The following is a 57,671-nucleotide window of genomic DNA, read 5'->3' on the forward strand; positions in this document are numbered from 1 at the left end:
CAGATTAAAGGAGCGGGGATTGTCTGACAATACGAATCTATTGCATTCGTGTATTCACGAGATACGCGGCGGGCGGGCGGGGCGCTTGCGGAGAGAAAAAAGCCCCGGCGACAGGGCGCGCGCCGGGGCAAGGTTAGGCTTACTGCAGATCGAAGCGGTCCAGGTTCATCACCTTGTTCCAGGCCGAGGCGAAGTCGCGCACGAACTTCTCCTTGGCGTCGTCTTGGGCATAGACTTCGGCCAGCGCGCGCAGCTGCGAGTTGGAGCCGAAGACCAGATCGACCCGGGTCGCCGTCCATTTCAGCGCGCCGCTGGCGCGGTCGCGGCCTTCATATACGTCATGCGCGTCCGAAACCGGCTGCCACACCGTGCCCATATCCAGCAGGTTGACGAAAAAGTCATTGCTCAGCGCTTGCGGCCGCTGCGTGAACACGCCGTGCCGCGATTGGCCGGCATTGGCGCCCAGCACGCGCAGGCCGCCCACCAGCACCGTCATCTCCGGCGCGCTTAAGGTCAGCAACTGCGCCTTGTCCACCAGCAGCGCTTCCGCCGGGGCGGTAAAGGCTTTTTTCTGGTAGTTGCGGAAACCGTCGGCTTGCGGCTCCAGCACGGCGAAGGACTCGACATCGGTCTGGTCTTGCGACGCGTCGGTTCGGCCGGGGGTAAACGGCACGTCCACCGCGAAGCCCGCAGCCTTGGCCGCGGCTTCCACCGCCGCGCAGCCGCCCAGCACGATCAGATCGGCCAGCGATACCTTCTTGCCGCCGCTCTGCGCGCGATTGAAGCCCTGGCGGACTTCGTCCAGCGCGGCCAGCACCCGCGCCAATTGCTCGGGCTGATTGACTTCCCAGTCTTTCTGCGGCGCCAGGCGGATGCGAGCGCCGTTGGCGCCGCCGCGCTTGTCCGAGCTGCGGAAGGTGGAGGCCGATGCCCAGGCGGTGGAGACCAGCTCCGCGATCGACAGGCCGGACGCCAGCAATTTGACCTTCAGCGCGGCGATATCCTTGGCGTCGATCAGCGGGTGATCGACTGCCGGGATCGGGTCTTGCCAGATCAGCTCTTCCGCCGGCACTTCCGGGCCGAGGTAGCGTGCTTTCGGGCCCATGTCGCGGTGGGTCAGCTTGAACCAGGCGCGGGCGAAGGCGTCGGCGAAAGCTTGCGGGTTTTGGTGGAAGCGGCGGGCGATCGGTTCGTAGATCGGATCGAAGCGCAGCGACAGATCGGCCGTGGTCATCATCGGCGGATGCTTCTTGGACGGATCATGCGCGTCCGGAATCATGTGCTCCGGCTTCACGTTCTTGGCCACCCATTGATGCGCGCCGGCCGGGCTCTTGGTCAGTTCCCACTCATAGCCGAACAGCACGTCGAAGTAGCCATTGTCCCAGCGGGTCGGGTTCGGCTTCCAGGCGCCTTCAATCCCGCTGGTGGTGGCATGCGCGCCTTTGCCGGAGCCGAAGCGGTTGATCCAGCCCAGGCCCTGCGCCTCGATCGGGGCGGCTTCCGGCTCCGGCCCCACCAGCGCCGGGTCGCCCGCGCCGTGGGCTTTGCCGAAGGTGTGGCCGCCAGCCACCAGAGCGACGGTCTCTTCATCGTTCATCGCCATGCGGGCGAAGGTTTCGCGCACGTCGCGGCCGGAGGCTACCGGGTCTGGATTGCCGTCCGGACCTTCCGGGTTGACGTAGATCAGGCCCATTTGCACGGCGGCCAGCGGATTTTCCAGTTGGCGGTCGCCTGCGTAGCGGCTGTTCGGCTTGTCGCTGGTGGCCAGCCAGGTCTGCTCAGCGCCCCAGTAGATGTCTTCTTCCGGTTGCCAGATGTCCACGCGGCCGCCGGCGAAACCGAAGGTATTGAAACCCATCGATTCCAGCGCGCAGTTGCCGGCCAGGATCATCAGATCGCCCCAGGACAGCTTGTTGCCGTACTTTTGCTTGATCGGCCACAGCAGGCGGCGCGCCTTGTCCAGGTTGCCGTTGTCCGGCCAACTGTTCAGCGGCGCAAAGCGTTGGTTGCCGGTGCCCGCGCCGCCGCGGCCGTCAGCCGTGCGGTAGGTGCCGGCGCTGTGCCAGGCCATGCGGATGAACAGGCCGCCATAGTGGCCCCAGTCCGCCGGCCACCACTCCTGCGAAGTGGTCATCAGCGCGTACAGGTCTTTTTTCACGGCGGCCAGGTCCAGCGTCTTGAAGGCCTTGGCGTAGTCGAAATCGCTGCCCAGCGGGTTGGACGCGGGCGCGTGCTGGTGCAGAATGTTCAGATTCAGTTGATTGGGCCACCAATCCCGGTTGCTGCGGGTGCCTGCCAGTGTCTTGCCGGCATGGGCGGAGGTGAAAGGGCATTTTTGTTCCTGGCTCATAGTGTTCTCCTTGCGTGGGGGGCAATGGGATGACTTGCTGAACCTAGGTTAGTTGCCAAACCATCGTCTGGCTATTGAGTATGTTTTATCGAGTCAATTTCGCAAAGCTATCGGTTAATTTCGATGGTTATAATTTAGCTATTGATGGTTTGCCGTACCGGCGCGACAGCTTGGCAAACGTCAACCGCCGCTTCCGCAAGCGGCGTTAAGCCGTCCTGGCCGGCATGCTCAATCCAGCAGCGTGGTTTTCTTCAGCATGTCGTTCGGCAGCTTGATATGCCAGCGATCCAGCCCTGAGCGGCTGAAAATGAATGTGCCTTCCGATGGGATGGTCGGGAAGATGCTGGACGGCGGCTTGTGATGGATCAGGATGGATTTGGCGATGGAGGCTGCGGCCTGGCCTTGTTCCGCCCCCGTCAGCACAATGCCGCCGATGGCGCGGTTGGGCCCCACGGCAAAGCTCCAGAACGCAAAAACCGGCACTGGCGTATGCTGCATGGTCCATTGCATGACCTCATCGCCCGGCACATAACGACCGTTGCGGTCATGCAGCGCGAAATACAACCCGACCCAGATGGCGCGGTACTTGTCTTTGGCGCTGGCAACGATCTGCTGCCAGTCTTCGAAGGTGGCGGCTTCCGCCATCATCACGTCGAACATGCCTAATTTGATGGCCGGCAGATTATCGAAGCTTTCCTGCTCAATCACGTCCGCCGTCATTTCCTTGTCGAACAGAATCAGGATGTTGTGGGCGTTTCCGGGAGCAAAGGGCGCAATGCTGAGGATGTTGCGGGAGAACAAGGGACGCTCCAGCACGCCGGTCACGTTTTGCTGAGGGGTTTTGAAGTATCGTCTGGGATTGTTGTTGATGCCGAGATACACCACAGGAATCTTGTTGTCGATCATGGCGCCCACAAACTCCAGCGAGGCGTCGTCGCCGGCGATGACCAGATCCGGCTTGTCATGATCGATGAGGCGAACCAGCCTGCCCGCCGTCGCCTTGACCTTGTCCGGCTTGTCCACCTTGGAGTTCAGTTCGAAAAAAGACAGCGCCGCCAGCGGCGCCAGTTCGGTTTTCAGCACTTCTCGGTAGGCATGGCTCCAGGCGTACTGGTCGGAATAGCTGTCTATCACGTAGATGCGCTTGAGGCCTTGGGCGCAGATCTGCGATGCGCCCAGCAGCAGAATCAGCAAGAGTGTCAGGGATTTCATAGGCAAATCTCCATTCCCTTGCGGACGAATGTCTGGGTGGCAGGCGGTGTATTGTGTTGTTTTAAATCATGTTAGGCGGTGTCGCGTGTTTTCTCTAGCCGACGGCAGCCTGTCGTGCGGGCAAAGCGTCATTTCACCGCCCCATCCATGCCGCGCATGAAGTAGCGTTGGCAAAACACAAACACGGCCAGCACTGGCAGGATGGCCAGCACCGCCCCGGCCGCCACCATGCGGGTGGAGGTGGCGAAGGCGCCCTTCAGGTACAGCACGCCGACGGACAGCGGGTACAGGTCCGGCGTTTTCAGCACCACGCTGGGCCAGACGTAGACGTTCCACGACCATACCAGAGTAAAAATGCCCAGCGTGGCGAGGTAGGGCCGCGCCAGCGGCAGGCAGATGCGCCAGAACACCTGCCAATCATTGGCGCCGTCCATGCGGGCGGCGTCGACGATTTCGTCCGGGATATCCTCGAAGGCATGCTTCATCAGGTAAATGCCGAAAGCCCCGGCGATGGACGGCAGCACCACGCCCAGCCGGCTGTCGTCCAGTCCCAGCCGGGTGATGGTGACGTAGTTGCTGATGAAGTTGATTTCGCTGGGCAGGAGCAGCGTGGCGATGATGGCGTAGAACACCAGTTGCCGGCCGCGAAAGCGCAGCTTGGCCAGCGGGAAGGCCGCCAGCGCCGATACCGCCAGCGTGCCCAGCGTGGTCAGGCCGGAGATGCATAGCGAGTTCCACAAGAAACGCCCCAGCGGGATGGCGTCCCAGACGGCGGCAAAGTGCTGCCATCCGGCATCCTTGGGCCACAGCGGCGGCGGGAAGTCGAACACCTGCTCGCCATTGCCGACGGCGATGCCCAATGTCCAGATGAAGGGATAGCAGCAGGCGAAGGACAGCGCCAGCAGCAAGATGAAGTCGGGCAGGCGGCGCAGCAGACGGCGCGGGGCGAGGCGGGATAGGGCGAGGGTAGCCATGCGGTTCTCAGCGGTGATCGGCGCGGATCAGTCGGAAATTGAGCCAGGCCAGCAGCAGGCAGACCAGCGTCAGGATCAGCCCGGCGGCGCTGCCGCGGCCGAAGTCCAGCTGGTTGAAGCCCTGGTGGAAGGCGTAGTACAGCGCGGTGTAAGTGGCATTCATCGGCGCGCCGCGCGTCATCACCAGCACTTCCTCAAACGCTTTCAAGGCGTCTAGCGTGGAGATCAGGCTGCAGAACAAGATGGTGGGCTTGAGCATGGGCACGGTGATGCGCCAGAAGCGCTGCCAGCGGTTAGCGCCGTCCAGCCGCGCCGCCTCCTGCATCTCGGCCGGGATGGCCTGCAGTCCGGCCAGGTACAGCACCATGTAGTAGCCCAGGCCGCGCCAATAGGTGACGAACATCACCGAATACAGCGCCAGGTCTTCGTCGCTGAGGAAGCCGATATCGCGCTCCGGGGCCAGCAGCCGCAGCCAGTGCAGCGCGCTGTTGAGCACGCCGTAGTCGGCGTACATCCAGTTCCACATGATGCCGACAACGGATACCGTGGTGATCACCGGCAGGTATAGCGCGGCGCGGAATAGCCGGATGCCGGGCAAGGCCTGGTTGACCAGCAGCGCCAGGGCGATGCCGGACAGCTGGATGGCCGGCACCACCAACAGGTAGCGCAGCGAATTGGCCATGGCCTGCCAGAACACGGGGTCGTCCAGCAGGTAGCGGAAATTGTCCAGGCCGGCCCATTGCGGCGGCGAGATCAGATCGTAGCGGGTGAAGGCGACGTAGCTGCCGAACAGCAGCGGCCAGAAAGTGAACGCGCCCATCAGCAGCAGGGCGGGCGACAGAAACAGCCAGGCGTTGCGGGATGAGGTCTTCATCGTGCATTCCGTGTACTGCGCGGCGGAAAAAAGCCCCTCCGGCAGACGAGGAGGGGCAAAGAGAGGAGGGATAGGCGCGGCTGTCCTTATTTCAGCTGCCGGTTCCAGAACGCCGCAGCGTCGTCCAGCGCTTTCTGCGCGTCCTTCTTGCCGATGACGGCGGCTTCTACATTGTCGACCAGGTTTTTCTTCAAGTCGGCGACATTGGGCACGCCGGTCAGCACCAGGGTGCGGATATTGCGCGCTACCTTGGCGCCCTGGATGCGCGAATCCTCTATGGCGCCGCCGGCCGAGGTCTTGATGAAATAGCTGTCGGTCAATGCCTTCTGGGTAGACGGGAAGGTGGCGCCGGTCACTTTGGCGAAGGCCAGCTGTTGGCTGTCGCTGGTCAGGAATTTGGCGAACTTCACCGCTTCGGCCTGGGTTGGCGCCGGCAAGCCCTTGGATACGGCCCAACTGAACAGGTAGCCGCCTTGGGCGATCTTGGTCGGCCCCAGCGGCGCCGGCTGCACCACGGTGACGGCGTAGATGGCGCGGGCGTCGCTCTGCGTGCGCTGCGCGGCGGTGGGGGCGGTTTCCATCATCGCCAGCCGGCCGCTGTTGTACAGTTTGACGCTGGCCTGGTAGTTGTCGTCGGCGAACAGATTGTCCTTGGCCAGCGCGCCGGCCTGGTAGGCGTCGGCGAATTTGCGGATCAATGCGACATGGCGCGGACTGTTGAACACGGCCTTGCCGTTTTCGATCAGCGGCAGGCCCTGGCCCAGCATGATGCCGTCTATCTGCCCCAGCTGCGGCAGCAGGCCGGGCACGCCGGTCTTGGCCTTGATGGTCTTGGCCAGCGCCAATTCCTGCTCCAGGCTGGTCACCGGCGCGTGCGGGTCCAGCCCGGCCTTTTTGAACAGCTGGCCGTTGATCGCCAGGATATTGATATTGTTGTACCACGGCAGGCCGTACAGCTTGCCGCCGAAGCTCAGATCGGCCAGCGCGTTCGGCAGATAGGCGGCCTTGTCCGCGCCCAGCGCGGCATCCAGCGGGATCAAAGTGCCTTTTTGCGCGTACTTGAACAGCCGCGGCACATCATGGTTGACCAGCGCCGGCGGCTTGCCGGCGGCAATGGCGGCGTTCAGCTTGGTCTCGAAATTCTCGTTGAACACGTCCACCCACTGCACTTCCACATTGGGGTGTTGCGCTTCGTAGCTTTTCTTCACATTGGCGAAATAGCCGTTGAAGGTCGGTTGCAGCGAGTCGGTCCAAAATTCCAGACGGATTTTCTCAGCATGCGCAGCGGCGCTCAGCCCGCAAGCGAGCAGGGCCGCGCTGGCGAATGCCAGACGGTAGGCTTTCATATTCATCTCCTCCTGTGTTGTGTCAGCGGCGCAGCAGCAGCAGCGCGCCGCTGGCTGAATCGCCCTTGGCGGGCGTCAGCAGTTGGCGGAAGCCAGGCGGCAGCCAGTCGCGCAAGGCCTGGCCCAGCCCGCCGCATAAGGCGACCGGCAATTCGCCGGCGGGGTCCAGCGCCCGGGCGATGGCCCAGGCGTCTTCCCCTGCCTGGCGCAACAGCGCGTCGGCCTCCGGATCCGTGCGCGCCGCGGCGAAAACCAGCGGCGCGAGTTGGGCGACACGCGCCGGATTGGCCTCGCTGTTCCAGCGCATCATCGCCTGCCAGTTGCCGCCGACGAATTCCAGCACGGCGCGGGTAAGAGGGGTATGGGTATAGCGCCCATCCAGCGCCATTTGTGTCAATTGCGCGGCGCGCTGTCCCAGCCAGGCGCCGCTGGCTTCGTCGCCGCTGGGATACCCCCAGCCGCCTACCTCGCGGTGGCTGCCGTCTGGATAGAGCGCCTCGCCTACGCTGCCAGTGCCGAGGGCGACGATGACGCCGGGCTGGCCGCCATGCGCGCCCAGCAGGGTGGTGTAGCCGTCGGTAGCCAACTCCAGTCGGGCGAAATCCGGCGCGCGCTGGCGGAATTGCCGCGCCCACTCTGGGTTGTTCGCGCCGGACAGCCCGAGTCCGATGGCGCAATCGGCGTAAGGCGGCAACACTTTTCCTATCTCGCCGAAGGCGCGCTCCAGCAAAGCCAGGACGGTGCGCCAAGCCGGTTCTATGCCCTGGGCCAGCGAGGAGCCCGGTCCTTCCGCCTGGGTCAGCGGGCGGCCATCCGGAGATTCGATGCGCAAGCGCGTGCCGGTGCCGCCGCCGTCCACGCCAATCAGGTAGGGAGTGGAATTGTCCATGGAGGATATGTCCCGTCGCCAAAAATGACAATTGTATTTATGATTGGAGCATTGCTGGATTATTTCGTCAACTTGATTTATTTAAATGCGGCATTCATGTCATTCGCTTGCCGGCCAGCTGTGGCGCTTGCGATACTGCCGTCATGAAATCCACCGTTATCCGCCCGGACGCCCTGACCGTGTCCGGCACCAACCTTGAGCACGCGCGTTCGCACAACCGCCGCGCCGTGTTGGAAACCGTGCGGCTCAACCGCCAGTTGACGCGAGCCGACCTTGCCCGTTTGACCGCGTTGACGCCGCAAACCGTGTCCAATATCACGGCTGAATTGCTGGACGCCGGCATGCTGCTGGCAGGCGCGCCATTGCGCGGCGGAGCGCGCGGCCAGCCTGCGGTGCCGCTCAGCATCAATCCGGATGGCGCATACTCCATCGGCGTGCAACTCGATCATCAGACCATGATCGCGGTGGTGTCCGATCTGGCCGGCCGAGTCCGCGCGCGGACGGAGCGGGCGGTCCATCGGCCCGATCCTCAGACCGCGCTGCCCTTGATCGTGCAGATGCATGATGAATTGAGGCGCGCATCCGGACTCGATTGGACGCGGCTGCTGGGAATGGGGTTTGTCATGCCGGGGCCGTTTGGCGTGGAGGGCATGACTTCGGTCGGGCCCACAACCTTGCCTGGCTGGGAGGCGGTGGATGGCGCATGGCTCAGCCGCCGACTGGGCTTGCCGGTGTTGCTGCAGAAGGATGCCACCGCTGCCGCCATCGGCGAGCGCCTGTACGGCATGGCCAGCGAATTGCGCAATTTCATCTATCTATTTATCGGCACAGGTTTGGGCGCCGGCTTGTTTCTGGATGGCCGCTTGTATACCGGCGGCCGCGGCAATGCCGGCGAAGTGGGCCACATGATCGTGCAGCCGGGCGGCCGCCCTTGCGAATGCGGCAATCGCGGCTGTTTGGAGCGCTATGTTTCGCTGCGGGCGCTATATGAAACGCTGGGCGTGGCCGATGGCGAATTGGCTACGCCGGCGCACCTGTCCGGCCTGCCGATTGCGCAAAACGGCGAGCGCTGGCTGGATAGCGCGGTGGGGCCGTTGCGCCAGGCGGTGAATATCTTGGAGTCGCTGTTGGATATCGAGGCGGTGGTGATCGGCGGCTTGCTGCCGCCGGATTGGCTGAATGCATTGGTCGAGCGCCTGCATCCCTTGCCGGTATCGATTCGCCACCACGACGGCGAGCGGCTGCGGTTGGGCAGCGCTGGCCGCGATGTGGTGGCCTTGGGCGCGGCGGCGCTGCCCATCTTCGATGAGTTCAATCCGCAGTACGAGGTATTGCTGAAAAACGGCCGCGGCTGACCGGCGCGCGTCGGCAGATCCATCACGATCCGGAGGAGACAAGAATGGCATTGCGGTTCCTGTTCAATCACTTGGGTTTTGAAACCGGGGCGGACAAGAAGGTGCTGCTGCAGGGCGAGGCGGGAGCCTGCGTGGACGGCGTGGCGGCGCTGGACGACACGGGGCAGGTCGTGCTGCGCTGCCCCCTGCATGCGCTGGGTCCGGCAGAGGGCTGGCCGGACTGGCATTACTGGCAGGCCGATATCGGCGCGCTGAGTCGGCCCGGCGTCTATCAGTTATGGCTGGAGGGTATTACGCCGCCGGTGGTGTCGGCGCCGTTCGCGGTGGCGGATGGGCTTTACGGCCCGGCTTTGCTGTCTGACTTGCTGTTCTATTTCAAATCTCAGCGCTGCAGCGGCCTGTACGATGCTGCGGATCGTGCCGCACCGGAAGAGGGTGGCGGCGAAAGGCGCGATGTCCACGGCGGTTGGTACGATGCCTCCGGCGATTGCTCCAAGTATCTGAGCCATCTGTCTTACGCCAATCATCTGAATCCGCAACAAACCCCGCTATTGGTGTGGAACCTGATCCGCGCCCGTCTGGCGCAGCCCGGCCACGGCAAATGGTTTGACGAACGGCTGGTGGACGAGGCCTTGCATGGCGCGGATTTTCTGCTGCGGATGCAGCACCCCGACGGCTATTTCTACCAGACGCTGTTCGATGGCTGGAGCAAGGATGAGCATAAGCGCAGCTTGTGCGCCTACGCCACGCAGCAAGGCTTGCGCTCGGCGGCGTTTCAGGCTGGCTGGCGCCAGGGCGGCGGCATGGCCATCGCCGCGTTGGCGGCCGCCTCGCGCTTGCCGCGCGATGGAGAGTTTGCCCGGGAAGCCTATCTGGAAGCGGCGCGGCGCGGCTTCGCCCACTTGCAGGAGTATGGCCAGGCGTATTTGGCCGACGGCAGCGAAAATCTGATCGACGATTATTGCGGCCTGCTGGCCGCTTGCGAACTGCATGCCGCCTGCGGCGAGGCCGAGTATGCCGATGCGGCCGCCGAGCGCGCGGCCTGCATGCTGGACCGTCAGCACGATGCCGGCTGGTTCTGGCTGGATAACGAGCGGCGATACAGCTATTGCCACGCTTCCGATACCGGCTTGCCTTATTTGGCATTGGCGCGTTATCGGGAAGTCTTGCCGGAGGGGCCGTATGCGGCCGCGGTCGAGCAGGGCTGGCTGTATGGCCTGCTGGGCGAATTGGAGCGCACGGCGCGGGCGGGCAATCCTTTCGGCTACCCGCGGCAGTGGGTGCAGCGGCCGGGCGAAGAGGCGAGTTCGAGGTTTTTCATGCCGCAGCGCAATGCCAGCGGCTACTGGTGGCAAGGCGAGAACGCCAGGCTGGCGTCGCTGGCGGCGGCGGGCTGGCAGGCCGCGCGGTATTGGCCGGAGCATGCGATTGCCTTGGGCGGCTATGCCCAAGCGGCGGTGGACTGGATATTGGGCCGCAATCCATTCGATATGTGCATGTGGCAGGGGCATGGCCGCCGCCATCCGCAATACGAGCCGGGCTATTTCAATGCGCCGGGCGGCGTGTGCAATGGCATCACGGCCGAGCCGGGGCGGGATGACGGGGTGGCTTTTTTTCTGCCGGAGCAGACGGACATCAGCCAATCCTGGCGCTGGAGCGAGCAGTGGCTGCCGCACGGCGCCTGGCTGTTCCTGGCGCTGGCATTACGTCAGGCCTGAGTGACGCAGAGCAATGAAAAACGCCACCGTTTGAACGGTGGCGTTTTGTCTGGCGAGCAGGCGGATTACTGGGCGCTGCTGCGCGGGCCGCGGTTGCCCTGGTAGCCGCCTTCGCGGCGCTGGCCTTGGTAACCGCCTTCGCGGCGATTGCCCTGATAGCCGCCACGATTGCCGCCATTGCCGCGACGATCGCCGTAACCGCCCGGCTTGCCGTTGCGACGCGGGCCGCCCTTGGACGGACGACGAGTCGGCTCCATGCCTTCGATCACGCCTTCGGTGATGGAACGCTTCAGGTATTGCTCGATGCGGCGCACCTTGTGCGACTCTTTCGCTTCCGCCAGGGTGATGGCGGTGCCGTCGCGGCCGGCGCGGCCGGTACGGCCGATGCGGTGCACGTAGTCTTCAGCTTGCTTCGGCAGGTCGAAGTTCACCACGTGGGTGATGGTCGGCACGTCGATGCCGCGAGCGGCCACGTCAGTGGCAACCAGCACCTTGATGCGACCGCGGCGCAGGTCGTTCAGGGTGCGATTGCGCCAGCTTTGCGGCATGTCGCCGTGCAGGCAGGCTGCGGAGTAGCCCTGATCGGACAGCTTGTCGGCCAGCTCTTCGGTATACGCCTTGGTGGCGGAGAAGATCACGCACTGGTCGAAGCCGGATTCCTTCAGGATGTGATCCAGCAGGCGATGTTTGTGGTTCAGGTCATCCGCGTACAGCAGGTGCTCGTCAATGGTGCCGCCCGAGGTTTCGGTGCGGGCGATCTCGATGCGCTGCGGTTCGCGGGTCATCTTTTCAGCCATGCGGCCGACGATGCCGTCCAGCGTGGCGGAGAACAGCACGGTCTGACGGGTTTCCGGCGTAGCCTTGACGATGGCTTCGATATCGTCGATGAAGCCCATGTCCAGCATGCGGTCGGCTTCGTCCAGCACCAGCATTTCCAGGCGGGAGAAGTCGATGCGGCCAGAGCGCATGTGGTCCATCAGGCGGCCCGGCGTGGCCACGATCAGATCGATCGGGCGGGACAGGGCGCGAATCTGGAAGCCGAAGGAGGAGCCGCCCACCAGGCAGGCGGTCTTCATCCAGCGCAGGTCCTTGCCATATTCCAGCGCGTTCTTCTCAACTTGCTGCGCCAGTTCGCGGGTCGGGGTCAGCACCAGTACGCGCGGGCCTTGGCCCTTGCCGGTGGAGCGTTCCGACAGCTTGGTCAGCGCGGGCAGCAGGAAAGCGGCGGTCTTGCCGCTGCCGGTTTGAGCGGAAACCAGCAGGTCGCGGCCAGCGATGGCGGCCGGGATGGCTTCGGCTTGAACCGAGGTCGGGGAGGTGTAGCCGGCAGCTTCCAGAGCGCGCAGGATGGTCGGGGCGATGCCCAGATCGGAAAAGTTCATGTATATCCTTTCAGGCCGGATGATGCCGGCGTCACTTATAGCCAGATTTCGTGGCGGTTATACGGCGCCTTTGGGCCGTAAATCATCGGCACTAACCTGGCAAGCGGCGAACAGCGGTCCAGTCGAAAGCGACATTATTGCTTGGACGAAGCCTGGAAAGGGTCAGGGACGATGAAAACACACTCGGGCAGAGGCGTGGTGTGGGTTTGCCCGGTGAAAATGCAAGAGAGCGGACTATACGGTAAATATTGCCCCGTGGCAATAGTTTTTCGCAGTTTGCAAGGATAAGTGTTTGATTGTGTATGGCTTGGTTTCCCGCTTTCGTGAAAAAACGGCAGCTTCGGCCGAAGGCGGGCGTTCTATGGGGCATCGGCCGCTGTGAGGCGGTGCCGCCTGAGTCAATCTCAAGGCGGCGAGCGCCGGCTTGGGCGAGGGGGGCGCCGTTTGCTACAATGCCGCCTTTTTTGTTTCGCAAGGAATCATGGGAATGCAATACGCTGTGCAGCGCTACGCCGCCACCCGGCCCTGGGCCAGACGGATCGCCCAGCTTTACGCGCAGGCCATTCAGGCCGCCGAGGCCAGGGCGCAGATGAAGGATGTGATCAAGCGGGAGCTGGAGCGGGCGGCGCAGGTATTCGACATTCCCCAGTCGGCCATCGTGACTGAATTGGCATTGGCGGAAGCGTGGGGGCATTTCGCGCGCCATGGGCGCGTAGTGTCGCATCTGGACGCGTCGTTGGCCGACGCGTTGGCGCATACCCGCCAGCCAGGCAACCTGCCGGATACGCTCAGCCTGCCAGCCGATGCTTTCTTTCTGCATGTGCCGTGCGAGGGCGGCGCTTTCATCACGCATCAGCCGGAGCGGCGCGCCCTGTTGCTGACTTTGGTGCGGATGGGTTTTGCGCCGGATGGCGTCAACTGGCTGCAGGCGGCGGATCAGGTTGAGTTGGTGCGGGTGGAGTATCCGGGCGAGTTGGCCCCGCAACTGAAGGAAGTGGCGGCCGAGTGGAATGGCTTGTTGGCCTCGGTGTTGAATGGTCTGGCGATGATGACCCAACCCAGGCTGAAGCTGGTTCGGGAGTGGGAATCGGCGGCGCCGTCGGAATGGGTGGCGGCGGTTGCGCATCCTAGCTGCGCCAAGACCCGGCAGAAGGCGCGCGGCCAGTTATTGAAGGCGGGGTTCGGCGAGATTACCTTCTGCCGCGTCGAGGATTTGCCGGCTCAGGCGGCGTATGGGGCGCAAGGTTATTGGCGCCGACAGTCTTTTGGCGAGGACAAGGCGCATTCGCGCCTGGTGTGGGTGGCGCCGCGCTAGTGCTGGTTGGCGTTTGCGGGCGATCCGCGCTGCAAGCGTCAACCGTTCCTAATATTCATTGAGCAGGCGGCGGACCAGTTCGCGCATCTGCTCGATATCGAATGGTTTCTCGCAGCAGGCGGCGATGCCGGCATCTTCCAGATCCTCCTGGCTGGCGGGTTCGTTCTGGCTGGTGATCATCAATACCGGGGTGCCTGGTTGCAGCTGGCTGTCGCGAACGTAGCGGGCGAAGTCCAGGCCGTCCATGCCGGGCATGTGGAAGTCGGTGATGATCAGTTTGAACGGCTCCTGCTCCAGGTATGGTATGGCGGTTTCTGCGCTGGCGGCTTCGCAGAAGTGTTCGAAGCCCAGCTTCTCCATCACTTGGCGGATGTGGTGGCGCGAGGTCTGGCTGTCGTCGACGATCAGCACGCTCATCAGCGCCATGTCCGCATCGACTTCCGCGCCCAGGGTGGCGCAGTTGATGAAGCTCATGACGCTTTGCATCGCTTGGGCTAGCTGAGGGCCATCGAAAGGCTTGGGCAGGATCGCCAGGCTGCCGGCCTGGCGTATGGTTTCCAGGCGCTCCGGGTTGGTTTCGCTGCTAATCAGTATGAAGGGCAGGTCATAGAGGTCCGAGCTGCCGCGCAGTGTCTGGACCAGATCGCTGCCTGTCATGTCCGGCAGGTGATAGGCGCTGATCACCAGATTGGGACGGCGTTCCCTGGCCTGGCTGATCAGTTCCTCTCCCGTCGCGTGCACTTCAACTTGGCGCGCTCCCAGCTCTTCCAATGCCTTGGTGATGATTTGGGCTTGTACCGGCGATGGTTCCGCCAGCGTGATCAACAATTCTTCCAGGGCCAGCATGGTCCACTCCCACTTTTCCCTGACTACATTATTGACGGTTTTGGCACGATTTGGCGCGGTGGGCAAGCAAAATCCTTGCATGAACCCCTGAATTTGCCGTTAAGGCGGATGAGCGGCAAGTTTTGCCGCTGTGAAACGACACAAGTTTGCCGTTTTGCGATCCATTCTTTGTAATCAATGGCTTGGCTGGATGATTTTTCCTGGCACGGTTCGTGCTTAATGGTTGCCGTCAGTCAGGAGACGTTCATGTTAGACAAGATTGCCCACTATTTCGATTTCCAGCAGCGCGCGCTGAATCTGCAGGCCTATCGGGCCGAAGTGATAGGCAGCAATGTGGCCAATGCGGAAACGCCGTATTACAAGGCGGTGGACTTCAATTTCAAGGCAGCCTTGCAGGCGCAGACGGAGCAGCAGGGGCGCTTGTCCTTGGCGGTGACCGATCCGCGCCATATCGCCAGCGCGCCGGAAGACTCGGCTGCGGTGCCGCTGCAGTATCGCAGCGCCGTGCAGCCTAGCCTGGACGGCAATACGGTGGACATGGATGTCGAGCGCGGCGCGTTTGCCGACAATGCCTTGCAGTATCAGACGACGCTGGCGTTTTTGAATAAGCGGATCGGCGGACTGAATGCTGCGATCCAGGGTAACGGCACGGGAGGTTAGGCTTAAATGTCCTTGTCGAATCTGTTCAATATTTCCGGGTCGGCGCTGTCGGCGCAGTCGATGCGGCTTAATGTGGTGGCGAGCAACCTCGCCAACGCGGAAAGCGCAACCAGTTCCACCGGGCAGCCGTACAAGGGACGCCATGTGGTGTTCACGGCGGTGCCGGTGGATAGCGCGCAGCCCCACGTCGCCGGCGTGCGCGTCACCTCCGTGGTGGAAGACCAGACGCCGCCGCGTCTGAAGTATGAGCCGGGCAATCCGCTGGCCGATGAACGCGGCTACGTGACGATGCCAAATGTGAATGTGGTGGAGGAGATGGCGGACATGATCGCCGCCTCCCGCGCGTATCAAAACAATGTCGAAATGATGAACACAGCCAAGACCTTGCTGCAGAAGACCTTGCAGCTTGGCCAGTAAGCTTTTCCAGGGAGATGGCCATGGCCACTAGCGGCAGCTTCAACTACGGCAATTTGAACAACCAGCCGGCGCCGGGCGCTACCAGCATTCAGGCGGCCAACGGTTCGGCCGGCGGCAACGCGCAGTCGGCAAGCAGCGCGCAAAGCATGCAGAGTAATTTTCTGACCTTGCTGACCGCCCAGCTGAATGCCCAAGATCCGCTGAATCCGATGGACAACAGCCAGATCACCAGCCAGATGGCGCAGATCAGCCAGGTGGCCGGCATCCAGTCGCTGAATCAGACCATGCAGCAACTGGTGAATGCCCAAAGCGCCAATCAGTCGATGATGGCGGCCAGCATGATAGGCAAGAACGTGCTGGTGGCGGGTAGTAGCTTGCAGACGCCGGCTGCAGGGCAGACGACGCAGGGCGGCGTGATGCTGAATGGTCCGGCCTCGTCGGTGCAGATCAATGTGTTGGACAAGAACGGCAACGTGGTGGCGACCCAGTCGATTGCCAGTCCGGTGAAAGGGATGAATACCTTCACTTGGGACGGCACCGACGGCAACGGCAATGCCCTGCCCAAGGGCAATTACACCTTCCAAGCCAAGGTCAATCAGGCCAGCGCAGGCGGCACGACCGCGGCGACTGCGTACAACACGCAGCAGGTTCAGGCCGTATCGTGGGTGAATGGCGCGCCGATGCTGGTGCTGCCGGGCAATGCGCAGGTTTCGTTGTCCAGCGTGGCGCAAATGTCCTGATTCGCCGCCCTGCGGTGACATGGTTAGAGTTCAAGGAGTACGAAAATGGGTTTCCAGCAAGGTTTGAGCGGTCTGAACGCGGCATCGGTTCAGCTTGACACCATAGGCAACAACGTCGCCAACGCCAGTACGGTGGGCTTCAAGAGTTCGCGTACCGAGTTTGGCGACTTGTACGGCCAGACTTTGTATGGCATCACCTCCACGACTCCCGGCATTGGCGTGCAGGTGCAAGGCATCACGCAGAACATGACCAATGGCAATATCGAGACCACGGGACGCAGCCTGGACCTGGCGATCAACAATAGCGGTTTCTTCATTGTCCAGACGCCTAACGGCAATCAGGCGTATACCCGCAATGGCGAGTTTCAGGTGAACAACCAGGGCTATATCGTCGGCACCTCGGGCAATTATCTGCAGGGCTGGACGGCAAATGCCGCGGGCGGGATTTCCTATGGTCCGGTGGGCAAGCTGCAACTGACCAATACATCGATTTCCCCGGTGCCGACTTCCAAGCTGTCCTTGGCGGTGCAATTGAATTCCAACAGCACGACGCCGACCGGCACCGGCATTCCGCCGTACAATAACCCTGCGGTGAGCACGTCGTACAACTGGAGCAATAACCAGACGGTTTACGACAGCCTCGGCAACTCCCATCAGATGGTGTTTTACTACACGCTTACCTCGCAGGCGGCAACGGGCAATACCTGGACGGTCAACGCCTATGTCGACGGCAATCAGGTGACGTCGACCGGCACCTATCCGCTGACATTGGGCTACAACACCAATGGTTTGTTGTCTACCGTCAACGGCGCCGCGCCAGGCGCCGTGCCGCTGTCGTTCACCATTGCGCCGCCCAATGGCAGCTCCGCCTCGACATCGCAGACCGTCAACGTCAACTTCGCCAATTCCACGCAGATCGCCCAGCAATCGGCGACGTTGTCTGCCACTCAGGACGGCATCGCGCCCGGAACCTTGCAGAGCATCAATATCTCCAGCAACGGCACCATCCAGGCCAGCTTCTCGAATAGCCAGACCAAGACCATAGGCCAGGTGGCACTCGCCAACTTTGTGAATCAGCAAGGGCTGCAGGCGATGGGCGGCAACTTGTGGTCGGAAACGAATAACTCCGGCACGCCGACCACCAACGTGCCTGGCACGGGCAATACTGGCACCTTGTCTGCGGGGCAGGTAGAGGACTCCAATGTCAACCTGACCAACGAGCTGGTGAATATGATCACTACGCAGCGCTACTATCAGGCCAATGCGCAGACGGTGAAGACGCAGGACACGCTGATTCAGACCCTGCTGAATATCTGATCGACCCACTAGAGACTGAAGCATGGATCGAGTGCTGTTTCTGGCCATGACCGGCGCCAAGCATGAAATGTGGCAACAGGCCACCACTTCAAACAACCTGGCCAACGTCAACACCAATGGCTTCAAGGCCGATCTGGCGGCGTTTCGTGCGCTGCCGGTGCTGGGCGATGGCGCGCCCACCCGGACCTATGTGGTGGACAACACCATCGGCTTCGATGCCAGCCAGGGCAGCTTGCAGCATACCGGCAATCCGTCCGACTTCGCCTTGGGTTCGCCGGGTTTCTTTGCCGTGCAGGGGCCGGATGGCCAAGAGGCGTATACCCGCGACGGCGGCTATGTGCTGGATCCCAATGGCCTGATGCGTACCCGCGCCGGCTTGATGATCATGGGCGATGGCGGCCCGATCACCGTGCCCGCCGGCTCGCAGGTGCAGTTGGGCGCCGATGGATCGGTGCTGGCGATTCCGCAGTCCGGCACCAATCGCACGCCGCAACTGGTCGGCCAGATCAAGATGGTCAATCCGGGGCCCAAGGACGTGTACAAGGGCGAGGATCGTTTGTTCCACGTCAACGGCGGGGGCACGCTGCCGGCCAGCGCCGATGTCAAGCTGGTGCCGGAAACGCTGGAGGCGTCCAACGTCAATTCGGTGGATGCGCTGGTGCAAATGATTTCGCACGGCCGGCAATATGAAATGAATATCAAGATGATGCAGACCGCGCAACAAAACGATCAGCAGGCTGCGCAGTTGTTGTCGATGAGCTGACGACAAGCAAACGAATAAAGAAATAGGTAAATCGCCATGATGCGCGCACTGTATATCGCCAAAACCGGCATGGATGCCAGCCAGTTCCAACTGGATGTGGTGTCCAACAACCTGGCCAACGTCAATACCATAGGCTTCAAGCGCAGCCGGGGCATATTCGAGGATTTGTATTATCAGACGCTGCGCCAGCCCGGAGGGCAGCTGGCCAACGGCAATCTCTTGCCGTCCGGCCTGCAGGTCGGCACCGGCGCGGCGGCCGTCGCCACCACCCGCATTTTTGCCCAGGGCACGCCGCAGCAGACCGATCAGCCGCTGGATTTGCAGATCAATGGCGACGGTTTTTTCCGCATCCTGCAGGCGGACGGCACCACGGCCTATACCCGCAATGGCCAGTTTCAGCGCGATCCGAACGGCAATATCGTCAACATCGATGGCTTGCAGCTGAACCCGAACATCAATATTCCGGCCACCGCGCAACAAATCACGGTCTCGCCCGCAGGTGTGGTGCAGTACACGCTGGCCGGCGCCACGGCGCCGCAAACCGCGGGCACAATCTTGCTGACCACCTTCATCAATCCGCAAGGCTTGCAGAGCCTGGGCAATAATCTGTATCTGCAGACCGCGGCGTCGGGCGATCCGCAGGACGGCAATCCCCAGACCGATGACCGCGGCACCATCCGCTCCGGTTTTCTGGAGTCGTCCAACGTCAATGTGACTGAGGAATTGGTCAATATGATCACCGCTCAGCGTTCTTATGAGATGAATTCGCGCGCGGTGACGACGGCGGATCAGATGCTGCAGAAACTGAGCAACTTGTAATACGGCTTGGCGGCGATGGGCCGCCTGTCGGGATGGGAGTAAGACCATGAAGATCAAACTGGCGATGATGGCGACTGCCGTTATGGTATTGGCCGGTTGCGCAGTGCAGGAGCCGCAACTGGTGCAGGGGCCTACCACCGCGCGGCCGCAGCCTAAGCCAGTAGGCTTGCCGGCCAATGGCTCCATCTTCCAGGCGGCCAGCTATCGGCCGATCTTCCAGGATGCAATGCCTATCCAGGTAGGGGATACGTTGCAGATCACCATCCAGGAAAACTCCTCGACCTCGCAGTCGGAGCAGACCACCGATACCCGGACCTCGTCCCTGACCTCCGGCATCAATGCCGGCCTCAAGATTCCTTTCTTGCCTTCCGGGCTGGCGAGCGGTCTGGGGGGCACCAGCTTCAACGGCACAGGCTCCGCCAACAATACCGGCAAGGGCAATAGCCAGGTTGCTACCACTTTTGTCAGTTCGATCACCGTCACCGTCATCGATGTCTTGGCGAATGGCAATCTGGTGGTCAGCGGCGAGAAGCAGGTGAGGATCAACAGCGATACTGAGTCGATCCGCCTGTCCGGCGTGGTCAATCCGCGAGACGTGGCGCCGGATCGCACGATTTCATCGTTGAAGGTGGCGGACGCGCGCATCGAACAGCAAACCAAGGGCAACAACCGTCTTTACAATGAGCCGGGTTGGCTGACCAAGTTCTTCATGTCGTTGCTGCCCATTTGATGGCGGCAGCGGGAGTGGCGTAATGAAAAGATGGATTGTCATGGCCAGCTTGTTGCTGGCCTCGCTGCCTGCCCTGTCCGCGCAGCGGCTGAAGGATATCGCCAATATCGGCGGCGTCCGTCCCAACCAATTGATCGGCTATGGTTTGGTGGTGGGCCTCGATGGCAGCGGCGACAAAGTCACCTCGTCGCCGTTCACCGGGCAAGCCATGATCAATATGCTGAATCAACTCGGCGTGCAAGTGCCGCCAGGCACCAAGATTGATCCGAAGAACGTGGCTGCGGTGTCCTTGACCGCCACGCTGCCGCCGTTCGCCAAGCGGGGCCAGGCCCTGGACGTGACCGCTTCGTCGATAGGCGATGCCAAAAGCCTGCGCGGCGGCACTTTGCTGCTGTCGCCGCTGAAGGGCGCGGATGGCCAGATCTATGCGATGGCGCAGGGCAATGTGGTGGTGGGCGGCGCCGGAGCGTCGGCCGGCGGCAGCTCCACCCAGATCAACCAGCTGAGCGTGGGCCGCATTCCAGCCGGCGCCACGGTGGAGCGCGAGGTGCAAACCGCGCTGGGCGACGGCGAGTTCATTCATCTGGAACTGCAGGATGCCGACTTCACCACGGCTAACCGCGCAGTTCAGGCCATCAACAAGGTGTTCGGCGCGGAAACCGCGCGCGCGGTCGATGGCCGGCTGATCGAGGTGCGGGCGCCGTTCGACAACAATCAGCGGGTGCAGTTTCTGGCGCGAATGGAAAATATTGCCGTCGACCCGGCAGATGTTTCCCCCCTGGTCATCATCAATGCCCGCACCGGCTCCATCGTGATGAATCAGGCGGTGACGTTGGGCGCCTGCGCCGTCTCGCACGGCAATCTATCGGTCACCATCAATAATACGCCGCAAGTCAGCCAGCCCAATCCCTTGTCCGGCGGCAAGACTACTGTCACCAATCAGGCCGACATCACCATCAACAGCACCAGCGGCAAGGTGGTGGGTTTGAAGGGCGGCGCCAATCTGGCTCAGGTGGTCAATGCCTTGAATGCGCTGGGCGCGTCTCCACAGGATCTGATTTCCATTCTTCAGGCGATGAAGTCGGCCGGCTCGCTAAAGGCCGATCTGCAAATTATCTAATCTTTGGCATGTTTCTTGCTTTTTGTTAAATCAAGGAGCGGGATATGACGATGAAGTTTCAGGGCGTTTTGCCGCAGGATCCGCTTAGCCACACCCTGGCGGCGGACCCGACCGGCATGCAAAAGTTGAAGGCGGCGGCGAGCAAGAATCCGCAAGCGGCAGCGCGTCAGGCAGCCTCGCAGTTCGAGGCCTTGCTGATGAATACCATGCTGAAATCGATGCGGTCGGTGCGTTTTGACGAGGAGGAGCCCTCTAATAGCCTCAACACGTTCCAAAGCTTGTCGGACCAGCAGATGGTTCAATCCTTGTGCGAGCGCGGCGGATTAGGGCTGGGCGACATGATCTACCGGCAGTTGGCGAAGCAATCCGGCTTCAAGCCGGATGCCAGCCAGATGGCGGCGTTGCAGAGCAATGGCCCGGCCTTGACCGCGCAGCCTGTCGGCTTGCGCTCCTTGCAAGCGTATCAGGAAGCGCAGGCGGCGTCGGCGCAGGCTGGCGTTCCGGCAAGCGGAAGCAGCCGGGAGTTTGTGAGCGGTTTGTTGCCGCATGCGCGCCAGGCCGCGCAACAACTGGGCGTGGCCCCGGAGTGCGTGGTGGCGCATGCCGCGTTGGAAAGCGGCTGGGGCAAGCGCGCCATCCGCAATGCCGATGGCAGCGACAGCCATAATCTGTTCGGCATCAAGGCCGGTTCTGACTGGCATGGCAAGACCACCACCATCGTCACCACAGAATACAGCGGCGGCGTGCCGCAAAAAAGGCAGGAAACCTTCCGCTCCTATGGTTCCTACGCGGAGGCCTTTTCGGACTACGCGCAGCTGCTGAAAGGCTCCTCGCGTTATCGCAATGTATTGAACCAAGGCCAGAACATGTACGGATTTGCGCAAGGCCTGCAATCCGGCGGCTATGCCACCGATCCGCGTTACGCGCGAAAACTGGTCGATGTGGCGGCGTCGCTGGCGCAGCAAGTGGCGCGTATTTGATCAAGTCCGGCGCGGGGCTGCCGATAAAGGACTAGGGAGAAGTTAATCATGGCTATCGTTGGCGCGGATATTTTCGGGATTGGAGTGAGCGGATTGAATGCCGCTCAGAATGGCTTGTCGGTGACCAGCAACAACATCTCCAATGTCAGCACCCCGGGCTACACCCAGGAATACACCACTCAGGCCAGCCGTCAGCCCCAGTTTGCTGGTTTTGGCTACCTGGGCCAGGGCGTCGACGTGACCAGCGTGCAGCGCAGTTATAACCAGTTTCTGGCGCAGCAGCTGCAGGGCGCGCAAACCAATAGCAGCTTCTATTCCACGCAGTATCAGCAGCTTGGGCAGATCAACAATATGATCGCCGACTCGACGCAAAGCCCCAGTCCGGCGCTGCAGGACTTCTTCGGCGCGATGCAGACGCTGACGCAGCAGCCGTCCTCTTTGCCTAGCCGCCAGACGGTGCTGAGCATGGCCCAGGCGCTGTCCACCAAGATCACCGCCATGAACAGCCGCTTGGTGCAAATGCAGCAAGGGGCCAATGGCCAGATCACGACCTCGATACAGAGCATCAATGCCTTGGCGCAGCAGATTGCTTCGCTGAATCAGCAGATCGGGGCGGCGACTGGCGGCAATCCCAATCCGCCGCAGGGCCAGCCGAATTCTTTGCTCGATCAGCGCGATCAGGCCGTGCTGCAGTTGAATCAGTTGGTGGGCTCCTCTGTATTCAAGCAGAGCGATGGTTCCTATACGGTTTACATCGGCAGCGGCCAATCGCTGGTTTCCGGCAACACCGTCAACCAGCTGGGCACCCAGACCGACCCGAATAACCCGTCCAACGTGCAGGTCGGCTTCACCAATGGCAACGGCACGCTTACCGTGCTGTCCGATAGTCTCTTCAGCAGCGGTCAGTTGGGCGCCTTGCTGAATTTCCGCGACAACGCGCTGGCGCAAACGCAGAATCAGCTTGGTTCCATGGCGATCAACCTGTCTGCGGCGATGAACTACCAGAATAAACTGGGTATGGACTTCAACGGCCAGCCCGGCGGTCCCATCTTTCAGGATTTGTCGGCGTATGCCAACAATCCGCAGTATGCGGCCAGTCAATTCGCCGTGGTGATGTCGGACCCCGCTAAGCTGGCCACGGCGTCGAACCTGGTGCCTACCGGCACGGCCGGCGGCAGCGGGACGGTGATGAGCGGCGTGTGGTCTACCTTGCCGGGAACGTATACTGCCGGCCTGAATACCACGCCGCCAACTTTCACGCCGATTGCGCAGCATCCCTCCACCGGCTTGACCAGCATGACTGTCACGGCGGCGGGCGCGCCGGTGACCATGACCGCCACCATAGCCGGCACCAATGGCGGCGGACCGTATAATGTAGTGGTCGATCCGTCCTTGCCTAATAGCTACAAGCTGCAGACGACGGCTGTTCCACCGGTCGATGTCGGCATCGGCTTCCAGTTGTCGGGTTCGCCGCTCAATGGTCAGACATTTACGGTGGGGCCGCAAACGCCAGGCACGCAGTCTCTGGGCGATGGCAATAATTTGCGCCAGTTGACTGCGCAGCAGAACCAGAGCTTGGTGAATAACCAGTCGTACCAGACCTATTATTCGACTCTGGTGGCATCTGTGGGCAACCAGACCAATACATCCAGCCTGCAGAATACGGCGGCTCAGGCCTCGTTGCAGCAGGCCACCACCAATAATTCCAACACCACCGGGGTGAATCTGGATCAGGAGGCGGCAAATCTGATCAAATATCAGCAGTCCTACCAGGCATGCAGCAAGGTGATCCAACTTGCCCAGACTACGTTCACCAGTATTCTGAACATCATGTCCTGAAGCGGTTAGTCATTGAAGGAGCGCGACGATGCGTATCAGTTCTTCCACGCTGTACCAGTCAGGCGTGAACAATATGTCGAATCTGCAAGCCAATCTGGTACAGATCAATACGCAGATCGACAACCAAAAACGCGTGGTTACGCCGGCCGATGACCCTGTGGCGGCGGCGCGCATCCAGTTGCTGGAAACCTCGAATGGCCAGAACGGCCAATATCAGAAGAATACTCAATCGGTAGATTCTTGGTTGTCCTTGTCTGACACGACGTTGAAAAGCGCGATCGATCTGATGAATTCGATGAAGAGCCAGGCGATCTATGCCGGCAATGGCGCGTTGTCCACCGTCCAATTGCAGCAGATCCAGAAAACTGTCGGTGAGGGCATCAACGAGCTGGCAGGCTACGCCAACGCAACGGATGGCAACGGCAGTTATCTGTTCAGCGGCAATCAGGTGACGACCGCGCCGTTCTCGGTCAATCTTTCCGCGGTGCCGCCAGTTGCCACTTATAACGGCGACAATGGCCAGCGCAGCGTGCAGGTGGCTGCGTCGCGCACCATGACGATTTCCGATCCCGGCAATGCGGTCTTCGGCATTCCCGGCGGCAGCCCGACGGCTGCTTTTGACTCCTTGATCAACTTGTATAATTTGTTGGGGCAGAATCCCAAGCCGGCCAATTATGATACCCAGGTACAGGGGGCGATCAATCAGATCACATCGGCTACGCAGCAGATGTCGGTCAGTCTGGCTTCAGTCGGTTCGCGCGAGGCGGAGAATGCCAATCTGCAGTCCATGAGCAACAGCCTCGGCTTGCAGTACAACAGCAGCATCGGCAATTTGCAGGACTTGGACATGGCGAAAGCGATTTCCGAGTTCACGATGACGCAGACTTCGCTGCAGTACACCCAGAAAACCTATGCGCAAGTGGCGCAGTTGTCCCTGTTCAACTACATCTCTGGCTAACCGTCAGGACGCCTGTAATTTTTGTTGCCATGTCATTGAGACGAGGACAAGTCTGAACGTCAATCAGGCAGGTGCAACAAGGTCAGTGCCTTGAGGCATCCATAGCGCAAGGGCGGCACCCGTGGCATCGGGAGGCCGCCCTTGTCGTATCAAGCTGGACGTCTGGGTTTAGAAGGTGGCGTCTATCAATCGCCGCACTTCGGTCTCGTCCCATTGTTGCTGCGATACCTTCAGATAAGCCACCCGATCCGCCAGCAGCACCGAGGCCTCATGCACTCCCGCCACGCCGGCCAGCTCGCGCGACAGCGCTTCTGCGTCGCCGCGCCAGGACTCGCCGATGTGGAACATCACCGAGCGCACGGCCTTGGGCGGCTGCATGCCCAGCGACCAGATCAGCCACGACAGCATCAGCAAGGTGGTGAAACCGAACACGCCAGCCGGGCCGTAGTGGGTATACAGCCAGCCGCCGGCGGCGGCGCCGAGGAATAGGCCGAATGACTGGGAAGTGTTGTACACGCCTATCGCCGTGCCCTTGGCGTCGGCCGGGGCTATCTTGGAGATCAGCGAGGGCAGGGTGGCTTCCAGGATATTGAAGGCGATGAAGTATAGCGACAGCCAGGCGACGATCTGCCAGAAGCTGTCCAGCGCCAGCGCCATGCCGAGCTGCGCCATCGCCATCAGCGCGATGGCGCCGACGAATACCGGCTTCAGCCGCGCTTTTTTCTCGCCGTAGATGATGGCCGGTACCATCAGGATGAAACCGATCACCGTCACCGGCAGGTACACCTCCCAGTGTTGCGACTTGTCCAGGTGGCCAGTCTTGATCAGCGCGAACGGAATGGTGACGAACATGGCCATCTGCGCCGCGTGCAGCGCGAAGATGCCGTAGTTCAGGCGCAGCAGCTGGCTGTTCCTCAATACCGCCGGCAGCCGCTTGGTATTGGCCTCGGTGTCGGAGTGGAAGCGCGATTGCACGGGGTCTGGGATGATCAGCCATACGCCGATCAGCGCCGCCAGCGACAAGAAGCCGGTCAGGGCGAAGATGCCGTTGACGCCGATATACTTGGCCAGCAGCGGCCCCAGCACCAGGCTGGCTGCGAAGGTGGTGCCGATCGACATGCCTATCATCGCCATCGCCTTGGTGCGGTTTTCCTCGCGCGTCAGGTCGGCCAGTAGCGCGGTGATGGCGGCAGAGATGGCCCCAGCGCCCTGGATGACGCGGCCCAGCGTCAGCGTGGCGATGTCGTGCGCGCCGGCGGCGACGAAGCTGCCGATGGCGAACAGCAGCAGGCCGCCGTAAATCACTTTTTTGCGGCCGATGCGGTCGGACAGCATGCCCAGCGGCAGCTGCAGCAGGGCCTGGGTCAGGCCGTAACTGCCCAGCGCGATGCCGATCAATGTATGGTTGTTGGCGCCTTGCAGTTTTTCGGCATAGATCGCGAACACGGGCAGGATCAGGAACATGCCCAGCATGCGCAGGGCGTAGATACCGGCCAGCCCCAGGCTGGCCCGCAATTCAGTGGCGTTCATGCGGTATTCGAGGTTAGTTTGGCTGAATCTGGTTTTAACGACCGCGGCAGGCAAAGGATGACGCGTTTACACGCGCAATGCACGGACAAGTGGAGCCGTCCCGGCCAAGTCGGGTATATTAACAGGTTCCCTGACCGACGGTGAGTAACAGCTTCTTATGGACAGCATCCGTATCCGTGGCGCCCGCACCCACAATCTGAAAAACGTCAATCTGGACCTGCCGCGCAACCAGTTGATCGTGATTACCGGCCTGTCCGGCTCCGGCAAGTCCTCGCTGGCATTCGACACCCTGTATGCCGAGGGCCAGCGCCGCTATGTGGAAAGCCTGTCGGCCTATGCCCGCCAGTTTCTGCAATTGATGGAAAAGCCCGACGTGGACTTGATCGAAGGCTTGTCGCCGGCGATTTCCATCGAGCAGAAGGCCACCAGCCACAACCCGCGCTCCACCGTCGGCACTGTCACCGAAATCCACGACTATCTGCGCCTGCTGTTCGCCCGCGTCGGCGATCCGCACTGCCCGGAGCATGGCGAGCCGCTGTCCAGCCAGACCGTCAGCCAGATGGTGGACCATGTGCTGGCCTTGCCGGAAGAAACGCGGGTGATGATCCTGGCGCCGGTCATCGTTGGCCGCAAGGGCGAGAACCTGGATTTGTTCGACGATTTGCGCGCTCAGGGTTTCGTCCGCGTGCGGGTGGACAGCGAGGTGTACGAACTGGACGCCGTACCCAAGCTGGACAAGAACAAGAAGCACACCATCGAGGTGGTGATAGACCGCCTCAAGGTGCGCGCCGACATGCAGCAGCGCCTGGCCGAGAGCTTCGAAACCGCGCTGCGCCATGCCGAGGGCCGGGCCATCGCCGTGGAAATGGATAGCGGCAAGGAGCACTGGTTCTCCGCCAAATTCGCCTGCCCGGTGTGCAGCTACAGCCTGCCGGAGCTGGAGCCGCGGCTGTTTTCGTTCAACAACCCGATGGGCGCCTGCCCCAAGTGCGATGGCCTGGGCGAAATCACCTTCTTCGATCCCAAGCGCGTGGTGGCGCACCCGGAGTTGAGCCTCGCTTCCGGCGCGATCAAGGGCTGGGACAAGCGCAACCAGTTCTACTACCAGATGCTGCTGGCGCTGGGCGAGCACTACGGTTTCTCCGTCACCGATCTCGCGTTTGAGGACTTGCCGGAAAAGATCCGCAACGTGGTGCTGCATGGTTCGGGCCGCGACAGCATCGAGTTCAGCTATATGTCGGAGAAGGGTAGCAAGTTCACCCGCGAGCATCCGTTCGAGGGCATCATTCCCAACCTGGAGCGCCGCTACCGCGAGACCGACTCCATGGCGGTGCGCGAGGAGCTGGCCAAGTATCAGAATAATCAGGCCTGTCCGCATTGCAGCGGCTCGCGGTTGCGGCTGGAAGCGCGCCATGTGTTCATCGGCCAGCGCACGCTGCACGAAATCAACCAGCTGCCGCTGAAGGAAACCGCCCATTTCTTCGATCAGCTTGAGTTTTCCGGCCAGAAGCAGGCGGTGGCGGAGAAGATCGTCAAGGAAATCCGCGAGCGGGTGTCCTTCCTGAATAATGTAGGCCTGGATTACCTGAACCTGTCCCGTTCCGCCGACACCCTGTCCGGCGGCGAGGCGCAGCGCATTCGCCTGGCCAGCCAGATCGGCTCCGGCCTGACCGGCGTGATGTACGTGCTGGACGAGCCGTCCATCGGCCTGCACCAGCGCGACAACGACCGCCTGCTGGGCACGCTGAAGCGCCTGCGCGACCTGGGCAATAGCGTGATCGTGGTGGAGCACGACGAGGACGCCATCCGCGAGGCCGATTATCTGGTGGACATGGGCCCCGGCGCCGGCGAGCACGGCGGTGAAGTGCTGGTGGCCGGCACGCCGGCCGACGTGGCCGCCAGCGAGAACTCGGTCACCGGCGCCTTCCTGTCCGGCCGCCGCAAGATCGCGCTGCCGGGCGGCCGCCGCGAGCTGTCCGAGGAGCGGATGCTGCAGTTGATCGGCGCCACCGGCAACAACCTGAAGGACGTGACGCTGAATCTGCCGCTGGGAGGCCTGGTGTGCATCACCGGGGTGTCCGGCTCCGGCAAGTCCACCCTGATCAACGACACCCTTTACAAGATCGCCGCGCGCGATCTGAACGGCGCCAGCGAGGAGCCGTCGCCGTACCGGGAGATCAAGGGCCTGGATCAATTGGACAAGGTGATCAACGTCGATCAAAGTCCGATCGGCCGCACGCCGCGTTCCAACCCGGCTACCTATACCGGTCTGTTTACGCCGATACGCGAGCTGTTCGCCGGCGTGCCGCTGGCGCGCGAGCGCGGCTATGGACCGGGCCGTTTCTCCTTCAACGTCAAGGGCGGCCGCTGCGAGGCCTGCCAGGGCGACGGCGTGATCAAGGTGGAAATGCACTTCCTGCCGGACATCTACGTGCCGTGCGACGTTTGTCACGGCAAGCGCTACAACCGCGAGACGCTGGAAGTGCAGTACAAGGGCAAGAGCATCCAGGAAGTGCTGGAAATGACGGTGGAGCAGGCGCTGGAGTTCTTCGCCGTGGTGCCGCCGGTGGCCAGGAAGCTGAAAACGCTGATGGATGTGGGTCTGGGATACATCCGCCTGGGCCAGAGCGCCACCACGCTATCAGGCGGCGAGGCGCAGCGCGTCAAACTGGGCCTGGAACTCTCCAAGCGCGATACCGGCCGAACGCTGTATATCCTGGACGAGCCGACTACTGGCCTGCACTTCCACGACATCGACCTGTTGCTGCAGGTGCTGCACCGCCTGCGCGAGAGCGGCAACACGGTGGTGGTGATCGAGCACAATCTGGACGTGGTCAAGACGGCGGACTGGCTGATCGACCTGGGGCCGGAGGGCGGCGCCGGCGGCGGCCAGATCATCGCCAGCGGCACGCCGGAGCAAGTGGCCGCCAACCCGGCGAGCCATACCGGACGCTATCTGGCACCGTTGCTGGAGCGGGACAAGAAGCAATAGCCGTGGCCACGGATTGGCACGGAAATCGATAAACCCAAAAACGTATTGGCCACGAAATGCATGAAAGAACACGAAATTAGCAAGGCCTTTGAAAGGCGAGCGCTTAAGGCGGTCGCTCCCGTGGGTTTTGTTCGCCAGGTGTTCATGCCTTTGGCTTTTCGTGTCGTTTCGCGGGTTTCGTGGCCCATCAAGATTTGTTAGATAAGACCGACGCCGGCTCGTCCGGCGCCCAACCACCGTATACATCAGAGGTAGGCATGCTGAGCTTAGGCAAGATCGATCATATCCATATCCGCGTCAAGGACGTCGCTGTGGCGTTGAAATGGTACCAGCGGGTATTGGGATTGGCCCCGGATGCGCGTTACAAGACGGATGGCGAGCACAACGCCGCCATGCTGGTCAACGCCAGCGGCAGCGTGCGCCTGGCCATCAGCGAGGACCCGGATGCGGTTTCCAGCGCCCAGGGCGCGGTGGCGTTTGTGGTCAGCGGCCAGGATTTCCTGGAATGGATAGACCGGCTGGCCGGCGAGCGCGTCACCAATCGCGAAGGCCAGACCATCGCCCGCGACTCGGTGCACGATCATCGCTTCTTCTGCGCGCTGTCCTTCGTCGATCCGTTCGGCAATCCGTTCGAGATCGTCAGCTACGACCACACCTGGCTGGTCGGCAAGTTGAAGCTGGGCGGCCATCTCGCCGTTTGATGCCGTTTATCTCTTGCACCCGCGCCGAGCGGGTGTTTTTCTTTGGAGGCAGTCATGAGCCATTACTTGGCCGACAATCCCGCGCCGGAGGCCGTGGCGGCCTTGCCGGGCCTAACCTTGCTGGAGTTCGGCGTGGACTGGTGCCCGCATTGCCAGGGCGCGCAGTCCTTGCTGGCGCAGTTCCTGGCGAGTCGCCCGCAGTTGCGCCATCTGGCGGTGGAAGACGGCAAGGGCCGGCGCTTGGGGCGTGTGCATGGCGTCAAACTATGGCCTAGCTTCATCCTGCTGCGGGACGGCGTGGAGATAGGCCGCGCGGTGAGACCGCAGAGCCTGGCCGAGCTGGAGTCGCTGATGCGAGGCGTGTAAAGGGCTTTGATGCCGATTTTGCGCGCGGAGCCACCGGTTTTATCTGGCTTTTAAGCGAATTTGGATATCTTGCATGCCCGTCCCATCAAAGGCTGCCGCAAGGGGTGGTGGCCGGACGGGTGATTGTTTGGAGATATCCATGTTTGAAAAGGGCAAGAGCTATACCCGCGAGGAGATCCACGCCGTGGTCGGCGGCAACAAGCATTCCTACTTGCCGCGCAAAAAAGGCAAGGTGGTGGCCGCCTGCCTGCGTCCGGATCTGAATCCGGACGCGCCCCATGTCATCCTGTGCAATTCCTGCCCGCCGGAGCGCGCCGCTGGCGAGCAACTGGCGCGCCAAGGCGGGGTGATCCCGGTGTTCCTGAAGGAAAATACCAGCAGCTGGAAGTTTCAGGGCCTGTTCCGCGTGGTGGAGAGCGAGACGCATCCCGAGGCTTGCGCGCCTTATGCCGCGCGCAGCGCCTGGACCAAGGGGCAAATCAAGCAGGTGTTGAAGCTGGAGCAGCAGGTTAAATTCTGACTCGCAGCGTCTGGCTTAGGGACGCATGGACACGCTGGCAGACCGGCGTACCGTGGCGAGACGGTGCGCCGGTCTTTGTTTTGACGCCATTACTGTAGTTTGATGCCCCAGTTGTCCTCGACGCAATGCTGGTAATTGCCCGGCTGCAGCGCGCTGTACGGCGTCTGGTAGCTCACCAGCTGGCACTGGTAGTCATGTCCCCATTGCCAATCCTTTTCCCAGTAGATGTTGTAGGCGGCGGAGCTGGCAGAGGTGAAGCGCTGCATATTGGCGCAGGACAGTTGCTCGGCGCCGTAGTCCCATCCCAGGTCATGGGCAAACTGCTTGTAGTAGTCGATGCGATTCTGCGCGGCCTGGCGCTCGGTCCCGCCGCCGCACTCGGCATTGATGATCATGATGGTGGTGGCGAAGTTGTTGCCGGCGCCGGCGGCGATGTCCGCGGAGTTGGGCACCCAGGTGCCGTCGATGACCTGCAGCATCGAAGGCTTGGGCGGCTGCGGATAGACGAAGAAGAAGGTGGCGGAGGCCAGGTTGAGCCAAGTGCTGGCCACCAGGTCCGGGTTCTGCAGCAGCACGGACTGGTCGCCGTTGTTCATGGCCTGGGAGAACGGGCCATAGTTGTAGTTGTAGGAAAGCTGCTTGGCGCCGCGGCCGAAGTACTTTTTCCAGCTGCCGTCCGGGTTTTTGCCGCAGGTCCATACCTTGTTGAATACCGGATCGTCGCATTCGGTGTTGTAGCCGCAGCCGGGGCCGGTATTGGAGCAGCCCATTTCGCGCAGATAGGTCAGGCCCTGGCGCCATTGCGGGATGGTGTCGCTGGCGTCGTGGTTGCCGGTTTCCTGGGTAAAGTGAGCGAACATGGTGGCCAGGCTGTGGCGGCAGATGGCGTCGGCGTCGCGGCCGTCGCTGTAGTCGTCGCACACCGCGGGGAATTTGGCCACGGCTTGCAGGAAGCGGGTGTAGGTATAGCTGGGGTCGCGGCGGCTGAAATAGTAATCCCATTTGGCGGACGGCAGCAGTCGTTCGACGCGGCGCACGTTGACGGGGTTGGCGGCATTGCCGGGCGCAACCCGCGCCACCTGATCGTTGGACAGGGTGCGGATGGACGCTTTCACCTTGCGGAAGAAGTCGTTGTTGGTCAGATCGGCTTCATGCTGCAGCGCCTGCTGCAGGGTGGGGATGACGGGGGCGGCATCATCCAGCTTGCGCAACGCGCTGCCGACGTGGGCGATCCACGATCCTTTGGGGTTGGCGCCTGGCGTTTCGCCGCGGGTAGGCCATTTGGCCTGCCAGCTGCGGCCCTGCCATTGCACAACCTGGCCTTTGCTGTAGGCCATACCGGCATTCCAGGGGGCGGCCAGCGCGGAGCCAGCCAGCAGTGACAGGGCAAGAGTGGCGATGAGCTTCATATTGGTCTTCCTATAGTGGAGCATGCCGGCTGGCACGTAATACCACTATGGAACCAATATGAAATATGTCAAATGATTTTAATGCCGGATTTTCTAGCCGCAGAGACTGAGCGGCGCGTCCGGCGGTGGCTCAGGCGCGGATCGCGCGGATCCAGGCGTCGCCGGCGTAATTCGCGCTGGCAAGGCCCAGCGCGGAATGGAAGGTGACTGCGAAGCGTCGTCCCATCTGCTTGATGGCGACCACTTCAAAGGCGATGGTGTTGGCACCGTGTTGTTCGGTGACCAGATCGCCTGGCTGTAATTCATGAATCTTCATTGGGTTACCAAGGCGTGACCGCAAGGCGGCCATGCCGTAAATATTAACGGCGGCGATGTTGCGGCGGACGGGAACCGGCGCCGATGTTGGCGGTGGGGTGACGGAAATTGATGCGGCCCTTGGTCAGGTCGTACGGGGACATTTCCACGGTGACGCGGTCGCCCAGCAGCACGCGGATGCGGTGCATCTTCATTTTGCCGGAGCCGTAGGCGAGGATTTCCATATTGTTGTCCAGGCGCACGCGAAAGCGCGACTCCGGCAGCATTTCGATAACGACGCCTTCCAGTTCGATCATGTCTTCTTTGGACATGGGATTCCTTTCAGTAAATACGGGTAACGCATTGGCCGCGTCGGCTGTCGATACCGACTACCGCAGACGGGCGATGGAGCTTCGATTCGGTAACCCAGCGGGCCGGGCGCGGCCCGGGAGGCAAGGCGTCGCGTCAAACATTGTTGGCGCGACGAGAAGTAGAGGCAATGCCTATTTTAACGCCAAAGGGCCGCCGCGTCAGCCGTTTATTTCATGGCCATGGCGACGCGCCTGTTCCTGCTGCTCGCAGGCCAGCTGGCCGACGCGCACCAAGGCCGTCAAATAGCGTTCATCCAGCGGATAACAGCAGGACAAGCGCATCGCATTGCGATAGCGGCCCCCGGGCGAGCTGAGCGGGCCGGGAATCAGGCTGATCTTCTCCGCCATCGCCGCGTGGAACAGCGCCACGCTGTCGCAGCCCTCCGGCAGCTCCAGCCAGATCAGGAAGCCGCCTTGCGGCTGGGTGGCGCGCGTGCCGGCGGGAAAATGGCGGGCGATCAGGCCGCGCACCTTCTCCACATGGGCGGCGTAGCGGCGCTTCAGCGTGCGCAGGTGGTGATCGTAGCCGCCGGACTCCAGAAACGCGCCCAGGGTTTCCGCCAGCACCGCCGGCTGCGCCACCGATGAAGCAAACTTCAGCTTGCGCAGCGCGGCGTCGAAGCGGCCGCCCTCCATCCAGCCGATGCGGAAATCCGGCGCCAGCGTCTTGGTATAGCTGGCGCAGACGATGACCCAGCCGTCGGCGTCGAAGGCCTTGACTGCCGGCGCCAGCGTGTCGGCGAATTGCAGCTCAGCGTACAAGGCGTCCTCGATCAGCGGCACCTGGTACTGGTTGACCAGCTTGGCCAGCCGCTTCTTGTTGTCCAGCGGCATGCAGCAACCCAGCGGATTGTGAACATTGGGCATGGCCACCAGCGCCTGGATGCGATGCTCCGCCAGCAACACCTCCACCGCATCTATGGACAGCCCGGTTTGCGGATCGGTGGGGATTTCCACTGCCTTCAGGCCCAGGCTGGCCAAGAGCGGCAGCAGGTTGAAATAGGTGGGCGATTCCAGCCCCACGGCATCGCCGTGGCGGGTGACGGCGCGCAAGGCCAGTTGCAGCGCCTCCATGCAGCCGTGGGTCAGGATGATGTTGTCCGGCTGCAGCGTCATGCCCAGGTCCATGCCGCGGCGGGCGATCTGGGTGCGCAGCCGCTCCGACCCCGGCGGCAGCGCGTAAGTGCTGACCATGCCGGGATGGCGGCGCAGGATCTGGCCCATCAGCCGCGCCAGCTTGTTGCCGGGATAGAAGTCCCCGCCGCGCGGGCAGGCCAGGGCCAGATCGATGAAGCCCTCGGTCTGCTGCGCCTGCAGAACGGTGCCGATCAGGTCCAGCACGGCGTTCTGAGTGGGAGAGGCCGGGCCGCTTTCGGTAACGGCGGGCCGGGCCGGCGACGGCAGCCGGGAGCGCACGTAGTAGCCGGATTGCGGCCGGGCTTCTATCAGGCCGCGGTCTTCCAGCACGCGGTAGGCGCTGACCACGGTGTTGAGGCTGAGCTGGCGGCTGTGCGCCGTACGCCGCACCGATGGCAGACGCGACCCCGGCGGCAGCGTGCCGCGGCGGATCGCCAGCGATAGGTCGTCGGCCAGTTGCTGATAGAGGGTGGGGGCGCTGTTCTGCATCGTTGGTCTGGGTGATGGGGCACAGCACCTATCATAGAGTAGGGTGACAGTTGCTGAAAAGAACAATCTGTAACCAGATCAATAATGGATTTTTGAATCTGTATCCATTAAACGGCTGCGCATAGCATGTTCGTGTAGGCGACAGTCTGTCGCCGTTTGCCGCTTTGCAGGAGACGCACCATGCCCGAATTCGCTTTGCTGTCCTATGTCGCCCTGATGTCGATCACGCCGGGGCCCAATAACCTGATGCTGGCCAGCTCCGGCGTCAACTTTGGCTTCCGCCGCACGGTGCCGCACATGCTGGGCATCAGCCTGGGTTGCGCGCTGCAGGTGTTCATCGTGGCCATGTTGTTGGCGCAGATGCTGGGCTGGCTGGAAACCTGGCGTTTGCCATTGGCTGTGGCTGGGTGCGTCTATCTGCTGTGGCTGTCCTGGACGCTGGCGATGTCCGGCTTGCCGGAGGGCAGGGCGCAGGCGCGGCCGTTGGGCTTTGTCGGCGCGGCGATGTTCCAGTGGCTCAATCCCAAGGCCTGGGTCATGGTGCTGAACGCGTCCATCCTGTTCATGCCGGCCCAGGCGGATGGCCGGATGGCGGCGGCCTTGCTGCTGGCGCTGGTGTTCGCCGTGGTCAACCTGCCATGCATCAGCGTGTGGGCGTGGGGCGGGGAAAAACTGCGCCGTTGGCTGCAAAGGCCCGAGGCGCTGCTGGTATACAACCTGTCCATGGGGGGCATGATGGCCGCTACGGCGCTGTGGCTGATGTATGACGAGCTGCAGCCGGCGCTGGGCTGGATCTGAATGATGTCCTTTTTTGGCAGGTGATTGTCTTCATCTGGCCTTCAGACGAGGCGATGGTGGGATTAGCATGGCGTCCATATTCCACCTGAGCCGAGGATAGGTCGCATGAAACAGACTGCTTTGCTGGTGATAGATGTTCAGGACTCTTTTCTTTCCCGCCCTTATTGGGATGAGCGTGAACTGCCGGCCTACCGCGAGGCGCAGCGCGCGCTGATCGCCGGCGCCGAGGCGCGCGGCTCGCTGGTGGTCAACATCCTGCATGTGGATGATGACGCGTCGTTCCGCGTCGAGTCCGGCCTGGTGCGTCCGCAAGCCTGGCTGACTCATCAGCCGGCGGCGACTTTCGTCAAGCATGTGCACAACGCGCTGACAGACTCTGGCCTGCAGGCCTGGCTGGACGCGCGCGGCATCCGCCGCTTGGCGATTTCCGGCATCCGTACCGAGCAATGCTGCGAAACCACCGCCCGCGTGGCATCGGACCTCGGTTATGAGGTGGACTTCGTCAGCGAGGCCACGCTGACTTTCGCCATGACGCATCCCGCTAGCGGCCGCGTCTACAGTCCGGCTGAAATCCGCGAGCGAACCGAACTGGTGCTGGCGGGACGCTTCGCCACCATTGTCACGGTCGATGAGGCGCTGCGGCGGATGGCGTGCGCGGCCGAGCTTGTCGATTGACATCGGCATGGCATAAGGTGTCGGGATCGGTTTTGTTCAGATCAGGAGTAAGCATGGCGCAAGACGCATCGAGGTTGCCGCCGGACGGGCTGCCGGCTTATCGGCTGCTGACCGGCCCTGACGATTCGGCCTTCTGCAAGCGGGTCAGCGAGGCGCTGGCTTTGGGCTACCGGCTGTATGGCTCGCCGGCCGCCACCTTCAATGGCGAGCGTGTCATCGTGGCGCAGGCCGTATTGTGGCCGGGAGCGGACCATGCCGCCGATTGACGTGGCGCAGGCGCTGGCCATCGTGGTGGCTTGGGGCGTCAACTTCGTCGTGATCAAATGGGGCGTAGCCGGTGTGCCGCCGCTGCTGCTGGGCGCCTTGCGCTTTGCTCTGGTGGCGCTGCCGGCGGTGTTCATCGTCAAACGGCCGCCGCTGCCGTGGCGCTATCTGGCGCTGTATGGATTGACGGTGGGCGTGGGGCAGTTCGGCTGCCTGTTTTCGGCGATCAAGCTGGGCATGCCTGCCGGGCTGGCCTCGGTCGTGCTGCAGTCGCAAGCCTTCTTCACTTTGCTGTTGGCGCGCTTCTTTCTGAACGAGCGCTGGCAGCGCAGCCAGTTGGCGGGTTTGGCGCTGGCCTTGGGCGGCTTGGCGCTGATCGGGATCGGCAAGGGCGGCAATATGACGGCGCTAGGCTTTGGGCTGACCATTGCGGCTGCGACCAGTTGGGCCGCGTCCAATGTGGTGGTGCGCGCCATCGGCCGCGACGGCTACAAGGTGGCGCCGCTGGGGCTGGTGATCTGGTCCAGCCTGATCCCGCCGATTCCGTTTCTGCTGCTGTCGTGGTGGCTGGAGGGCGGCGAGCGCATCTTGCTGGCTCTGCGCGATTTCAATCTGCAGTCGCTGTTCGCCGTCGCTTATCTGGCGGTGGTGGCCTCGATGTTCGGCTATGGTCTGTGGAGCCGGCTGCTGACCCGGCACGCCGCCGCCAAGGTGGCGCCGTTTTCGCTGCTGGTGCCGGTGGTGGGGCTGCTGGCCTCGCATCTGCTGCTGGGAGAGAGCCTGACGCCGGGGCAATTGGCCGGCAGCGGCTTGCTGCTGGCTGGGTTGGCGGTATCGGTATTCGGCGGCCGAGCGCTGTCGATGGCGGCGAGGGTTGGCCGTGCTTGAGGTGTACTTCGTTTTGCCGCCGGACCTGCTGCTGCTGGATTTGGCGGGGCCGGCCGAGGCGTTTCGCCTGGCTGGCGAGTTTGGGGCGGCCCTGCGCTTGCATTTTGTCAGCCCGATGCCGGAAACCGCGACATCGCTGGGCTTGCCGTTGGCCAGCCTGCAGCCCTTGCCAGAGGAGCTGCCGGAGGGCGCGCTGGTGGTGGTGCCGGGTTCGACGCCGTCCGCCGTGGCTTACGCCAAGCCGGATGCGCGCCGCATCGTTGCCTGGCTGGCGGCGCGCAAGCCTCAATCCGGCGTGTCTTGGGTGGGCATCTGCTCCGGCAGCCTGCTGCTGGCCGAGGCCGGCTTGTTCGATGATCGCGCCTGCACCACCCACCATACCTTGCTGGACCGCTTGCGCGCATTGGCGCCGGCGGCCAAGGTGCAGGAGAACCGGGTATTCGTACAGGACGGACCATGCTGCAGCAGCGCCGGCATCACCGCCGGCATCGATCTGGCGTTGCATTGGATCGGAGAGCGGATCGATCCGGCCATCGCGCGCGCCGTGGCGCGGGAGATGGTGGTCTACTTCCGCCGCTCGCCGCAAGACCCGGGGCTGTCGCCGTGGCTGGCCTGGCGCAATCATCTGCATCCGGCGCTGCACCGCGCGCAAGATCTGATCTGCGCCGACCCGGTGCGCGATTGGCCGCTGAGCGAGCTGGCGGGGCGGGCGCATGTCAGCGCGCGGCACTTGTCCCGCTTGTTTCGCGAGCATGCCGGCATCAGCGCGCACGATTATCATCAGGCTTTGCGGCTGGCGCTGGCCATGCAGTGGCGCGCGGCCGGGCTGGGCAAGGAAAAGGCGGCGCTGGCGGCGGGTTTCTCGTCCGCGCGGCAGTTGGGGCGGGCGGCGTCCCGCCGCTAAACCTTGCTGGACAGCATATTTCTTAAGTTTTAACGATTCTGGACGATATTCCGGGTTGACGCGCTCCGGGAATGGTTCATACCATTCCATCAATATCTACCGGTAATTGCCATGAAAACTGTCCGCAGCCTGTCTTGTCTCCTGCCTCTGGTTCTGTTGGCCTCCCTGTCCGCCTGCTCCACTGGCACGCCGCCGCAGAAAATGGCTGCGCCTGCGCCGGCCAAGGAAGGCGGCATGGTGCCGTCCGGCGTCGGCTATGTCGGTCCCAGCGAGGAAGGCAATAGCGGCGAGGATGTGAAGGTGGTGGTGCGGGAAGTCAATCCGTTCCAGCCCATCGTGGTGCGCGTCACCGGCAGCGGCGCCGCGCCGTATACCAATAGCCTGACCCCGTCGCAGCGCAAGCTGCTGGCGATGCGCGCCGCGCGGCTCGATGCGTTCCGCGCCATTGCGGAACAAGTGCAGGGCATGAAGCTGGTGGGCAACAGCACGGTGTCCAATATGATCGCCAACAACGATAGCTTCCGCACCTATGTGGACGCTTATCTGCGCGGCGTCACCATCGTTTCTACCACGATGAAGCCGGACGGCACCAGCGAGGCGGTGGCGGAAATCACGCTGGATCAGGACTTCTACAAGCAGTTCAAGAACTCCTTCGACAAGACCGGCAGCGTGATGCGGGCGGCGCAGGAAACCGGCGCCGTCGGCGCGCAGTGCGCCGAGCCTAACTGCGGCGCCACCAAGACCATGCCGGCCGCTAGCCCGGCGCAAACCATGATGATGGCTCCGGCGCGCTACAGCAGCAATTTCTATGTGAACCAATGATGAAGACGCGAATCCGTCAGACTGCTGCCGCCCTTGTGGCGGCATTTGTTTTGTCCGCATCGGCGCAGGCGCAAATCCTGAGCGCCGAGGGCGTGGCGCCGTTGGATAACGGCACGGTGGCGGCGCGCGAGATGGCCATCCGCGACGCGATGCGGCTGATCACCATCAACCAGGGCGCGCGGGTGGAGTCGGTGCAGGTGCTGGAGAACGGCAAGCCGGCCGAGTCCGCCACGCTGACCGCGAGCGGCCAGCTGCAGGGCACGGTGCGGGTGGTCAATGAATACCAGCAGGGCAAGTTGTACCACGTCAAGATCGAGGTCGATACGGAGGGGGCGGCTGAAGCCCAGGCCCCAACGCGCAGCCGCGATCCGTCCTGCGCGATGCCGCCGGGGCGTTCGTTGCGGCGCAAACTGGTGACGACGTATTTCGACGTGGCGCGTCCCGCCGACGCGTCCGATCTGGCGAATCTGGCGACTGCGCTGCCGACCGAGCTGTCGCGCCGCTTGTCGCGCAATCCCTTGCTGCTGGTGCGCGACGCCAATACCGTGTCGGTGTTGTCGGACAGCCGCATCGCCGAGCCTGCCGCCGGCCGCGACATCGCCAGCCAGCTTGGCCAGCGCCAGGGCGTGCAGTTCGTGGTGGCGGGCCGCGTGCTGTCCACCTCGGTGACCGACAAAGGCCTGAAGCCGTCGTTTTTCGAGTCCAACAATACCAGCGACCAGAGCGCCATCTATAACGGACCGTTTTCCGGCCTGCTGGGCGGCGGCGCCAAATACAAGGCCACCGAACGCCAGTTCGACATGGAAGTGTGGATTTACGATGGCCTGACGGGTTCATTGCTGGCGAATGAGCGCGTCGGCGGACTGTCGCGCGGCGATGTCCAGCCCAAGCTGCCCAAGCCTTTCGCCTCCGCCGCGTTTTGGGCCACGGATTATGGCCGCCTGGTGGATAAATTAATGGACAAGGCGGCGCAGCGCGTCGACGACGTCATTTCCTGCATACCATTTTCTGCCCGCATCGTGCGGCAGGAGGGGAAGCGCGTTTATATCAACGCCGGCCTGCTGGACGGAATGGCGGTGGGCGACAAGATGCTGCTGTACAAGCGCTCGTCCGGCCAGCCGGTGCGCGACTTGATTTCCGGGGCGGATCTGGGCATGCCGGAAAGCCTGAACGGCGATGTCACGCTGACCCAGGTGCAGCCGAATTTCTCCATCGGCTTGGTGCAGAGCAGCAGTCAGGCGGTGTCAGAAGGCGACTTTGTCCGTTTCGTCCCGACTCGATGATTCCGGCCGATAGCCGCGGGTCGGGAGCATGCCGGGACGCTTCTTTCCGGCAGTTCCCCAATTTACAAAATATTTTTGTATTGATACGTATTATCACTTGATGCTACGGTGCATCCCGCACTTCGCTCTCAAACAGCAAAACAGGGGATACACCTTGAAGCAGCAACTGATTTTCGCCGCCGTACTGGCGGCGCTGGCCGGCCAGGCGCTGGCCGAGGATGTCGTTGTTTACAGCGCGCGCGCGGAACAACTGGTCAAACCCTTGATCGACGCCTACAAGAAGGAAACCGGCGTGACCGTCAAGCTGGTGTCGGACAAGGAAGGTCCGCTGATGGAGCGGATGCGTGCCGAAGGCCGCAATAGCCCGGCCGACCTGCTCCTGACGGTGGATGCCGGCAATCTGTGGCAGGCGGAAAAAATGGGCCTGCTGCAAGCTGTGAAATCGCCGGTGCTGGACGCCAATGTCCCCGCCCACCTGCGCGACCCCAACCATCAATGGTATGGCCTGTCGATTCGCGCGCGCACCATTTTCTACAACACCCAGAAAGTCAAACCGGCCGAGCTGTCCAGCTATGCCGACCTGGCCGATCCTAAGTGGAAGGGCAAGCTGTGCCTGCGCACTTCCAAGAAGGTATACAACCAGTCGCTGGTGGCGATGATGCTGACCGAGATGGGGCCGGCTAAGACCGAGCAGGTGGTCAAGGGTTGGGTGAACAATCTGGCTACCGCGTCTTTCCCGGACGATACCAAGATGCTGGAAGCGATCGCCGCCGGCCAGTGTGATGTAGGCATCGCCAATACTTATTACTACGGCCGTTTGATGGAGAAGTCTCCCAAGCTGCCTATCGGCATCTTCTGGGCGGATCAGGCTGGCAAGGGCACCCACGTCAACGTTTCCGGCGCCGGCATCGCCCGCTACGCCAAGAACGAGAAGGGCGCGCTGAAGTTCCTGGAATGGCTGAGCTCGGAAAAGGCGCAGAACCTGTTCGCCGACGTCAATATGGAGTTCCCGGTCAATCCCAAGGTGAAACCGGATGCCCGCGTCGCCGCCTGGGGCGATTTCAAGCATAACTACATCAATGTCTCTAATGCCGGCGCCCGGCAGGCTGAGGCAGTGAAGCTGATGGACCGCGCGGGCTACAAATAAGCGCCGCCCATTGTTGGTTTCTTCGGCCCGCCGTTTTTTCAACGGCGGGCCGTTGTTGCTGGATCAATCTCATGTTTGCTTCTGTTTTGCGCTGGCGGACGTTGTCCGCGGCCATCAGCCTGCTCACCTTGCTGCCGCTGGGCGTGATCGTCCTGGGGCTGCTCACGCCGGATATGGAGGTTTGGCGCCATCTGTCGGCGCATGCGTTGCCAGAGCTGTGGCGCAACACCGCCATCCTGCTGCTGGGCGTGGGCGCGGGCGTGTTGCTGTTGGGCGTACCGTTGGCCTGGCTGACGGCGGTGCATGATTTTCCGGGTCGCCGGGTGTTTTCCTGGGCGCTGATGCTGCCGCTGGCCATGCCGGCCTATGTGATGGCGTTTTCGCAATTGGGCCTGTTCGACTTTACCGGACCGCTGCAAACCTGGCTGCGCGAGGCATTCGGCAGCTCGTCCTGGGTGCCCAATATCCGCTCGACGCCGGGCGTGGTGGCGGTGCTGACGCTGGCTTTCTACCCCTATGTCTATCTGCTGGCGCGCAATGCGTTTGCCACGATGGGGCGGCGCGCGCTGGAAGTCGGCCAGTCGCTCGGCCTGTCTCCGCTGGCCGGTTTTTTCCGCGTGGCGCTGCCCATGGCCCGGCCGTGGATCGTGGCCGGACTGAGCCTGGCGCTGATGGAGACGCTGGCCGATTTCGGCACGGTTGCCGTGTTCAATTTCGACGCCTTCACCTCGGCCATCTACAAAGCCTGGTTCAGCCTGTTCTCGCTGCCTGCTGCCAAGCAGCTGGCATCGTTGCTGGTGTTATTGGTGCTGGCTCTGGTATGGCTGGAGCAACGGGCGCGCGGCCAACGCGCCTATGGCGAGGCGGGCAGGGCGGCGCCCTTGCCGCGGACGCGCTTGCCCGGCGCGCGCGGCTGGCTGGCTTGCGCCTGTTGCAGCCTGGTGCTGCTGCTGGCCTTCGTCCTGCCGTTCGGGCAAATCCTGCTCTGGGCCGCCGAGCATGCGGCGGATGATATGGCCGACCTGCTGGATTATCTGAAAAGCTCGCTCGTGCTGGCCGCGCTGGCGGCGTTGCTGGTGCCGGCGCTGGCCTTGCTGCTGGTTTTCGCGGTGCGCCGCGATCCTCGTAGCCGGCCATGGGCCAGGCTGGCCACGCTGGGTTACGCGGTGCCCGGCACGGTGCTGGCGGTGGGTGTCTTCGCCCCGGTGGCGGCGTTGGACAACCTGTTGCTCGATCACTTCGGCCACTGGTTGCCGGCGGGCAGCTCCGCCGTGTTCAAGGGCACGCTGCTGGTGATGCTGCTGGCTTATGCCTCGCGCTTTCTGGCGGTAGGCCATTCGGCGCTCGACACCGCGATGCAGCGCATCGCGCGCAGCCAGGAGGAGGCCGCGCAAAGCCTGGGCCTGCATGGCATGCGTCTGGCCTGGCGCTTGCATCTGCCCCTGCTGCGCGGCGGTTTGTTCACCGCGATGCTGATGGTGTTTGTCGACGTGATGAAGGAAATGCCGATCACGCTGATGACGCGGCCGTTCGGCTGGGACACCTTGGCGGTGCGCATCTTCAATTTGACCACTGAGGGCGAATGGCAGCGCGCCGCATTGCCATCGGTCGCCATCGTGCTGGCCGGGCTGCTGCCGGTGCTGCTGCTGTCCAGACAGAAATCCGGAGCCTGATATGGAAAACCTGCTCGAATTCGACAATGTGAGCCTGGACTTCGCAGGACGGATGGTGCTGGATGGCATGAGTTTTACTTTGCAGCCAGGGGAGATCGCCTGTTTGCTCGGCGCTTCCGGCTGCGGCAAAACCAGCGCGTTGCGCAGCATCGCCGGTTTTGAGACGCCTACTGCCGGCGCGATCCGGCTGGCCGGAAAGATGATGTTCGGCGGCGGGGTGATGCTGGCGGCCCATCGTCGCCGCATCGGCATGGTGTTCCAGGATCATGCGCTGTTTCCGCATTTGACCGTGGCAGGCAACATCGCCTTTGGCTTGTCGGCGTTGAGCCGCGCCGGCCGCCGCGAACGGGTGGCGGAAGTGCTGAAACTGGTGGGCCTGGCGGCGGAGGCGGATCGTTACCCGCACCAGCTGTCCGGCGGGCAGCAACAGCGGGTGGCGCTGGCGCGCGCCTTGGCGCCCTTGCCCAGGTTGCTGCTGCTGGACGAGCCATTTTCCAATCTGGACGCGGAGTTGCGCGAACGCCTGGCGCGCGAGGTGAGGTCGATGCTGAAGTCGCTGGGCATCGCCGCGTTGATGGTGACGCATGATCAGCACGAGGCCTTCGCCTTCTCCGACAAAGTCGGGGTGATGCATGGCGGACGCCTGCAGCAGTGGGATCAGCCGGAGGCTTTGTATCATGCCCCAGCCAGCCGTTATGTGGCCGGCTTCATCGGCCAGGGCGCTTTTTTGCCGGGTAAGGCCAGCGGCGGCCGCAGCGTGGTGCTGGAAACCGGCGAGCTGCGCAGCGACGGCGGCTTGCCCTTTGCCGATGGCGCGGAGGTGGAAGTGCTGTTGCGGCCAGACGAGGTGAGGCTGGAGCCGGGCAGCGCGCTGCGGGCCAAGGTGGCGGAGCGCATCCATCGCGGCGGCGTGTGCCACTATGTGCTGGAATTGCTGTCCGGCAGGCGTCTGGTGGCCGAACTGGGCCACGATCAGCCGCTGGCGGTGGGCGAAACGGTGGGCATCCGCCTGCAGCCGCGGCGGCTGTTGGCGTTTGCGGTTTGACGCCTTTCGGGAAACTGAAAAGATCAGCGCAGCGCCATGGAACATGGCGGCGCAACGCAAGATCAGGGGGACTGGCGGCGCTTAGTCGAAAGCCTGGCAGACATCCACCCACTGCCCGGCGGTGATGTCGATCAACTGGCTGGGACTGATGCGCACCGCGCTGTGCACGGCGCCGGCGGCGGGCAGGATTTCGTCAAAGGCCTGGATGGATACGTCTAGGTAAATCGGCAGTTCGCGCGCCAGACCGAAGGGGCAGACGCCGCCCACCGGATGGCCGGTAATCGCCTCCACGTCCTGCTGCGGCAGCATTTTGCCCCTGCCGAAAGCGTCCTTGAACTTGCGGTTGTCGATGCGGGCATCGCCGCGCGCCACCAGAATCACCTCGCGGCCATCGTTGAGGCGGAAAGCCAGCGTCTTGGCGATGCGGCCGGCCTCCACGCCGTGGGCGGCGGCCGCTTCCGCCACCGTGGCGGTGCTGACCGGCAGCTCGATGATTTCGATGTCCAGCTGGCGGCTGGCGAAAAACTGGCGGACGGACTCCAGGCTCATGGTCTTGTCTTCGCAAGTAAAATCCACAAGCTATCTTATCCGGCCGCGCGCGCCAAGACCGTTCAGTGTCCCTGCGTGATCTCCGTAAGCTTGTCGGCGATGTCCTGCGACGTGGCCGCCTGCTCCTCCGCCGCATTGGCGATCTGCACCACGAAGTCGCGCATATTGTTGATTTCGCGGACGATGGCTTCCAGGGCTTCCTCCGCGCGCAGGAAGTCGCTCTCAGTGGCGGCTACCGTGTTGCGGCCTTCTTCTATCGCCTTCACGTTTTGCTGCACTTCGGTCTGGATCATGCGGATCATTTCGCCGATTTCCTGCGTCGCCTTGGCGGTGCGTTCCGCCAGTTTGCGCACTTCATCGGCCACTACGGCGAAGCCGCGGCCCATTTCGCCGGCGCGCGCCGCTTCGATGGCCGCGTTCAAGGCCAAGAGGTTGGTCTGATCGGCAATGTCCTTGATCACGTTGATGATCTGGCCGATGGTCTCGGAGCGCGTGCCCAGCGAAACCAGGCTGTCCGCGGTGTGGCGCACCATGGTGCCGACGCTCTTCATGCCGTTGCTGGTTTCGCCGACGATGGCGGAGCTCTTGCGGCTTTCCGCCAGCATCAGGTCGGCGGATTCGGACGCGGAGGAGGTTTGCACCGCCACGTTCTGGATGGTGGCGCTCATCGCCTGCATGTTCTCGGAAAGCTCGTTGATGCGCGCCTCCAGGAATTGCCGGCGCTTGTCGTTTTCTTCCTGCAATTGGCGCGCTCTTTCCTCGGCCGACACGTCTTTGAAGCTGGCCATGAAGCAGAGCAGCTTGCTGCCATCCTGCCGGCTCCAGATCGGGAAGACCTTGGTTTCGAAAATGACGTCGCCCACGGGGATCAACGCGCTGTGAAACGGCATTTTGCGGGCGGCCAGGTCCGCCAGAATCCTGCGGTTGTGCGAGGGATCGCGATGGAATTGATGAATGGTGTGATTCATCGCCTGATTGACGTCGACGCCAGCGCGAAAGCGCTGATTCAGCGAGGCATGGTGTTGGTTGAGCACGTCGCGCGCGGTCTTGTTCATATAGAAAATCACATTGTCCGGACCGGTATCGCACAACATGATCAGATTGTCGCTGTTATCCAGCACGCACTGAAACTGATGGATGGTTTGTTCCAGATCTTCCGACTGCGCGGATTTTTTGAACCAGCCTGCCATGGCCACCTCCTGCGAACGATGATATCGGGCGTGGCTGACGAGATGGCGATGCCTGGACTGCCAGTAGGCGCTACGGCTTGCGGGATCTTGTCGGACACGCTGAAAGCAGGGCGCTGCTTGCGGCATGCGCGCCAGCCCAGACGCCTGTCAATGCGATGCATTTAGTTAGGACTATCTCAATCAATCATAAGTGTTTTTGCTGAAGATGCAGCCCGGAATGCGCGCTGAACAGCGGCGTCTTAACAAGCGCTGAGGCGGGTGGAACAAGCTGGCGGCTCAGGCGTCGTTCAAAGGCAAGGCGAGGGTTTCCTTGACCTCTTCCATTACCACATAGCTTTTGGATTCCTTGGCCGATGGCAGCTGCAGCAGGATGTCGCCCAATAGCTTGCGGTACATCGACATGTCGGCGATGCGCGCCTTGATCAGGTAGTCGAAGTCGCCGGATACCAGGTGGCACTCCAGGATTTCCGGGATGCTCAGGATCTCGCGGCGGAAGGCGTCGAAGATGTTGCCGGACTTGGCCTCCAGCTTGATCTCGACAAAGACCAGCAGCGAGCCGCCCAGCGCGTGCGGATTGAGGCGGGCGTAATAGCCGTCGATGATGCCGTCGCGCTCCATGCGGCGCACCCGTTCGGTGCAGGGCGTGGTGGAGAGTCCGACTTTCTCGGCCAGTTCGGTCATGGCGATGCGGCCGTTTTTCTGCAGGATGCGCAGGATTTTGCGGTCCATCTTGTCCAGCGCTTTGCCGGAGGAAGTGACAGTCTTCATTTTTTCACTGCTTACGCGAAAAATTCTTATTAGTCATCTATTGATTCTCGTCAATTTCAGTGAAAAAAACCAGATATCAATGAATATACTAGCGGAATTCACTAGCTGTAGTGACATGGCTACAAACGGAGAGGGAATCATGAAGGTAATCGTGCTGGGTGGCGGCGTTCTGGGCGTATCGACTGCGTGGTATCTGGCCAAGGCCGGCTGTCAGGTGACGGTGCTGGAGCGCCAGGATGGCGTGGCGTTGGAAACCAGTTTCGGCAACGCCGGCCAGATCTCGCCCGGCTACTCCGCGCCTTGGGCGGCGCCCGGCATTCCGCTGAAGGCGATCAAGTGGATGTTCCAGCGCCATGCGCCGCTGGCCATCAGCCCGGACGGCAGCCTGTACCAGCTGCAGTGGATCGCCAAGATGCTGGCCAATTGCAATGAAAAATCCTATGCGGTGAATAAGAGCCGCATGATGCGCCTGGCCGAGTACAGCCGCGACAAGATCAAGGAGCTGCGCGCCGAGACCGGCCTGGATTATGAAGGCCGCCAGGGCGGCACGCTGCAGTTGTTCCGCAGCCAGGCCCAAGTCGACGGCATGGCCAAGGACATCGCCGTGCTGCGCGAGTGCGGCGTGGACTTCAATGTGCTGGATCCGGACGGCTGCGCCCGCGTCGAGCCGGCGCTGGCGGCGGTCAAGCACAAGCTGACCGGCGGCCTGCAGTTGCCCAATGATGAAACCGGGGACTGCAATCTGTTCACCAGCCGCCTGGCCGAACTGGCTCGCGCCAAGGGCGTGGCATTCCGCTTCGGCGTGACGGTGGACGCCATCCTGAACGATGGCAAGCGCATCACCGGGGTGCGTGTCGGCGACGAGACCCTGACCGCCGACCATTACGTGGTGGCGATGGGCAGCTACTCGCGCGATCTGGTGCAAACCCTGGGCATCGACATCCCGGTGTACCCGGTCAAGGGCTATTCCTTGACGGTGCCGATCACGAATCCGGCCGCCGCGCCGGTGTCCACCATCCTGGACGAAACCTACAAGGTGGCGATCACCCGCTTCGACAATCGCATCCGCGTCGGCGGCATGGCTGAGCTGTCCGGCTACAATCTGGAATTGAACCCGCGCCGCCGCCAGACGCTGGAAATGGTAGTGGGCGATTTGTACCCGAACGGCGGCGACATCCCGGCCGGCACGTTCTGGACCGGCCTGCGCCCGATGACGCCGGACGGCACGCCCATCGTCGGCGGCACCCGCTACGCCAACCTGTCCCTGAATACCGGCCACGGCACGCTGGGCTGGACCATGAGCGCCGGCTCCGGCAAGGTGCTGGCCGACATCATCACCGGCGTCAAGCCGGAAATCAGCATCGATGGCCTGTCCATGCAGCGCTACGCCAAGCAGGGCGAAACGCTGGTGGTGCCGGTGATGCGCCCGTCGGTACAAGGGGCGTGAGGCGATGCGTCCCCTGATCGCGACGATACGGCTGGACAATCTGCGGCATAACTACCAAGTGGCTCGCGCCGCGCATGGCGACAGGACGCTGGCCGTCTTGAAAGCCAATGCCTATGGCCACGGCGCGGTGCGCTGCGCCCAGGCGCTGGCCGACATCGCCGACGGCTTTGCCGTCGCCTGTCTGGAAGAGGCTCTGGAGCTGCGCGCGGCCGGCATCGCCCACCCCATCCTGTTGTTGGAAGGCGTGTTCGAAGCCGAGGAGCTGAAGGCGGTGGACGAGCACCAGCTGTGGCTGGCGGTGACCAGCGAGGAGCAGCTGCGGATGATCGAACAATCCGCGCCGCAGAAGCCGTTCAACGTCTGGCTGATGCTGGACTCCGGCATGCATAGAGAAGGCTTTCTGCCGGAAGCCTATCACGCGGCCTGGCGCCGGCTGGAGGCCAGCGGCAAGGCGGGCACGATCACCAAGATGACGCACTTTGCCCGCGCCGACGAGCCGGAGCTGCCGATGACCGCGGCGCAGCTGGAGCGTTTCGACGCCGTTGTTCGCGGGTTGCCGCCGGGTGACGAGTCGGTGGCCAACTCGGCCGGCATCCTGTGCCACCCGCGCGCGCAACGCAACTGGGGCCGCGTCGGCATCGCGCTTTACGGCGTGACGCCGCTGCCGGCCGGCTTCGAAGATGCTGCCGACTTGCGTCCGGTGATGCGTTTCTGCAGCCGGGTCTTCGGCGTGCGCGAGTTGGCCGCCGGCGAGCCGATAGGTTACGGCGACAACTTCGTCACCGACCGGCCTACCCGCGTCGGCCTGGTAGCCTGCGGCTACGCCGACGGCTACCCGCGCCGCGCCTCCAGCGGCAGCCCGGTGCTGATAGACGGCCAACGTTCTCGCTTGATCGGCCGGGTGTCGATGGACATGCTGACGGTGGATCTGACCGATCTGCCTGAAACCGGCATCGGCAGCGAGGTAGAGTTGTGGGGCGATGTGGTCTCGGTCAACGAGGTGGCCGCCCACGCCGGCACCATAGGCTATGAGCCCCTGTGCAACGTCAAGCGGGCGCATTTCGATTACCGCTGAAATACGCGCGGCCACCAAAAACAACAGCCCGGCATTAGCCGGGCTGTTGTTTTGCAACCTAACGTTCAGTTTTTCTGTATGACCAGTTTTTCTACCCGCTGAGTCGCATCGCGCGTGCGCTCGGCCAGCTTGCGCACTTCGTCCGCCACCACGGCGAAGCCGCGGCCGGTTTCGCCGGCGCGGGCCGCTTCGATCGCGGCGTTCAGCGCCAAGAGATTGGTCTGATCGGCGATGGACTGAATGGTGCTGACGATGGCACCGATCTCAGACAGGCTCTTTTCCAGTTGCTGCCGTTGCTGGCTTTCGCTGTCCAGCGCGGCGGAGCGCTTTTCCGCGTCGATGTCGATCAGCGCGCCGACCACGCGCAGCGGCGTGCCGTCCGGTGCGCGCCGGGTCTGGCCGCGCGCGCGGAACCAGTGGTATTCGCCGTTCTTGCATTGCAGGCGGTATTCCAGATCATACGGCGTCTGGCCGCTGCGGTCGCTCAAATGGGCGGCGAAGGCGTTCAGCACGCCTTGCTTGTCTTCGGGATGCAGGCGATTGGACCAGCTCTCCAGCACGTTCGGAAAATCCTGCTCGGTGCTGAAGCCGAGCAACTGGCGAAACTGCGGCGACCACCAGAAGGCGTTGTTGCCGCTGACCGGATTGGCGGGGTCCACTTCCATGTCCCATAGCCCCTCGGCCAGCATGGCGCTGCCCAGTTCGAAGCGGGTCATGGTCCGCTCCAATTGCAACTGCTGCGCGCGCCATTCCGTGATGTCGGCCAATGACCCGGCCACACGCAAGGGCACGCCCTTGTCGTCGCGCAGCGTGGCGCCGCGGGCGCGGAACCAGCGGTATTCGCCGTTCTTGCATTGCAGCCGGTATTCGATGTCGTACGGCGTCATGCCGCTGCGGTCGCTCAGGTGGGCGCCGAAGGCGTCCAGCACGCGTTCCCGGTCATCGGGGTGGAGGCGGCCGGCCCAGCTGCCCAGCACGTCGGGAAAATCGCGCTGGTCGTTGAAGCCCAGCAGCGCGCGGAACGTTTGCGACCACCAGAACACATTGTTGGGATTGAGCGGGTCGCCGGCCACTACCGACATGTCCCACAGCCCCTCGCTGGCCGCGCGGTTGACCAAGTCGAAACGGACGCTGAGCAGCGTCAGTTGTTCCTCGGCCCGGCGCAACGCGTCCTGCAGTTGCGTCAGCTGGCGGTCGGCGGCCTGGCGTTCCGCGTCGGCTTCGTTGATTTGCCGGTCGCGTTGCTCCCATACGCGCGACAGTTTTTCTCCCAGAGCGCGCCAGCGCTCATCGCCGTGAATCTGCCATCTGGCCGATTCTCCGCGCAGTACGGCTTCGGCGGCCGCATCCAACTGGTTGATCATCTTGTTTCCGGCAAACCACATGGCATTCCTCCTGATGCGCTATTCAGAGTTTCAGCATAGTCTTACGTCATGAATGTGGAATTAGGTATAACTACTTGCGACCATCACAATCACTTGCTGCGGCGTATGGCGTGGCAGGTGCTATTTCGATATATGATGCCGGTTTTACAAAAATACCTGCTGTCATCTGTCAGAGGTGCTGATAGATGGCCTTGGACCTTTCGCAATGTCCGCGCCGGCCGCTCTGGTGCGGAATCGGAATCGACTCCGCGTGATGAAACACTCTTGGTTATTTTTCGGCTTGCTATGTTGCGCCGGCCCGCTGCGAGCGGAAACCCACCCCTTGCCCTCGGATTTGCGGATGGGGGATGACGATGCCCGGCGTTTGCTGCAGGACTCCAGCCGACAATTCGACGATTTGATCCGGCAGCAAAAGCTGCGCCAGTTGCAAGGCGGCGGCAGCGCGGCGGAAACCTCCAGGCAACCGGTGGCGGCCGGCGAGGCTTGCCTGCCGGTGACGGGTGTGCGCCTGGCGGGCATCACCTTGTTGACGCATGAGGAAGTTGCCGCGCTGGGACTGCCCCAGGGCGATTGCCTGGACGTCGGCGAGTTGAACCGCTTCAGCCGCGCGTTGACCGCGCTTTACCTCGACAAAGGCTATATCGCCGCGCGGGTGTTGGCCGAGGGGCCGAACGCGAATGGCGTGCTGACGCTGCGCGCGGTGGAGGGGCGGGTGGCGGCGATCCGCAGCGACGATGCCGCCTTGCGGCCCGGCAATCTGTTCCCCGGCATGCAGGGCAAGCCGCTGAATGTGCATGATCTGGACCAGGGCTTGGATCAGGCCAACCGGCTGCGCTCCAATCACGCGACGGTGGATGTGCTGCCCGGCGACGGCATAGGCGATTCCATCTTGCAGTTGCACAATCAGCCGGACTCGCGCCTGGCGGGCGGGCTGACGCTGGACAATACCGGGCGGGCGTCCACCGGGCGCATCCAGGCCGGCGCCAACCTGGGCTGGGACAATGTCACCGGTTGGTCCGACTTCCTCAGCCTGTCGGCGCAGACCACCACGGAAAATCCCGCGCTGCGGCACAGCCGCAGCGAGTCGCTATTCTATTCGCTGCCTTATGGCTACTGGACGGCCAGCGCTTTCGCCAGCCGCTCCGATTATTTGAACCCCTTGCAGCTGGCGTATAGCGCGGTGCAACTGTCCGGCTCCACCGTGCAGAGCGGCTTGCGGCTGGACCGCGTGCTGACGCGCGACCAGGGGCATATCCTGACCGCGGACCTGCAATTGACGCAAAAGCGCGTGCGCAACTATCTGCAGGATGCCGAGATTCCAGTCAGCAGCCCCAGCCTGACCGTGCTGGAGGCCGGGCTGTCGAGGATGACGGTGCTGTCGGGCGGCGTGTTGCAACTGGAGGGCGGCTTGCAGCGCGGCACGCGCTGGATGGGCGCGGATGGGCAGGACACGCGCTTCCCCGGCACGCCTAATCCGCAGTTTCTCAAGCTGCGCCTCAGCGCCAATTGGCTGCAGACCTTCGCCTGGCCGGGCGGGCCGTTCCAACTGCAATCCAGCCTTTCCGGCCAAGCCAGTCGCGACCGGCTGCCCGGCGTCGAGCAGCTGGATATCGCCGACAGCAGCGCGGTGCGCGGTTTCCGCAATAATGCCTTGCCTGCCGAAACCGGCTGGTACTGGCGCAATACCTTGTCGCGGCGTTGGCAGCTTGGCGCCTTCGCCGTCACGCCGCGGCTGGGTTTGGATGGCGGCCGGGTATTGCAGCGCGGCGGCAACGAGACCTGGCAGGACATCGCCGGCGCGGATATCGGGATGGCGCTGACGCGGGGCGGTCTGACGCTGGATCTGGATTACAGCCGCCCGCTGCGCCAGCCGCAGGGCTGGTTGCCGGAAGGGCACATCCTGTTTGCGCGGCTGGCGTGGCAGTGGTGAGGGCAAAGTGTTGTAAATGCGCGGAAAATAATTGAAATAATATTGTAAAATTGTGTTTCGATTGATTTGATTTAAAAAACCCCTTAGATTCCAAACTAAACACTTGTTTTATTTGGTCGCAGGCCACGTCAAGAGGGCCGACGAACCTGGATTCGAGGGGATGATGATGAAAAAAAGCAGATTCGATTTGTCCGTGAGCGGCAAAATCGCCGCGGCGCTGACGCTGGCCTTCGTGCTGGCCGATGCGGTTCAGGCTGGCGGCATCGTGGCCGCCGGCGGCAATGGCCAGCAGCCGCAGGTTTCCACTGCCGGCAATGGCGCGCAGGTGATCAACATCACCGCGCCGACGGCCGGCGGGGTGTCGGTCAACCAGTACCAGGACTTCAATGTCGGCAAGCCGGGCGCGGTGTTCAACAACGCCTTGCAGGCCGGCCAGTCGCAGTTGGCGGGCCAACTGGGCGCCAATGCCCAGCTTGGCGGCAACCAGGCCAGCGTGATCCTGAACGAGGTAGTCAGCCGCAACCCGTCCTTGCTGTTGGGCAAGCAGGAAGTCTTCGGCAAGGCGGCCGACTATGTGCTGGCCAACCCCAACGGCATCGCCTGCAACGGCTGCGGCTTCATCAACATCCCCCGCGCCTCCCTGGTGGTGGGCGCCGCCAATCTGCAAAACGGCGCCATCTCTTCACTGCAGGCGGCCAATAACGGCAACGCGCTCAGCATCAATGGCGGTGGCGCGTCCGGCGTCAACGTGCTGGACCTGATTGCGCCGCGTCTCGATATCCGCGGCAATGTTTCCGCAAACGACGCCATCCGCGTCCGCGCCGGCTTCAATACCGTCGATTACGCCAGCGGCCAGATCACTGCCACCGCCGCCGCTCCGGACGGCGTGGGCAAGCTGGACAGTTACTTCCTGGGCGCCATGCAGGCGGGCCGGATCAATATCGTCAGCACCGCGGCCGGCGCCGGCGTGAACGTTGGCGGCAATCTGTCCGGCGGCGACGAACTGACGGTCAATTCCGCCGGTGCGCTGGCGGTGCAGGCGGCCCAGCTTAAGGGCAAGCAGCTGGCGTTGAACGGCGCCAGCGTGGACATCTCCGGCCGCGTCGACAGCGAAACCAGCAACGACAGCAAGCATGACGAAAGCTGGTTCATCTGGAAGACCGGCGAGAGCAACAGCGCGTCCAGCAAGACCGATGCCAGCGTCAAGCGCGCGTCTCTGCAGGGCGACAATGTGTCGATCAGCGCCAGCGGCAACGCCCATGTCGGCGCGGCCGACATCCAGGGCCAGGACGTCAAGCTGTCCGCCGCCAGCGTCAATCTGGACGGCCAGCTGGCGCAAAGCAGCGCCAGCAGCAGCGACCACGCCTGGAAGAATTCCTGGGCATTCAACCAGGACAAGAGCAGCGCCACCCAGGAGCAATCGGTGGCGCGCATCAAGGCCGGCCACGACGCGGACATCTCCAGCACCGGCGGCGACATCGCCATCGCCGGCGCCAGCGTACAGGCCGGCAACAATCTCAAACTGAACGCCGTGGGCGGCGTTCAATTGTCTGCGTTGACCGAAACCGATACCAGCAGCGACGTCGGCAATCGCAAGAACGACGGCGCGGCGCTGGAAACCGGCAGCTGGAACAACAGCAGCTCGCAGCAGCGCTTGGTGCAGGCGCAATTGCGCGCCGGCAACGCGCTGGGCGTGAGCGCCAGCGGCGACATCAACGGCCAGGCCGCCATTCTGCAATCCGGCGGCGACGCCATCCTGTCCGCCCAGGGCAAAGCCACGCTGGCGACGCAAACCAGCGCCAACAGCAGCAGCGTGCAGAACGGCAAGACCTACTGGGGCGGCATCGGCGGAGGCGGCAACCAGAACAACAGCAATAGCGCCACCCTCAATACCGGCAGTGCGGTGAACGCCGGCGGCAAGCTGTTCATCAACGGCGACGCCGGCATCGCCATCAACGGCAGCCAGGCCAAGGGCGCGCAGGGCGCATACGCCAAGACCCAGTCCGGCGGCGTGGTGATCGACAGCGCGCTGGATCTGACGCAGACCGATACCGACCAGCGCACCGGCACCGCGTTCAATATCACCAGCAGCTCCAGCAAGGGCAGCAGCAGTCAGCAAACGGCGGTCGGTTCGGCGTTGAAGTCCGATGCCGATCTGCAGCTGATCTCCGCCGGCGACGTGGCGGTGACGGGCAGCCTGCTCAAGGCCGCGCAGGCGCTGGACATCCAGGCGGTGGGCGACATCAAGGTGGCGAGCCAGGCATCCGAAACCCATAGCCAATCCAGCGACACCCAATTGGCGCTGCGCGGCGTCGGCGCCGAAACCGGCGACAAGCAATACAGCGGCGGCGTGCGGCTGGAACATACCAGCACGGACCAGCAACTGGACCAGACCAGCCAAAGCGGCTCGCAGCTGTCCGGGGGCAGCGTCAAGCTGGCGGCCGGCAATGATCTGACGGTGACGGGGTCCAAGCTGGAGAGCGCGGGCGACGCCAGCCTCGCCGGCCAGAACGTCAGCCTGAACGCGGCGCAGAACACGAGTCACAGCGACAAGGCCACCACCGTGACCGGTGGCGGCCTGTACCTGACCGGCGGGCTGGACAAGGCCGGCGCCGGCATCGAGTTCGGCCAGAACAGCAATCGCACCGTCAGCGACGGCAGCACCGCCCAGGCGACCGAAGTGAAGACCGGCGGCAAGCTGGACATCACCGCCGGCAACGGCATGGGCGGCGTGCAGAACCAGGGCAGCCAGATCAAGTCCGGCGGCGCGGTGAACATCACCGCGGGCGACGTCAGCAACCAAGCGGCCGTCAACCAACAATCAACCCAGCAGACCAGCAGCCATTGGGGCGTGGATGTCGGCGTCAATGTCGATTACAGCGGCATCACCCGTCCCATAGCCAATGCAGGCGGCAGCGTGGCCAAGGGCGATGTGGCCGGCGCGGCCGGCCAGGCGGCCAATCTCGGCGCGGCCAATCTGGGCGTGGACGTCAGCGCTACGGGCGGCAGCGGCAAATCGCAAAGCCAGAGCAGCACCGCGCAGGCCACCAGCATTGCCGGGGCGTCGGTCAATGTGACTGCCGGCGGCGCGTTGAATGATCAGGCAACCCAGTACCAGGCGACGCAAGGCCCAGTCAGCATCAGCGCGGACAGCCACCAGATGACGGCGGCGGCCAATACCCAGAGCCAGAGCAGCCAGAGCAGCGAAGGCGGCGCCACGGTGCGTGTTTACACCACGACAGGCGAGGACATCAACGTCAAGGGCAGCGGCCAGGGCAGCTACAGCAGCAGCCAGAGCGCGTCCAGCAACGCGGTGACCGGCTCCATCCAGTCCACCGGCGGCGTGAGCATCAAGGTGAACAATGATGCGAGCTACCAGGGCGCGGCCATCAACGGCGGCAGCGGCCAGGCCAGCATCCAGGCCGGCGGCAAGCTCGCCCTGACCCAGGCCGACAATACCAGCAGCAGCCAACAGCATGCGGTGGGCGGCGCGGCGGGTTTGACCATCAGCACCAGTCCGATCGATGGCGGCAACAAACTCGGCGGCAGCGGCAATCTGGCGGTCAACAACCAGCAGAGCCAGGCAGCCAGCAGCCAGGCGGTGACCGGCTCGGTGCAGTCGGCCGGCGGCATCGCGCTGACATCCGGCAATGGCTTGACCGTGCAGGGCGGCAGCCTCGCCAGCGGCGGCGACATCAAGCTGCAGTCCGACGGCAAGGTGAGCCTGCAGGCGGCCAATGGCAGCGACAGCAAAACCGGCAGCGGCTGGGGCTTCAGCGTCAACGCCGGCGGCAACAACAGCAATGGCAAGGATGCGTCGGCCAAGGGCTTCAATGTGGGCGGCGGCATGCAGCTGTCCAGCCAGAATGAAGCCAACACCGCGCAGTCCGGCACCCAGGTGACAAGCGGCGGCGCCTTGAGCGTCAGCAGCGGCGCCACCGGCAACAACGCGGTTGCGCTGCAAGGCAGCCAGTTGACCGGCAAAACGGTCAACGTGAGCGCCGACAATGGCGGCATCAGCCTGCAATCGGCGCAGAACGGCAGCCAGAAGAATGACTGGAGCGCCAATGCCAATCTGGGCGGCGGGGCAGGCAACAGCGTGGCCAAGGAAAACGGCCAGCCCAAGGCCGACGGCGCGAGCAAGACCTATCAGGCGAACGGCGGCTTTGATGTCAAAGTCGATCAGCAGGACAAGCTGACCAACGCCAACGCCGCCATCAAGGGCGATCAAGTCAATCTGAAGGCCGATGGCCAATTGACGCTGGCCGGCGGCAACATCAACGCCGGCAAGGTGGATGGCAGCATCGGCGGCAATGTGGTGGTGCAGAGCCAGCAGGACCGCAACAACAGCAATCATGTCGAGGTGGGCCTGAACGTCAATAGTTCCAACGCCAAGAACCCCAGCCTGGTGGATCAGGCGGCCAATCTGACCGGCCCGCTGTCCGACAAGGTGAAGGAAAAGGCGACCGACGCGGTGAATACCGCGGCCGACAAGGTGGAAGACAAGTACAACAGCTTCGCCTTCAAGAACGGCCTGAAGGAAGACACCACCCAGCCGGTGGCGTTCAACAAGGATGCGAACGGCGGCAGCGTGACGCTGCCGGCGCAGCCGACCAGCGGCGAGGCCAAATCCGGCGTGGTGGACAGCGCCTTGCGCAAAGGCGGCAATACCTTGAAGGACAAGCTGCTGAACCCGCAGGATAAAGGCACCCAGGTGTCCGCCGTGATCGACGTCAGCGTCAAGTCCGACAATGGCGTGGGTACGGTCAGCGCGATCAGCGGCGACCAGGGCGTCAACCTGGCGGTGGGCGGCAAAGTGCAACTGACCGGCGGCCGGATCGATTCCAGCGCCGGCAAGGTGAGCCTGGGCGATGCCAAGGTGGAGACTGCCAATATCCAGACCAGCAGCTACACCGGCACCGGCGGCGTCAAGCTGGACGGCACGCCGGCGGCCATCATCCAGCAAGCAGTCAAGGACGTGACTTCCGGCAAGGCGCCGCTGATGCATGTCGATATCGACAATCAGAAGCAGGCGGTGACCGGGGCGGTGAAGTCGGGCACTTGAGCAGGGCGTTCCGCCTTGCGCAATCAAAAACGGCAGCCAGTGGCTGCCGTTTTTCGTGGCGCGGATCAGAACCGGCCTTCGCTGTAATCCTCCATCGCCTGCTCGATTTCCTGGCGCGTATTCATCACGAACGGTCCCCATTGCGCGATGGGCTCGTTCAGCGGTCTGGCGGCCAATACCAGCAAGCGGCTTTCCGCGCTGCCGTTGAGAAGCTCGACGCCGTCTCCGTCATTGTCCAGCACGGCGAGCTGGCGCTCTCCCATCACGCTGTCCGCCGCCTGCACCGCCCCCTGGTAAAGATACAGGAAGGCGTGGTGGCCGGATGGCAGCGGCAGCCATAGGCGATTGCC

Annotated in this window: 50 protein-coding genes (1 of these 50 running past the window's edge); 32 read left to right on the plus strand and 18 right to left on the minus strand. The window is 63.0% G+C overall.

Annotation, left to right across the window (positions count from 1 at the left end; translation table 11 throughout):
* Positions 1-139: 139 nt before the first annotated feature.
* The 6 genes from katG to C2134_RS07815 form a co-directional block, all read right to left on the minus strand.
* Positions 140-2,350, minus strand: coding sequence for a catalase/peroxidase HPI (katG, locus tag C2134_RS07790; protein WP_103318965.1), 2,211 nt, complete (start codon positions 2,348-2,350; stop codon positions 140-142).
* 228 nt (positions 2,351-2,578) lie between these two features.
* Positions 2,579-3,562, minus strand: coding sequence for an ABC transporter substrate-binding protein (locus C2134_RS07795; protein ID WP_103318967.1), 984 nt, complete (start codon positions 3,560-3,562; stop codon positions 2,579-2,581).
* Positions 3,563-3,690: 128 nt separating this feature from the next.
* Complete coding sequence (locus C2134_RS07800; RefSeq protein ID WP_103318969.1) at positions 3,691-4,536, minus strand: carbohydrate ABC transporter permease; 846 nt, start codon at positions 4,534-4,536, stop codon at positions 3,691-3,693.
* Between the two features lie 7 nt (positions 4,537-4,543).
* Complete coding sequence (locus C2134_RS07805) at positions 4,544-5,410, minus strand: carbohydrate ABC transporter permease (RefSeq protein WP_103318971.1); 867 nt, start codon at positions 5,408-5,410, stop codon at positions 4,544-4,546.
* A gap of 86 nt (positions 5,411-5,496) precedes the next feature.
* Entirely contained in the window at positions 5,497-6,756 is a 1,260-nt protein-coding gene (locus C2134_RS07810) for an ABC transporter substrate-binding protein (RefSeq protein ID WP_103318973.1), read from the minus strand.
* Between the two features lie 22 nt (positions 6,757-6,778).
* Positions 6,779-7,645 (minus strand): glucosamine kinase nucleotide-binding domain-containing protein, encoded by an 867-nt coding sequence (locus C2134_RS07815; protein WP_103318975.1) that lies wholly within the window; start codon positions 7,643-7,645, stop codon positions 6,779-6,781.
* A gap of 143 nt (positions 7,646-7,788) precedes the next feature.
* Between C2134_RS07815 and C2134_RS07820 the strand changes: the two genes are divergently transcribed.
* Positions 7,789-9,000 carry an ROK family protein gene (locus C2134_RS07820; protein ID WP_103318977.1) on the plus strand — a complete coding sequence of 404 codons (1,212 nt, stop codon included), beginning with the start codon at positions 7,789-7,791 and terminating at the stop codon, positions 8,998-9,000.
* 44 nt (positions 9,001-9,044) lie between these two features.
* Positions 9,045-10,718, plus strand: a complete 1,674-nt coding sequence (locus tag C2134_RS07825) for a glycoside hydrolase family 9 protein (RefSeq protein WP_233196389.1) — start codon at positions 9,045-9,047, stop codon at positions 10,716-10,718.
* A gap of 65 nt (positions 10,719-10,783) precedes the next feature.
* Here C2134_RS07825 and C2134_RS07830 read toward each other — a convergent pair whose 3' ends face one another.
* Entirely contained in the window at positions 10,784-12,100 is a 1,317-nt protein-coding gene (locus C2134_RS07830; RefSeq protein WP_103318979.1) for a DEAD/DEAH box helicase, read from the minus strand.
* Positions 12,101-12,587: 487 nt separating this feature from the next.
* Here C2134_RS07830 and C2134_RS07835 point away from each other — a divergent pair, with 487 nt between their 5' ends.
* Positions 12,588-13,415: a hypothetical protein gene (locus C2134_RS07835; RefSeq protein WP_199179896.1), complete on the plus strand. Its 828-nt coding sequence runs from the start codon at positions 12,588-12,590 to the stop codon at positions 13,413-13,415.
* A 48-nt stretch (positions 13,416-13,463) separates the two neighbouring features.
* On the opposite strand, the gene C2134_RS07840 is transcribed toward C2134_RS07835, so the two are convergent.
* On the minus strand, positions 13,464-14,261 hold the full coding sequence (locus C2134_RS07840; protein ID WP_158248720.1) for a response regulator: 798 nt from the start codon (positions 14,259-14,261) through the stop codon (positions 13,464-13,466).
* A gap of 246 nt (positions 14,262-14,507) precedes the next feature.
* Between C2134_RS07840 and flgB the strand changes: the two genes are divergently transcribed.
* Genes flgB through flgL form a run of 11 tightly spaced genes read left to right on the plus strand, consistent with a single transcriptional unit; the run spans position 14,508 to position 24,604 of the window.
* Entirely contained in the window at positions 14,508-14,921 is a 414-nt protein-coding gene (gene flgB, locus C2134_RS07845; RefSeq protein ID WP_103318986.1) for a flagellar basal body rod protein FlgB, read from the plus strand.
* 6 nt (positions 14,922-14,927) lie between these two features.
* Positions 14,928-15,338 (plus strand): flagellar basal body rod protein FlgC, encoded by a 411-nt coding sequence (flgC, locus tag C2134_RS07850; RefSeq protein ID WP_071108316.1) that lies wholly within the window; start codon positions 14,928-14,930, stop codon positions 15,336-15,338.
* Between the two features lie 20 nt (positions 15,339-15,358).
* A complete protein-coding gene (locus tag C2134_RS07855; protein ID WP_158248721.1) occupies positions 15,359-16,078 on the plus strand; it encodes a flagellar hook assembly protein FlgD in 720 nt (239 codons plus the stop codon).
* Between the two features lie 45 nt (positions 16,079-16,123).
* Positions 16,124-17,395, plus strand: coding sequence for a flagellar hook protein FlgE (gene flgE, locus C2134_RS07860; protein WP_103318991.1), 1,272 nt, complete (start codon positions 16,124-16,126; stop codon positions 17,393-17,395).
* A 22-nt stretch (positions 17,396-17,417) separates the two neighbouring features.
* Positions 17,418-18,158: a flagellar basal body rod protein FlgF gene (locus C2134_RS07865; RefSeq protein ID WP_043622140.1), complete on the plus strand. Its 741-nt coding sequence runs from the start codon at positions 17,418-17,420 to the stop codon at positions 18,156-18,158.
* Between the two features lie 36 nt (positions 18,159-18,194).
* Positions 18,195-18,977, plus strand: coding sequence for a flagellar basal-body rod protein FlgG (gene flgG / locus C2134_RS07870; protein WP_043622143.1), 783 nt, complete (start codon positions 18,195-18,197; stop codon positions 18,975-18,977).
* A gap of 46 nt (positions 18,978-19,023) precedes the next feature.
* Positions 19,024-19,707 carry a flagellar basal body L-ring protein FlgH gene (locus tag C2134_RS07875; RefSeq protein ID WP_103318993.1) on the plus strand — a complete coding sequence of 228 codons (684 nt, stop codon included), beginning with the start codon at positions 19,024-19,026 and terminating at the stop codon, positions 19,705-19,707.
* 22 nt (positions 19,708-19,729) lie between these two features.
* Positions 19,730-20,827: a flagellar basal body P-ring protein FlgI gene (locus C2134_RS07880; RefSeq protein WP_103318996.1), complete on the plus strand. Its 1,098-nt coding sequence runs from the start codon at positions 19,730-19,732 to the stop codon at positions 20,825-20,827.
* A 44-nt stretch (positions 20,828-20,871) separates the two neighbouring features.
* Complete coding sequence (gene flgJ, locus C2134_RS07885) at positions 20,872-21,807, plus strand: flagellar assembly peptidoglycan hydrolase FlgJ (protein ID WP_233196390.1); 936 nt, start codon at positions 20,872-20,874, stop codon at positions 21,805-21,807.
* A gap of 48 nt (positions 21,808-21,855) precedes the next feature.
* Complete coding sequence (flgK, locus tag C2134_RS07890; protein WP_103318998.1) at positions 21,856-23,646, plus strand: flagellar hook-associated protein FlgK; 1,791 nt, start codon at positions 21,856-21,858, stop codon at positions 23,644-23,646.
* Between the two features lie 28 nt (positions 23,647-23,674).
* Positions 23,675-24,604 (plus strand): flagellar hook-associated protein FlgL, encoded by a 930-nt coding sequence (flgL, locus tag C2134_RS07895; protein WP_103319000.1) that lies wholly within the window; start codon positions 23,675-23,677, stop codon positions 24,602-24,604.
* Between the two features lie 168 nt (positions 24,605-24,772).
* On the opposite strand, the gene C2134_RS07900 is transcribed toward flgL, so the two are convergent.
* Positions 24,773-26,134, minus strand: a complete 1,362-nt coding sequence (locus C2134_RS07900) for an MFS transporter (RefSeq protein ID WP_103319003.1) — start codon at positions 26,132-26,134, stop codon at positions 24,773-24,775.
* Positions 26,135-26,291: 157 nt separating this feature from the next.
* Here C2134_RS07900 and uvrA point away from each other — a divergent pair, with 157 nt between their 5' ends.
* The 4 genes from uvrA (at position 26,292) to C2134_RS07920 (ending at position 30,713) form a co-directional block, all read left to right on the plus strand.
* A complete protein-coding gene (gene uvrA, locus C2134_RS07905; RefSeq protein WP_103319006.1) occupies positions 26,292-29,126 on the plus strand; it encodes an excinuclease ABC subunit UvrA in 2,835 nt (944 codons plus the stop codon).
* A 257-nt stretch (positions 29,127-29,383) separates the two neighbouring features.
* On the plus strand, positions 29,384-29,827 hold the full coding sequence (locus tag C2134_RS07910; RefSeq protein ID WP_103319008.1) for a VOC family protein: 444 nt from the start codon (positions 29,384-29,386) through the stop codon (positions 29,825-29,827).
* A 54-nt stretch (positions 29,828-29,881) separates the two neighbouring features.
* The gene (locus tag C2134_RS07915; protein WP_103319010.1) at positions 29,882-30,193 is read left to right on the plus strand and encodes a thioredoxin family protein; all 312 of its coding nucleotides are present in this window, start codon (positions 29,882-29,884) and stop codon (positions 30,191-30,193) included.
* A gap of 139 nt (positions 30,194-30,332) precedes the next feature.
* Positions 30,333-30,713, plus strand: coding sequence for a hypothetical protein (locus C2134_RS07920; protein ID WP_103319012.1), 381 nt, complete (start codon positions 30,333-30,335; stop codon positions 30,711-30,713).
* 89 nt (positions 30,714-30,802) lie between these two features.
* On the opposite strand, the gene C2134_RS07925 is transcribed toward C2134_RS07920, so the two are convergent.
* The 4 genes from C2134_RS07925 to C2134_RS07940 all read right to left on the minus strand — a co-directional run bounded on the left by C2134_RS07925 (position 30,803) and on the right by C2134_RS07940 (position 34,413).
* A complete protein-coding gene (locus tag C2134_RS07925; RefSeq protein ID WP_103319015.1) occupies positions 30,803-32,122 on the minus strand; it encodes a glycoside hydrolase family 19 protein in 1,320 nt (439 codons plus the stop codon).
* 130 nt (positions 32,123-32,252) lie between these two features.
* A complete protein-coding gene (locus C2134_RS07930) occupies positions 32,253-32,438 on the minus strand; it encodes a hypothetical protein (RefSeq protein WP_103319017.1) in 186 nt (61 codons plus the stop codon).
* A gap of 43 nt (positions 32,439-32,481) precedes the next feature.
* On the minus strand, positions 32,482-32,748 hold the full coding sequence (infA, locus tag C2134_RS07935; protein ID WP_043622179.1) for a translation initiation factor IF-1: 267 nt from the start codon (positions 32,746-32,748) through the stop codon (positions 32,482-32,484).
* A 198-nt stretch (positions 32,749-32,946) separates the two neighbouring features.
* Positions 32,947-34,413, minus strand: coding sequence for an aminotransferase-like domain-containing protein (locus C2134_RS07940; protein WP_103319018.1), 1,467 nt, complete (start codon positions 34,411-34,413; stop codon positions 32,947-32,949).
* 180 nt (positions 34,414-34,593) lie between these two features.
* On the opposite strand from C2134_RS07940, the gene C2134_RS07945 reads away from it, so the two are divergent.
* From C2134_RS07945 to C2134_RS07990, 10 genes are all read left to right on the plus strand, one after another.
* Positions 34,594-35,211 (plus strand): LysE family translocator, encoded by a 618-nt coding sequence (locus tag C2134_RS07945; RefSeq protein ID WP_103319020.1) that lies wholly within the window; start codon positions 34,594-34,596, stop codon positions 35,209-35,211.
* 105 nt (positions 35,212-35,316) lie between these two features.
* Complete coding sequence (locus C2134_RS07950; protein WP_103319022.1) at positions 35,317-35,886, plus strand: isochorismatase family protein; 570 nt, start codon at positions 35,317-35,319, stop codon at positions 35,884-35,886.
* Between the two features lie 53 nt (positions 35,887-35,939).
* The gene (locus tag C2134_RS07955) at positions 35,940-36,152 is read left to right on the plus strand and encodes a DUF1737 domain-containing protein (RefSeq protein WP_043622188.1); all 213 of its coding nucleotides are present in this window, start codon (positions 35,940-35,942) and stop codon (positions 36,150-36,152) included.
* Positions 36,139-37,038: an EamA family transporter gene (locus C2134_RS07960; RefSeq protein ID WP_103319024.1), complete on the plus strand. Its 900-nt coding sequence runs from the start codon at positions 36,139-36,141 to the stop codon at positions 37,036-37,038. Before C2134_RS07955 ends, C2134_RS07960 begins: the two co-directional genes overlap by 14 nt.
* A complete protein-coding gene (locus C2134_RS07965; protein ID WP_103319048.1) occupies positions 37,031-37,942 on the plus strand; it encodes a GlxA family transcriptional regulator in 912 nt (303 codons plus the stop codon). The genes C2134_RS07960 and C2134_RS07965 overlap by 8 nt, the downstream gene beginning before the upstream one ends.
* Positions 37,943-38,053: 111 nt before the next feature.
* On the plus strand, positions 38,054-38,764 hold the full coding sequence (locus C2134_RS07970) for an LPP20 family lipoprotein (RefSeq protein ID WP_103319026.1): 711 nt from the start codon (positions 38,054-38,056) through the stop codon (positions 38,762-38,764).
* Entirely contained in the window at positions 38,761-40,047 is a 1,287-nt protein-coding gene (locus C2134_RS07975) for a flagellar assembly protein T N-terminal domain-containing protein (protein WP_233196391.1), read from the plus strand. Before C2134_RS07970 ends, C2134_RS07975 begins: the two co-directional genes overlap by 4 nt.
* 154 nt (positions 40,048-40,201) lie before the next feature.
* Positions 40,202-41,194 (plus strand): extracellular solute-binding protein, encoded by a 993-nt coding sequence (locus tag C2134_RS07980; RefSeq protein ID WP_103319028.1) that lies wholly within the window; start codon positions 40,202-40,204, stop codon positions 41,192-41,194.
* Positions 41,195-41,265: 71 nt separating this feature from the next.
* A complete protein-coding gene (locus C2134_RS07985; RefSeq protein ID WP_103319029.1) occupies positions 41,266-42,867 on the plus strand; it encodes an ABC transporter permease in 1,602 nt (533 codons plus the stop codon).
* A 1-nt stretch (position 42,868) separates the two neighbouring features.
* Complete coding sequence (locus C2134_RS07990) at positions 42,869-43,912, plus strand: ABC transporter ATP-binding protein (RefSeq protein WP_103319031.1); 1,044 nt, start codon at positions 42,869-42,871, stop codon at positions 43,910-43,912.
* A gap of 81 nt (positions 43,913-43,993) precedes the next feature.
* Here the strand turns inward: C2134_RS07990 and C2134_RS07995 are convergent, their stop codons facing one another.
* The 3 genes from C2134_RS07995 to C2134_RS08005 form a co-directional block, all read right to left on the minus strand.
* The gene (locus tag C2134_RS07995; protein WP_103319033.1) at positions 43,994-44,461 is read right to left on the minus strand and encodes a YbaK/EbsC family protein; all 468 of its coding nucleotides are present in this window, start codon (positions 44,459-44,461) and stop codon (positions 43,994-43,996) included.
* A gap of 62 nt (positions 44,462-44,523) precedes the next feature.
* Positions 44,524-45,651, minus strand: coding sequence for a methyl-accepting chemotaxis protein (locus C2134_RS22110; RefSeq protein ID WP_103319035.1), 1,128 nt, complete (start codon positions 45,649-45,651; stop codon positions 44,524-44,526).
* A 276-nt stretch (positions 45,652-45,927) separates the two neighbouring features.
* Complete coding sequence (locus C2134_RS08005) at positions 45,928-46,419, minus strand: Lrp/AsnC ligand binding domain-containing protein (protein WP_043622207.1); 492 nt, start codon at positions 46,417-46,419, stop codon at positions 45,928-45,930.
* A gap of 79 nt (positions 46,420-46,498) precedes the next feature.
* On the opposite strand from C2134_RS08005, the gene C2134_RS08010 reads away from it, so the two are divergent.
* Together C2134_RS08010 and alr are read left to right on the plus strand one after the other, a co-directional pair.
* Positions 46,499-47,866 (plus strand): D-amino acid dehydrogenase, encoded by a 1,368-nt coding sequence (locus tag C2134_RS08010; protein ID WP_368671525.1) that lies wholly within the window; start codon positions 46,499-46,501, stop codon positions 47,864-47,866.
* A 4-nt stretch (positions 47,867-47,870) separates the two neighbouring features.
* Positions 47,871-48,941, plus strand: a complete 1,071-nt coding sequence (alr, locus tag C2134_RS08015; protein WP_103319038.1) for an alanine racemase — start codon at positions 47,871-47,873, stop codon at positions 48,939-48,941.
* A gap of 65 nt (positions 48,942-49,006) precedes the next feature.
* Here the strand turns inward: alr and C2134_RS22115 are convergent, their stop codons facing one another.
* Entirely contained in the window at positions 49,007-50,326 is a 1,320-nt protein-coding gene (locus tag C2134_RS22115) for a methyl-accepting chemotaxis protein (RefSeq protein ID WP_103319039.1), read from the minus strand.
* A gap of 340 nt (positions 50,327-50,666) precedes the next feature.
* Between C2134_RS22115 and C2134_RS08025 the strand changes: the two genes are divergently transcribed.
* Positions 50,667-52,256, plus strand: a complete 1,590-nt coding sequence (locus C2134_RS08025; protein WP_158248722.1) for a ShlB/FhaC/HecB family hemolysin secretion/activation protein — start codon at positions 50,667-50,669, stop codon at positions 52,254-52,256.
* Between the two features lie 166 nt (positions 52,257-52,422).
* Positions 52,423-57,321, plus strand: a complete 4,899-nt coding sequence (locus C2134_RS08030; RefSeq protein WP_158248723.1) for a hemagglutinin repeat-containing protein — start codon at positions 52,423-52,425, stop codon at positions 57,319-57,321.
* 65 nt (positions 57,322-57,386) lie between these two features.
* On the opposite strand, the gene C2134_RS08035 is transcribed toward C2134_RS08030, so the two are convergent.
* Positions 57,387-57,671: the final stretch of a pirin family protein gene (locus C2134_RS08035; protein WP_103319051.1), read on the minus strand. It continues 555 nt past the right edge of the window; 285 of the gene's 840 nt are visible here — the last part of the coding sequence; its start codon lies off the right edge, out of view; the stop codon is at positions 57,387-57,389.

This window comes from Chromobacterium sinusclupearum (assembly GCF_002902845.1).
GTDB classification, from domain to species: Bacteria; Pseudomonadota; Gammaproteobacteria; order Burkholderiales; family Chromobacteriaceae; genus Chromobacterium; species Chromobacterium sinusclupearum.

Coding starts and splice junctions, on each gene's coding strand:
- katG (WP_103318965.1), bottom strand. CDS start 2,350: ATGAGCCAGGAACAAAAATGCCCTTTCACCTCCGCCCATGCCGGCAAG.
- C2134_RS07795 (WP_103318967.1), bottom strand. CDS start 3,562: ATGAAATCCCTGACACTCTTGCTGATTCTGCTGCTGGGCGCATCGCAG.
- C2134_RS07800 (WP_103318969.1), bottom strand. CDS start 4,536: ATGGCTACCCTCGCCCTATCCCGCCTCGCCCCGCGCCGTCTGCTGCGC.
- C2134_RS07805 (WP_103318971.1), bottom strand. CDS start 5,410: ATGAAGACCTCATCCCGCAACGCCTGGCTGTTTCTGTCGCCCGCCCTG.
- C2134_RS07810 (WP_103318973.1), bottom strand. CDS start 6,756: ATGAAAGCCTACCGTCTGGCATTCGCCAGCGCGGCCCTGCTCGCTTGC.
- C2134_RS07815 (WP_103318975.1), bottom strand. CDS start 7,645: ATGGACAATTCCACTCCCTACCTGATTGGCGTGGACGGCGGCGGCACC.
- C2134_RS07820 (WP_103318977.1), top strand. CDS start 7,789: ATGAAATCCACCGTTATCCGCCCGGACGCCCTGACCGTGTCCGGCACC.
- C2134_RS07825 (WP_233196389.1), top strand. CDS start 9,045: ATGGCATTGCGGTTCCTGTTCAATCACTTGGGTTTTGAAACCGGGGCG.
- C2134_RS07830 (WP_103318979.1), bottom strand. CDS start 12,100: ATGAACTTTTCCGATCTGGGCATCGCCCCGACCATCCTGCGCGCTCTG.
- C2134_RS07835 (WP_199179896.1), top strand. CDS start 12,588: ATGCAATACGCTGTGCAGCGCTACGCCGCCACCCGGCCCTGGGCCAGA.
- C2134_RS07840 (WP_158248720.1), bottom strand. CDS start 14,261: ATGCTGGCCCTGGAAGAATTGTTGATCACGCTGGCGGAACCATCGCCG.
- flgB (WP_103318986.1), top strand. CDS start 14,508: ATGTTAGACAAGATTGCCCACTATTTCGATTTCCAGCAGCGCGCGCTG.
- flgC (WP_071108316.1), top strand. CDS start 14,928: ATGTCCTTGTCGAATCTGTTCAATATTTCCGGGTCGGCGCTGTCGGCG.
- C2134_RS07855 (WP_158248721.1), top strand. CDS start 15,359: ATGGCCACTAGCGGCAGCTTCAACTACGGCAATTTGAACAACCAGCCG.
- flgE (WP_103318991.1), top strand. CDS start 16,124: ATGGGTTTCCAGCAAGGTTTGAGCGGTCTGAACGCGGCATCGGTTCAG.
- C2134_RS07865 (WP_043622140.1), top strand. CDS start 17,418: ATGGATCGAGTGCTGTTTCTGGCCATGACCGGCGCCAAGCATGAAATG.
- flgG (WP_043622143.1), top strand. CDS start 18,195: ATGATGCGCGCACTGTATATCGCCAAAACCGGCATGGATGCCAGCCAG.
- C2134_RS07875 (WP_103318993.1), top strand. CDS start 19,024: ATGAAGATCAAACTGGCGATGATGGCGACTGCCGTTATGGTATTGGCC.
- C2134_RS07880 (WP_103318996.1), top strand. CDS start 19,730: ATGAAAAGATGGATTGTCATGGCCAGCTTGTTGCTGGCCTCGCTGCCT.
- flgJ (WP_233196390.1), top strand. CDS start 20,872: ATGACGATGAAGTTTCAGGGCGTTTTGCCGCAGGATCCGCTTAGCCAC.
- flgK (WP_103318998.1), top strand. CDS start 21,856: ATGGCTATCGTTGGCGCGGATATTTTCGGGATTGGAGTGAGCGGATTG.
- flgL (WP_103319000.1), top strand. CDS start 23,675: ATGCGTATCAGTTCTTCCACGCTGTACCAGTCAGGCGTGAACAATATG.
- C2134_RS07900 (WP_103319003.1), bottom strand. CDS start 26,134: ATGAACGCCACTGAATTGCGGGCCAGCCTGGGGCTGGCCGGTATCTAC.
- uvrA (WP_103319006.1), top strand. CDS start 26,292: ATGGACAGCATCCGTATCCGTGGCGCCCGCACCCACAATCTGAAAAAC.
- C2134_RS07910 (WP_103319008.1), top strand. CDS start 29,384: ATGCTGAGCTTAGGCAAGATCGATCATATCCATATCCGCGTCAAGGAC.
- C2134_RS07915 (WP_103319010.1), top strand. CDS start 29,882: ATGAGCCATTACTTGGCCGACAATCCCGCGCCGGAGGCCGTGGCGGCC.
- C2134_RS07920 (WP_103319012.1), top strand. CDS start 30,333: ATGTTTGAAAAGGGCAAGAGCTATACCCGCGAGGAGATCCACGCCGTG.
- C2134_RS07925 (WP_103319015.1), bottom strand. CDS start 32,122: ATGAAGCTCATCGCCACTCTTGCCCTGTCACTGCTGGCTGGCTCCGCG.
- C2134_RS07930 (WP_103319017.1), bottom strand. CDS start 32,438: ATGAAGATTCATGAATTACAGCCAGGCGATCTGGTCACCGAACAACAC.
- infA (WP_043622179.1), bottom strand. CDS start 32,748: ATGTCCAAAGAAGACATGATCGAACTGGAAGGCGTCGTTATCGAAATG.
- C2134_RS07940 (WP_103319018.1), bottom strand. CDS start 34,413: ATGCAGAACAGCGCCCCCACCCTCTATCAGCAACTGGCCGACGACCTA.
- C2134_RS07945 (WP_103319020.1), top strand. CDS start 34,594: ATGCCCGAATTCGCTTTGCTGTCCTATGTCGCCCTGATGTCGATCACG.
- C2134_RS07950 (WP_103319022.1), top strand. CDS start 35,317: ATGAAACAGACTGCTTTGCTGGTGATAGATGTTCAGGACTCTTTTCTT.
- C2134_RS07955 (WP_043622188.1), top strand. CDS start 35,940: ATGGCGCAAGACGCATCGAGGTTGCCGCCGGACGGGCTGCCGGCTTAT.
- C2134_RS07960 (WP_103319024.1), top strand. CDS start 36,139: ATGCCGCCGATTGACGTGGCGCAGGCGCTGGCCATCGTGGTGGCTTGG.
- C2134_RS07970 (WP_103319026.1), top strand. CDS start 38,054: ATGAAAACTGTCCGCAGCCTGTCTTGTCTCCTGCCTCTGGTTCTGTTG.
- C2134_RS07975 (WP_233196391.1), top strand. CDS start 38,761: ATGATGAAGACGCGAATCCGTCAGACTGCTGCCGCCCTTGTGGCGGCA.
- C2134_RS07985 (WP_103319029.1), top strand. CDS start 41,266: ATGTTTGCTTCTGTTTTGCGCTGGCGGACGTTGTCCGCGGCCATCAGC.
- C2134_RS07990 (WP_103319031.1), top strand. CDS start 42,869: ATGGAAAACCTGCTCGAATTCGACAATGTGAGCCTGGACTTCGCAGGA.
- C2134_RS07995 (WP_103319033.1), bottom strand. CDS start 44,461: ATGAGCCTGGAGTCCGTCCGCCAGTTTTTCGCCAGCCGCCAGCTGGAC.
- C2134_RS22110 (WP_103319035.1), bottom strand. CDS start 45,651: ATGGCAGGCTGGTTCAAAAAATCCGCGCAGTCGGAAGATCTGGAACAA.
- C2134_RS08005 (WP_043622207.1), bottom strand. CDS start 46,419: ATGAAGACTGTCACTTCCTCCGGCAAAGCGCTGGACAAGATGGACCGC.
- C2134_RS08010 (WP_368671525.1), top strand. CDS start 46,499: ATGAATATACTAGCGGAATTCACTAGCTGTAGTGACATGGCTACAAAC.
- alr (WP_103319038.1), top strand. CDS start 47,871: ATGCGTCCCCTGATCGCGACGATACGGCTGGACAATCTGCGGCATAAC.
- C2134_RS22115 (WP_103319039.1), bottom strand. CDS start 50,326: ATGTGGTTTGCCGGAAACAAGATGATCAACCAGTTGGATGCGGCCGCC.
- C2134_RS08025 (WP_158248722.1), top strand. CDS start 50,667: ATGGGGGATGACGATGCCCGGCGTTTGCTGCAGGACTCCAGCCGACAA.
- C2134_RS08030 (WP_158248723.1), top strand. CDS start 52,423: ATGAAAAAAAGCAGATTCGATTTGTCCGTGAGCGGCAAAATCGCCGCG.